The sequence below is a fragment of the Microbacterium sp. LMX7-1.2 genome (genome assembly GCF_040675935.1).
Classification (GTDB): Bacteria; Actinomycetota; Actinomycetes; order Actinomycetales; family Microbacteriaceae; genus Microbacterium.
The window spans coordinates 2,399,353-2,456,331 of sequence record NZ_JBEGIL010000001.1 but is presented as its reverse complement, the minus strand read 5'-3'; the positions used below and the strand labels follow the sequence as shown (position 1 = coordinate 2,456,331).

Sequence of the window (56,979 nt, the reverse complement as noted above, 5' to 3'; positions counted from 1 at the left end):
CAGGCGCACGTCGAGGTTCTCGGCCAGGGCGGCGGTGTCGCGCATGAGCCCCGTGGTGACGGAGAACGGCGAGCAGGGCGCGAGACCGATCTGCACCTGGGCGCCATCGCCGCGCTCGTGGTACGCGCCGATGAGCCGCTCGCTGTCGGCGAGGATCGCCTCGGCGTCCTGCACCGTGCTCTGCGGGGGCAGGCCGCCGTCGTCCTCGCCGAGCGACATCGACCCCCGGGTGAGCGTCGCCCTCATGCCGAGCCGGCGCACGACGTCGACCTGCACGTCGATCGCGTCGTCGAGCCCCTGGGGGAAGAGGTAGTGGTGGTCGGCGGCCGTGGTGCAGCCCGAGAGCAGCAGCTCGGCGAGCGCCACGGTCGTCGCGAGCTCGAGATCGCGCGGGGTGAGACCTGCCCAGACGCCGTACAGGCCCTTCAGCCAGGGGAAGAGCTCCGCGCTCACGACGGGCGTCCACGCTCGGGTGAGGGTCTGGTAGAAGTGGTGATGCGTGTTGATCAGGCCGGGGATGACGACGTGCCGCGACGCGTCGACGGTCTCGTCGACGGGCTGCGCGGGGGTCGCTCCGCGGGGCACGATCTCTGCGATGCGGCCGTCGGCGATCACCAGGCCGCCGGCGGCATCGACGTCGGTCCCGGTATGGATGCCGAGGGGGTTCTTGACCCAGAGGCGGGCGGTCGTCGGTGACATGGCGTGGCTCCATCGGTACGAACGGAGCCGCGGGCCGGCCCCGTAGGAGGCCAGCTCAGTGTTGTCCTGTCTGCTGATCCAGGATCCCCGTCGCCGGGGTGCCATCAGGTTTACCAGCATCCCGGTCAGATCGTCAAGGTAAGATTCCGAATACCGGGTGATTCTTTCCGTATCTCAGAATGCGTCGGGCACGCTGCCATCCGTCGTGAGCGTCGACGCCCCTCCTGAGCGTCGACGCCCCTCCTGATTCACGCGTATCAGGAGGGGCGTCGGCAGCCAGCAGGGGCGTCGGCGTCAGTCGTCGAGGAGCTCGGCCTCGACCACGTCGTCACCCTCGTCGTCAAGGCGCCCGGGCTCGGGACTCGTCGCGGTCAGCACGAGCGCCGTGCCGTCGGCCGCGACGTCGACGCGCACCGTGTCACCGTCGTGCACGCCGCCCGAGAGCAGCGCGGTCGCGAGCTTGTTCTGCACCTCGGTCTGGATGAGACGCCGCAGCGGGCGGGCGCCGAACACCGGGTCGTACCCGCGCTCGGCGAGCCACGATCGCGCATCCGGGGTGACCGCGAGCGAGAGCCGACGGTCGCGCAGCCGCTCGTGCAGCTGGTCGACGGACAGCTCGACGATCTGCGCGAGGTCGTCCTCGCTGAGCGCCTGGAACATCACGATGTCGTCGAGCCTGTTGAGGAACTCCGGGCGGAACGCCTGCCGCACGAGCGCCATGACCTGCTCGCGCTTCTCGTCGGGAGCCAGCGTCGGATCGATCAGGATCGGCGACCCGAGGTTGGAGGTGAGGATGAGGATGACGTTCGAGAAGTCGACCGTCCGCCCCTGCCCGTCCGTGAGCCGCCCGTCGTCGAGCACCTGCAGCAGCACGTCGAAGACCTCGGGATGCGCCTTCTCGACCTCGTCGAGCAGCACGACGCTGTACGGACGGCGCCGCACGGCCTCGGTCAGCTGGCCGCCCTGCTCGTAGCCGACGTACCCGGGAGGGGCGCCGACGAGCCGGGAGACCGAGTGCTTCTCGCCGTACTCCGACATGTCGATGCGCACCATGGCGCGCTCGTCGTCGAACAGGAAGTCGGCGAGCGCTTTCGCGAGCTCGGTCTTGCCGACACCGGTCGGGCCGAGGAACAGGAACGATCCGGTCGGGCGGCCGGGGTCGCTGATGCCCGCGCGGGAGCGGCGCACCGCGTCGGACACGGCCTTCACGGCATCCTTCTGCCCGATCAGACGTCGCCCGAGCTCGGACTCGAGGTGCAGCAGGCGCTCGCTCTCACCCTGCAGCAGACGTCCGACGGGGATGCCGGTCCACGCCGCGATCACCGCGGCGATGTCCTCGTCGGTCACCTGCTCGTTGACCATGCGCGGCTCGTCGGATGCTGCGGCCTCGGCCCGCTCGGCCTCGGCGATGTCGCGCTCAAGTCGCTTGATGGTCTCGTACTCGAGCTTCGAGGCGCGCGTGTAGTCGGCCTCGCGCATCGCGAGGTCGCGCTGCGTGACGGCGTCGTCGAGCTGCTTCTTGAGCTCGCCCACGCGGTTGAGGCCCTGCCGCTCGCGCGCCCACCGCGCTTCGAGCTCGGCGAGCTGCGCCTCGAGGCCGACGAGCTGCTCGCGCAGCGCGCCGAGACGCTCCTTCGAGGCGGCGTCCTTCTCACGCTTGAGCGCGAGCTCCTCGAGCTTCATGCGGTCGACCTGGCGCTTGAGCTGGTCGATCTCGACGGGCGAGGAGTCGATCTCCATCTTGAGACGCGACATCGACTCGTCGATCAGGTCGATCGCCTTGTCGGGCAGCTGCCGCGCCGGCAGGTAGCGGTTGGAGAGCGCGGCCGCGGCGACGAGCGCACTGTCGGAGATCGTGACCCCGTGGTGCGCCTCGTAGCGGCCCTTGAGCCCGCGGAGGATCGCGATCGTGTCCTCGACGGTCGGCTCGCCCACGGACACCTGCTGGAAGCGACGCTCGAGCGCGGCATCCTTCTCGATGAACTCGCGGTACTCGTTGAGCGTGGTGGCGCCGATCAGACGCAGCTCCCCGCGGGCGAGCATCGGCTTGAGCATGTTCGACGCCGCGACGGACCCTTCGCCGCCACCCGCGCCCATGAGCACGTGCAGCTCGTCGATGAAGGTGATGATGCGACCGTCGGACTCGGTGATCTCCTTGAGCACGCTCTTCAGGCGCTCCTCGAACTGCCCGCGGTACATGGCACCGGCGACGAGGGCGGAGATGTCGAGCGACACGAGCTCCTTATCCTTGAGGGACTCGGCGACGTCGCCCGCGACGATGCGCTGTGCGAGGCCTTCGACGACGGCGGTCTTGCCGACGCCGGGCTCGCCGATCAGCACGGGGTTGTTCTTGGTGCGTCGGGTGAGCACCTGGCTCACGCGACGGATTTCGCTGTCGCGGCCGATCACGGGGTCGAGCTTGCCCTGGCGGGCGCGGTCGGTGAGGTTGATCCCGAACTGCTCGAGGGCGGACTGCTGGTCGTCGTTCTGCGCGGTGCTCTGTGGGCCTGGCATCTGTTCCTCCTGAGGAGACTCCTTGTCGTCGATGGCCACTCGCCATAAAGTTGAGTGGAGATGACTCAAGTTTAGCGCACGGTGACGACGGCGTCCAGGATCGCCTGCGCGACCTCGCGCTTGCTGCCCGCGGCGGAGGCCACGACCGCGCCGCCCTCCCCCACGACCTCGACCGCGTTGTCCGCGGCCTCGAATCCCCGCTCGGCATCCACGAGGTTCACGGCGAGCAGGTCGACGCCCTTGCGCTCGCGTTTGCGACGCGCGCGCTCCAGGCGCTCGGCGGGGTCAGGCAGGGTCTCGGCGGCGAAGGCGACGATGATCTGCCCCGCCGGAGCCGACCCGGCACTCCGGGCGGCGGCGAGCGCGGCGACCACGTCCTCGTTCTCGACGAGGTCGATGCGCGTGAGCGGGCCGGCTTCCTTCGTGAGCTTCTGCGCGGCGACCTCGGCCGGTCGGTAGTCGGCCACGGCCGCCGCCATGACGATCACGTCGGCCTCGACGGCGAGGCGCTTCATGACGTCGGCGAGCTCCGCCGCCGTCCCGACCCGTTCCACCGCGAGGGACGGATGCCGCGCCTCGGCGAGAACGTCGGCCGAGACGTGCGCGGCGACGAGCGTCACGGCGGCACCGCGGGCGGCGGCCTCCACGGCGAGCGCGGCCCCCTGCCGACCGCTCGACCGGTTGCCGAGGAAGCGCACGGGGTCGATCGGCTCGCGCGTGCCGCCCGCCGACACCACGACCCGGAGTCCCGCGAGGTCCTGAGGGGCGAGCAGGGCGTGCGCGGCCTCGGCGATCTGCTCGGGTTCGACCATGCGCCCGGGACCGCTGTCGCCGCCGGCGAGCTCGCCGTCGGCGGGGCCCACGAGATGCACGCCCCGGGCGGTCAGCGTGGCGATGTTCGCCTGGGTCGCGGCGTTGCGCCACATCTCGGCGTGCATGGCCGGTGCGAGCAGCACGGGCGCCTCGGTCGCGAGCAGTGTCGTGCCGAGCAGGTCGTCGGCGATGCCGGCCGTGATCTTCGCGATCGTGTTCGCGGTCGCCGGGGCCACGATCACGAGGTCGGCGTTCTGCCCGAGGGCGACGTGGCGCACGCGCGCGACGTCGTCGTGCACGCTGGTCGTCACCGGGTGCCGGCTCAGCGCCTCCCACGTGGGCGAGCCGACGAAGCGCAGCGCGTCCTCGGTCGGCACGACGGTCACCTCGTGTCCGCTCTTCGTGAGCAGCCGCACCAGGTGCACTGTCTTGTATGCGGCGATTCCACCCGTGACTCCGACGACGATGTTCACGGTTCGATTCTGCCCCAGCATCCGATCGCGCGGGTCGCGGGCCTCGCACGGATCGCGTCCGGATATTCGCATCGCGGAATCCCATCTCCGCGCTATGGACATGATGGGAGGGTTGTCCTACACTCGTCCCAGGCCTAGGCGGGTTACCACTGTGAACCATCTACCGGGCATCCCGCGGCGAAGACGCCGCGGTTGCGACCCGGGAGGTTCCCCACATGCTCGACCGCATCCACGACTACGCCGAGTGCCTGGCCGATCCCGACCGCTGGGCGATCGCCACGATCGTCGAGGTCTCCGGCTCCGTGCCGCGGCCGCCCGGCACCTCCATGGCGGTGCGCGACGACGGGCGGACCATCGGCTCGATCTCGGGGGGATGCGTGGAGGGCGCGGTCGTCGACGCCGCCCTCGGCTGCCTGGAGTCCGGCTCGGTCGAGCTGCACTCCTTCGGATACGCCGATGACGACGGCGTCTCGATCGGACTCCTGTGCGGCGGCGATGTGCGCGTGCTCGTGCAACCGTTGCGCACGCTGCCCTCCGAGCTGCTCTTCGCACTCGCCGCTCCGGAGCCGGGACTGCGCCTGGTGCGCGACCTCCCCCTCGACGACAGCGCCCGCAACGGCGGAGCCCTCCGCCTCGGGAGGATCTCGCCCGGCGACGTCTCCTCCCGAGCGCGAGTCCTCTTCCCGAACGCGTCGGACGCCGCGGACGCCCCGGACGCCTCGAACGCGTCGGACGCCGCCGAGGATCCGCTCATCCGAGCCGCGCTCGAGATCGGCGGCACCCACGTCGTGGACCTCGCCGACCGCAGCCGGCCGGACTGCCCCGTCGCCCGTCGGGTGCTCGTGGAGTCGACCGCCGCGCCCGCGCGACTCCTCATCTACGGGGCCAACGACTTCGCCGTGGCGCTCGCCCAGGCCGCTGCTCTCCTCGGACGCCGGGTGACCGTGTGCGACGCACGCCCCGTGTTCGCGACGTCCGCGCGCCACCCCGGCGCGCACGAGGTGGTGCTCATGCCCCCGGCCGTGCACTTCGCGCGGGAGGCGGAGGCCGGACGCCTCGACGCTCGCACGGCCGTGGTCGTGCTCACGCACGACCCGCGGGTCGACCTCCCCGTGCTGGAGCAGGCGCTGCGCTCCGGGGTCGCATACGTCGGCGCGATGGGCTCACGCGTCACGCACGAGAAGCGGATGCAGGAGCTGCGATCGAGCGGCATCCCCGAGGCCCTGCTCGCGCGCCTGCACTCCCCCATCGGACTCGACCTCGGCGCACGCACCCCCGCCGAGGTCGCGGTGTCGATCCTCGCCGAACTCGTCCTCGTCACGAGCGGCGGCGGCGCACACGGGGCGACGGCTGCGGCACCACGGAGGCTGCGCGACACCGACGGCGCCGTGCACGACATCGGCCGCACCTGCGCCTCCGCGCCGACGATCGGGCGGGTCCCCACGACGCACCCGACCGGGACGATGCACCAGACCACGACGAACCCGACCACGACGAACCCGACCGCGACGAACCCGACCGCGACGGAGGTGCCGGCATGGATGTGACCAGTGTCGACGAGGTGTTGATGTGCGCCGACCCGCGGGAGTGGCGCTCCGGCGACTCGTGGCTCGCCGGAGGCACGGTCCTCTACTCCTACGGCACCGACGTCACCCGTGGGGCCCCGCGACGCCTGCTCGACATCACGGGCGCGAGCTGGCAGCCGCTCACCTGGCACGGGGATGCCGCAGGCGAGCCCTCTCTGGAGATCGCGGCGACCTGCCGCGTCGCCGACCTGCGCGCCCTCGCCGACGAGCCCCGACCCGGCGGCGTCGACCGGGCGACCCTTCCCGGCCTCGACCTGATCCCGCCGGTGTGCGACTCCTTCGTCGCCTCGTGGAAGATCTGGCACATGTCCACGGTCGGCGGCAACGTCGCGACCGCTCTGCCCGCAGGACCCCTGATCTCCCTGCTCACCGCGTGGGACGCGACCGCGCTGATCCTGCGCCCCGACGGTCGGCGGCGTCGCGTCGCCGTCGCCGACCTCGTCGTCGGCGCCACGAAGACACGCCTCGGCTACGGGGAGCTGATCCGCAGCTTCCTCGTGCCCGGCGCCTCCCTGCGCCAGCGGCCCGCGTTCCGGCGCATCTCGCTCACCGAGCGCGGACGGTCCGCCGCTCTGCTGATCGGGCGGCGCACCTCCGAGCGGTCGCTGCGGCTGTCGGTCACGGCATCGGTCGCCCGCCCCGTCATGCTCGACCTCACCGCCGACACCGACCTCGACCGACGCCCCGGTGCCGTGCGCGCGGATGCCGGGGCGTGGCGCACCGCCGTCGATCGGGCCGCGGGACGGTGGTACGACGATGTCCATGGCGACCCCGCCTGGCGCCGCCTGATGACCCACCGCCTCGGCGACGAGATCCTCGCCGAGCTGCTGCCGGGGATCGCCACCGGGGTGGATCGGGCAGCGGGTCGCGTCACGGGCGATCTGCGCATCGAGAGGAGAGCCGCATGAGCACGGACGAGATCGGCATCGCCGCGGATGCCACAGGCGCGGCAGCGCCCGCAGGCGCGGCAGGCCCCACAGACGCGGCGGGCCCCACCGCCACCCTCGACGGCCGCACGGTCGCAGTGTCCCCCGAGCCGGGGCAGTGCCTGCGCACCTGGCTGCGCGACCAGGGGTCGTACGGCGTGAAGAAGGGGTGCGACGGCGGCGACTGCGGCGCCTGCACCGTGATCGTCGACGGCGAGGCCGTGCACAGCTGCGTCTACCCCGCGCACCGCGCCTCGGGTCGCGACATCGTCACGGTGCAGGGGCTGGGAACGCCAGAGCATCCTCATCCGGTGCAGGAGAGCTTCCGTCGGGCTGCCGGCTTCCAGTGCGGCTTCTGCACCGCGGGGATGGTGTGCACGGTCGCGTCGATGCCGGAGGGAGCCGACCAGGATCTCGGCCGCACGCTCAAGGGCAACGTCTGCCGGTGCACGGGCTACCGCAGCATCGAGGACGCCGTGCACGGACGCGTCAACATCGACGACCGCGCCGGGGGCGTCGGTCATGCGACGGGGACGCCCGCAGCGATGGGCGTCGTGACGGGCACGGTCCGGTACACCATGGACGTCGACGAGACCGAGCTGCCCGGGACGCCGCTGTACGCGGCCGTCGTGCGCAGCCCGCACGCGCACGCACGCGTCGTGCACGTCGATGCGACGCGGGCGCTCGGGGCTCCCGGCGTCGTGACGGTGCTGACGCGCGACGACGCCCCGCGCACGCTCTTCTCGTCGGCGCAGCACGAGCTCGTCGAGGACGACCCCGATGACACCCGCGTGTTCGACGACGTCGTGCGCTTCGTCGGGCAGCGCGTCGCCCTGGTCGTCGCCGAGTCCCCGCGTCTGGCCGAACGCGCGGCGCGCCTCGTCGACGTCGAGTACGAGGTGCTGCCGGCCAACGTCGACCCCGAGCTGGCCGACCATCCGGACACGCCGATCCTGCACGGCGACAGCAACGTCCTCGTGGAGCTGCACTCCGAGGTCGGCGACCTCGCCGCCGCCCTCGCAGCATCCGACGTCGTCGAGGAACGCACCTTCCACACCCATCGCGTCTCGCACACCGCGCTCGAGACCCACGGCTCGATCGCCTGGCGCGACGAGGACGGCGGGTACGTCGTGCGCAGCAGCACGCAAGTGCCGTTCCTCGTGCGTCGGACGCTGGCCCGCGTGTTCGGCCTCGACAAGGAGGCGGTGCGCGTGTACGCCGCGCGGGTCGGCGGCGGTTTCGGCGGCAAGCAGGAGATGCTCACCGAGGACCTCGCGCTGCTGGCGACGCAGGCCACCGGTCGCCCGGTGCGCGTCGAGTTCTCGCGCAAAGAGGTGCTCACGGCCACGACGGTGCGGCATCCCTTCCGCGTCCGGGTGCGCATGGGCGCGACGGCGGACGGCACCATCACCGGCATCGGCGTCGACGTGCGGTCGAACACCGGCGCGTACGGCAACCACGGGCCCGGTGTGATGTTCCACGGCGTGGGCGAGTCGATCGCGGTGTACCGCGCGGCGGCGAAGAAGATCGACGCAGACGTCGTCTACACGAACACGATCCCCTCGGGCGCCTTCCGCGGCTACGGCCTCAGCCAGATGATCTTCGCGATCGAGTCGACCGTCGACGAGGTGGCGCGCCGTCTCGGCGTCGATCCGCTCGACCTGCGCCGGCAGAACCTCATCGGCGCCGAGGATCCGCTGATCGCGGCGCACGAGGAACCGGATCTGCTCATCGGCAGCTATGGTCTCGACGAGTGCGTGACGACGGTGCAGGAGACGCTGGCGAGGGACCGGGATGCCGATGCCGCCGCCGTCGGGCCCGGGTGGCGGATCGGCGAGGGTGCGGCCGTGGCCATGATCGCGACCGTCCCTCCCCGCGGCCACCACGCCCACGCCGCGATCCGACTCGACGAGGACGGCGACTTCACCCTCGACGTGGGCACGGCGGAGTTCGGCAACGGCACCTCCACCGTGCATCAGCAGATCGCGGCGACCGTGCTGCAGACGCATACGCGTCGCGTGCGGCTGCGCCAGGCCGATTCCGCTCTCGTGCCCCATGACACCGGAGCCTTCGGCTCCACGGGCACGGTCGTCGCGGGGCGCGCGACGCACGCCGCGGCGACCGCCCTCGCCGAGCGACTGCGCGCCAGAGCCGCGGAGCTGCTCGGGGCTCCGGTGGACGAGTGCCTTCTCGTGGGCGACCGCGTGGTGCACGGTGGGGCATCCGTGTCACTGCGCGACCTCGCCGCCGACGCGATCCGCACGGCGACGCCCCTGGAGACCACCGGCTACTGGGGCGGCACGCCGCGCTCGGTGGCCTTCAACGTGCAGGGTTTCCGGGTGGCGATCGACGAGGGCACCGGCGAGCTGCGCATCCTCCGGTCGATCCACGCGGCCGATGCGGGCGTGGTGGTGAATCCGGAGCAGTGCCGGGGCCAGATCGAGGGCGGCATCGCGCAGGCGCTCGGGGCCGCGCTGCACGAGATCGTGCGCGTCGACGAGCGCGGCGTGGTCGTCACCGACATCCTCCGGCAGTACCACGTGCCGACCTTTGCCGATGTGCCGCGCTCGGAGATCTCCTTCGCCCGCACGAGCGACGTGCTCGGGCCGCTGGGGGCCAAATCGATGAGCGAGTCCCCTTTCAATCCGGTCGCGCCCGCGCTCGCGGCGGCGATCCGCGACGCCACCGGCATCCGGATGACGGCCACGCCGTTCACGCGCGACCGCATCCACGCCGCGATCCTCGCGCGCGACGCGACAGCGCCCCGGCCATGACCCTCCTCTACCGTCACGCGATCGTGCTCGCCGCGGGGAGCGGCTCCCGGCTCGGACGCGGCCCGAAGGCGCTGCTGCCCTGGAACGACGAGGTGCTCGTCACCCGTGCCGCCCGGGTCGCCGCGCACGCGGGATGCAGCGTCACGGTCGCGGTCGGGCCCGAGGCGCGCACGGCGAGGCGATGGCTGCGCGCCCGCTGCGCCTCCGCGAGCACCGTCTACGTGCGCGACGCCGCCTCCGGGATGTCGGCCTCCCTCCGCGCCGCGGTGCGTCATCTCGCCTCGGCGCCCGCCCGCCCGCACGTGGTGGTCGTGCTGCTGGTCGACCAGCCGGGAGTGGGAGAGCCGGTCGTGAGCCGGCTGCTCGCCGCACACCGGCCGGGCCGGGCGACCAGGGCCGCCTGGCACGGCGTCGCCGGCACCCCCGTCGTCTTCGACACCGCCGACCTCATCGCCGCCGCAGCCCTCGCGCAGGGCGACTCCGGCGCACGATCCTGGATGTCACGGCATCCGCACCTCGTCGATCGCGTCGAGTGCGCCGACATCGGCTCCGGCGCCGACATCGACACCGCCGACGACCTCGCCGCCTGGCCCGAGCTGGGCTGAACCCCACCGGTCGCCGCTCCCCTCGCACGACCACGCCCCCTCCGGCGGACCGGAGGGGGCGTGGTCGTGGGGACCGGGGTCAGCCGGCGAGCAGCATCTCGATGGGGCCGCGCACGAAGTAGAGAGCGAAACCCGCGGCCACGATCCACATCAACCAGTGCACCTTGCGCGCACGACCGGAGAGCGCGTTGACGAGCGCCCAGGTGATGAAGCCGACGCCGATGCCGTTGGCGATCGAGTAGGTCAGCGGCATCGTCACGATCGTGAGGAAGACGGGAAGGGCGACCGCGAAGTTCGTGAACTTGATCTCCTTGATCTGCCCCATCATCATCGCGCCCACGACGACCAGTGCCGCGGAGCCGACCTCAATCGGCACCACGAGGGTCAGCGGCGTGAAGAACATCGAGAGCAGGAAGAGCACGCCGACGACGACGGCCGCGAGTCCCGTGCGCGCACCCTCGGCGATGCCGGAGGCGCTGTCGACGTAGACGGTGTTCGACGAGGTCGAGGATGCTCCGCCCGCGACGGCCCCGAGACCCTCGACCACGAAGGCCGAGCGGAGACGCGGGAACGTGCCGTCCTTGTAGGCGAGGCCGGCGTTCTTCGCGAGACCGGTCATGGTGCCCATGGCGTCGAAGAAGTTCGAGAACACGAGGGTGAAGACGAGCATGGTCGCGGCGAGCGCGCCGATGCGGCCGAAGGAGCCGACGAGATCGAACTGGCCGATCAGGCCGAAGTCGGGGATCGTCACGAGCGCCGTCGGGATCTCCGGGATCGTCATGTGCCAGCCGCCGGGCCCCTCGGCGCTCGATGGGAGCTTGAAGATCGCCTGGGCGATGATCGCGAGGATCGTGGAGGCGACGATGCCGATCAGGATGCCGCCGGGCACGCGGCGCGCGACCAGCACGCCGATGAGCACGAGGCCGATGAGGAAGACGAGGGTCGGGATCGAGGTGATCGAGCCGCCGTCGCCGAGCTGCACGGGCGGGCCGCCCGCGGTGCGGGTGACGAAGCCGGAGTCCACGAAGCCGATGAAGGCGATGAAGAGACCGATGCCGACCGTGATCGCCGCCTTCAGCTGAGCGGGCACGGCGTTGAAGATCGCGGTCCGGATGCCGGTGGCGCCGAACAGCACGATGAGGATGCCGTTGATGACGACGAGTCCCATCGCCTCGGGCCAGGTGACCTGACCGACGACCGAGACGGCGAGGAACGAGTTGATGCCCAGGCCCGCGGCGAGCGCGAACGGCAGCCGGGCGATGAGGCCGAAGAGGATCGTCATGACACCGGCGGTGAGGCCGGTGGCCGCGCCGATCTGCGCGCCGTCGAGGGCGGTGCCCGCGACATCCTCGACGCCGCCGAGGATGAGCGGGTTGAGGATCACGATGTACGCCATGGTCACGAACGTGACGATGCCGCCGCGGATCTCGCGGGCGAAGGTCGAGCCGCGACGCGTGATCTCGAAGAAGCGGTCGACGGCGTTCTTGGGCTCGGCGTCGACCGTGGTGGTCGCTCCGGTGGCCAGGGGCGGGAGTGCCGGCGTGGGGACCGCGCCGGTCTCGGGGTCGTTGAAGACATGTGAAGACATCATCGGCTCCAGTGTTCGTGGGGTGGAAGGAGTTCCCGGGTCGCCGAGGACCGGTTCGCCGGATCGGCTGGCGGCACGAGGCCGTCAGGGGTGGGTGCGCGTCGCGTCGGTGGTCGGTGCGCGTCGCGTCGGTGGTCGGTGCGCGTGGCCTCAGTACTCGGTGCGCTCGGCGGTGGCGTTCCACTCGGTGAACGGCGCGACGCGTTCGTCGGCGGAGAGGCTCGCCGAGCTGACGGGCATGATCGCCCTGTCGTCGGGGCCGCCCTCGAAGTAGCGGTAGAACACCGCGTCGTCGAATCCGGCGTCGGCCGCGTCGTGGCGGTCGGCGGCGAAGTAGACCCGGTCGATGCGGGCCCAGAGCGAGGTGGCGAGGCACATCGGGCAGGGCTCGCAGCTCGTGTAGAGCGTGGCGCCGGTGAGGTCGAAGGTGCCGAGCTCCCGGCAGGCGTTGCGGATCGCGGTCACCTCGGCGTGCGCGGACGGGTCGAGGTTGGCCGTCACCCGGTTGACGCCCTCGAAGACACGGCCGTCGGCGGAGACGACGATGGCCCCGAACGGGCCGCCCGCATTGCGGACGTTGTCGGTGGCGAGGGCGACGGCCTCGGAGAGGTACTCGGCCGGAGTGGGCTGCGAGTCGGTCGCGGGCATGCTGATGCTGGTCATGAAGGCTTCCTTGCTGTCGTCGCAGTGATACGGCTTCCGGTCGGCCCCGCCGGGGTCGGCCTCGAGATATACGTCGAACCGCTAGGTTGTGCTTTCGTGACTGCCGACCTCCATCGGTCGTCCAGCCACCACCGACTGTACCCCGGGCATGTCGGATCGTCCAGTGCATTCTGAAATTCATATTCCGACATGCGAGAATCTAGGTAAGTTGCGCCGACCTAGACTGGGACGGTGTGCACCGTGGTGATCGACGTCGAGGATGCCGGCAACGCGCGACTGCTCGCGGTGCGCGATGAGGATCCCCAGCGCGGATGGGATGCTCCCGGCGACTGGTGGCCGGATCGGTACCCCGGGATCTCCGGGATCCGCGACCGTCGGGCCGGCGGCGCGTGGCTGGCCGTGAACCCCTCCGAGCGACGGCTCGCCGTGCTGCTCAACCGCGCAGACGTGGCCGAGATCCCGGGCGGCACGCCGCAGACCCGCGGTTCACTCGTGCTCGAGTCCGTCTCGGGACGGTCCCCCGAGGGCGCTCTGCCCATGCACGGCTTCAACCTGCTCGAGGTCGGCCCCGCGGGAGCCCGCGTTCTCAGTTGGGACGGCGTCGACCTGCGCGAGACTCCCATCACACCCGGCATCCACATGATCGCGCACGACGATCTCGACGACGGCGCGACCCCGCGCATCGCCACATGGCTGCCCGAGTTCCGCACTCTCGGTCCCGCCGCAGACCTCGACGACTGGACCTCGGAGTGGACCGCGCTGCTCAGCGCGTCCGCGCGACTCGACCCGGAGGACGACCGGGCGATCATCCGCGACAACCGTCCGCACGGCTACCCGACCCAGTCGCTGCTGTACTGCACCGCGTCCGTGACGCCGAAGGGCATCGTGCTCGACTACCGGGCGCTCGCGCACGCGGGGCACTGGGACTGATCGCGGCCCCGCGAGCTCAGGCGGCGGTCGGCTCGGGCGCCGGCATCGCCTCGAGGTCGTCGGCGCATGAGAACCGGGCACGATAGGCGGTCGGCGTGGTGCCGAGCACCCGAGCGAAGTTCTGGCGCAGTACGGCCGCCGACCCGAAGCCGCACTCCTCGGCGATGCGATCGAGCGGGACGTCGCTGCGCTCCAGCATCCGCTGCGCGTGCAGCACCCGCTGGCGGGCGAGCCAGGCCGCCGGCGTCGCCCCGTACTCGGCCTTGAACCGCCGCGCGAAGGTGCGGGGCGACATCAGCGCGCGCGCTGCGAGCTGGTCGACGCCGAGGTCCTCGCGGAGGTGCGACACCGCCCAGTCCGCGACCGCGGCGAGCGAGTCGTTCGGGACCACGGGGATCGGCCGGTCGATGAACTGCGCCTGACCGCCGTCGCGCTGCGGGGGCACGACCATGCGCCGGGCGATGCGGTTGGTGAGCTCGGCGCCCAGCTCCTGACGGAGCAGGTGCAGGCACGCGTCGATGCCGGCCGCGGTGCCGGCACTCGTGATGATGCGGCCGTCCTGCACGAAAAGCACATCGGGGTCGATGTCGATCTGCGGGTACATGTCCGCCATGACGTCGGAGTACATCCAGTGCGTCGTGGCGCGGCGGCCGTCGAGCACCCCGGACGCACCGAGGATGAAGGACCCGCTGCAGATCGTCAGGACCCAGGCACCGCGCGCGACCGCGTCGCGGGCGACCTCGATCAGGAGCGGGTCGATCGCCGACCAGTACTCGCGCGGCACCGGGCAGAACACGACGAGGTCGGCCTCGTACGCGAAGGAGAGGTCGTTCTCGACGTTGAGCGAGAACCCCAGCTTGGACGGGATCGCCCCGGGATGCGGCGCGACGACGCGGAAGTCGAAGTTCGGCACGCCGTCGTTCGACCGGTCGAGACCGAAGGCCTCGCAGGCGAGCCCGAACTCGAAGGGCGCGAACCCCTCCTGGACGATGCAGGCGACGGTTTCCATGGCGGCTCTCCGGTTTGGCAGTTTTCCGATGGTCGGAGTCTAATCTGCCACTCGTGGCAGATCAAGGAGGAACGTAGCGTTTCTGCCATGATCCTTCTCTTCGCACTCCTCGCCCTCTCCGTCTGGGCGGTCGTCGCGACCGTCGTCGAACTCCGCCGGGACGGCTATCGCCGGCAGCCGACCGACTGGAGCCGCGTCGCCGACCGCGATCCGCTCACCGATGCGCAGTCCGGCCACGTCTATCGCTGACGCGCATCCTCGGCGCCTCGGCGCCTCACCGGATGTTCCCCTGCACACCGGAGTACGGGGCTACGCTCGACAGCATGAGCGAGCAGCAGCCCTCCGGCCAGCCCCAGGGAACACCTCCCGCGCCTCCGCAGCACCCCGGCCTGGGCAATCCGGCACCGCAGGCCCCGTCGTACCCGCAGCAGGGCCAGCCGCCGTACCCGCAGCAGAGCCAGCCGTACGCACAGGGCCAGCCGTACGCACAGGGCCAGCCGTCGTACCCGCAGCAGGGCCAGCCCTACCCGCAGGGCCAGCCCTACCCGCAGGCACAGCCCTACCCGCAGAATCCGTCATATCCGGGCGCCGCATCGGGTGCAGGCGGCCCGGGCAACGCCCTCGGCCGCACCGCTTTCGTGATCGCACTCATCACCCTCGGCATCGGCCTGATCGCCACGTTCTTCACCCCCCTGCTCTACTCGAGCGGAGGATACGCGGTCGCCGACGGGCTCAGCACGGTGATCGGGATCTTCGTGCTCCTCGGCAACGCGGCGGCGCTCGTGCTCGGCATCATCGCACTCCGCCGACCCGCACCGCACGTGCTGGCCGCCGTGGCGATCGGCATCGCCGGGGCGTCGATCGCGATGCGCCTGTTCGGCTGGGCGTCGACGCTGTTCTACTACATCGGGTTCTGATCCTCCATCGGGCTCTGATCCGCGACGTCGGATTGCGGCCCGGGCTCAGGTCGGTCGACCAGTGAGCACCCGCTCGTACACCTCGATCATCGCGGCGGTCCGCGACGACTGACGGAACGCCTCCGAGACCTCGCGCGACGGCACGGGAGCAATACCGGAGACGATGTCGGATGCTGCGCGCCGGAGCGTCTCGACGAGCCCCGCCTCACGCTGGGCCTCGGTACCGGCCGCACCCGGGACCGCCCACAGACCTCCGCCGAGCTCGGCCGCGATGTCGGGGTCGCTGATGATCGACGGCGTCCCGAGGGTCGCGGCCTCGAACGGGGTCATCCCCTGCGTCTCGAAGCCGATCGACGTCTGCACGAGAGCATCCGCCGCAGCGATCCGCGCGAGGGTCTGGGGGTAGCTGAGCTTGCCGACGAACCGCACGTGCGGGTGCCCCGCGACGATCCTCTCGGCGGCCGCGCGCTGCCCTCCCCCGCCGATGATCTCGAGGTCGGCATCGACGCCTGACTCGACGAACGCCCGCAGGAACGGCAGCAGTCTCTTCTCGGGGCTCATGCGCCCGAGCCACACGAACCGGGGACGCCCCGGTTCCCGCCCGGCGGACGCGGCGGCGAGCGTCTGCTCCCGGATGTCGTCGTCGATGCCGTTCCACACCACGTCGACGGGCGAGAACACGCCGTGCTCTTCGAGTCGGCGGGCGAAATGGGTCGACGGCGCGGTCACGGCATCCGCTCCCCGGGCGAGTCCGCGCAGGAACGCCCAGCCGTCCGCGCCGGGGATGCTCTCGACCGCCCCGCGCAGCGCCGCCCGCCGCCAGAGGTTGAGCACGGCGAGCACGGGTCGGTACAGCGGCGTGACCGCCGCGATCCCCACGTCGACGCGGTTGTGCATGGTGTGCACGACCGGGATGCCGTGGCGCGCCGCGTACCGGTGGCCGATGAACGCGCCCCAGAAGTCGGCCTGCACGTGCACGAGGTCCACCGGAGGCCGATGCGTCATGGCGCGGTCGAGGTGCCGGTCGGTGGCACGGCCGGGCCAGCTCATCGAGTACTCGTGGTCGAGCGTGATGGGCATCGACGGCAGGTCGACGTTCGCGGGATCGGGGACGCGCGCGGCGCGCGGCCCGTGCATCCGCGGAGCCACCACGGTGACGGTGTGGCCCGCCCGTTCGAGGAACTCCCGCTGCAGGCGCATCGAGACCTGGGCCCCGCCGAGCGAGTCCAGGTGCTGATCGCCGAAGAAGACGATGTGCATGGCGGCCCGCTACTGCGGGAGGGGCTCGTCGCGGTACAGCGCCTCGAACGTGTCGAGCGTGCGGTGGATGTCGTGGATCGCGACACCGTCGAGCGAGGCCTGCTGCATCCGCTCGTACTCCGCAGGCTCCGCCGTGAGCACGCGCGTCAGCCGGTCGGCGAGAGCATCCGCATCGCCCGGTTCGAACAGGTAGCCGTTCTCCCCGTCGTGCACGAGGTGCGGCAGGGCGACGGCGTCGGCCGCGACGATCGGCAGCGCCGACGCCATGGCCTCCATGGTCGCGATCGACTGCAGCTCGGCGATCGACGCGATCACGAACAGCGAGGCGCGCGACAGCAGCGCGCGCAGCTCCTCGTCCGTCGTGCGGCCGTGGAACGTCACACGGTCGGCGAGTCCGAGCTGTGCCGTGAGGTTCTCGAGCTGCTTGCGCTGGTCCCCGCCGCCGACGATGTCGAACGTGACGTCGAGCGCGGGGTCGAGCTTCGTCATGGCCTGCAGGATGACCTCCACCTGCTTCTCGGCCGTGAGGCGTCCGACGAACACGATGCGGTTCTTGTCGCGAGGTCCGATCACCGGCGTGTACTGGCTGCGGTCGATGCCGCAGCTCACCGGGATGACGCCCTGCAGCTCGATCGTCCGCTCCAGGAAGTCCGCGGCGCGACGCGTGGGGGTCGTGACGGCCCTGGTGAGGCCGAAGGTGCGCTTGGCGTCGGCCCACGCGAAGCGCAGGACCAGATCGTCGACCCACTTCGGCATGGTGGTGTGGTCGAGGATGTTCTCGGCCATCACGTGATTCGTCGCGATGACCGGGATGCCGCGCTGGTGGGCGATGCGCGCGAGTCCGCGTCCGATCACGATGTGCGACTGGATGTGCACGACGTCGGGCTGCACCGCGTCGAGGACCTTGCGTGCATAGTGCTTGGAGCGCCACGGCCACACGAAGCGCAGCCAGTCGTGCGGCGCCCAGCGCACGGACGGCAGCCGGTGCATCGTCATGGGCTCGCCCTCGATGACCTCGGTGCGCGCCGGGGTGCGGCGGTACGCGACGTTCGGGGCGACCACGTGCACGTCGTCGCCGCGCTGGACCAGGCCGGCCGCGAGGCGCTCGGCGAAGCGGGCGGCGCCGTTGATGTCGGGCGCGAACGTGTCGCAGCCGATCAGGATGCGCAGCGGACGCTCACCCGGGGTCGGGGCGGCGGACGCGGCGTCGGGAGCGCTCGTCGGATCGGAGGGAGAGGAAGACATTCTGCCTATCGGTCTGGCGGCCAGGATGCCCGATCTGGGCGCTGGCCACTCTACCCGAGGCCCCTGATCGCCCCGCCGAGGCGGGCCGTGGCCCGTGCAGACCCGATTCCTGCGCATCCCGCAGCTTTCCCCCGTAGCGTGGAGACATGCGACTGACTGCCGACGCCGACCCCCAGCAGTGGATCCCCGTGACGGACTCTCTCGGCTGGAAGGGCCGCCGCCACCGCAAAGCCGCGATCCGGATGCTGTTGGGCCAGGCGAACGCGGCACTCGGCGCGACCGAGCGTCCGGGGTCCCGATTCGGCGCGTGGGCGATGAGCCAGGCGGCACCGCTGCTCATGAAGCGCGCCGACGGGCGCGTGCTGGTGTGGACCTGGAAGGCCGATCCGGAGCTCGTCGTCGCGATGGCGACCGTAGAGACCCTCACCCCCGAGGTGCGCATCGCCCGAGCATCCATGCCCATGGACTACGACGACACCGAGTCGTTCCGCAGTCGCTGGCTCGGTGCGGGAGAGAAGCTCGTGGTGGCGATGCCGCCGTCGCCCGCCTCCCCGCCGTTCACGACGTACACGTGGGACACGGGCACCCATCTCATCACCCTCACCGCGGTGTGCAGCGACCGGGAGCGCTTCGGCACGCTCGCATCGGCCCTCGACGACCTCGCCCGCAGCATCCGCGTCGCCGACGAGCTGACCGGCGGCGAGTCGCCGGAGGTCCTGCGCCTCGACCCCGCATGAGCCGGATCACGCCAGGCCGCGCTCGTCCAGCCACTTCTTCGCGACGAGCACCGGAGCGCGCTCGAGCCACGCGTCCGCGATGATCTCGGCGAGCCGGTCGCGATCGATCACGTCGAGCTGCACGAGCAGACCCGGATACCCGTCGAAGTGCGGGATCGTGAACAGCGCACCGGGCTCGGCCGCGAGCAGCGCCTCCTTCTCCTCGAGGCTGCCAACCCGCACACCCAGCACCGGGCCCTCCGGCCAGGTCACACCGAGGGCCGTGAGCTGGCGCAGATCCGTCGCGCTCGGTCCGCGGATCCACGCGATCTGACCGTTCGGGAGCCGCCACCCGGGTTCGCCGGTGTGGCCGCCCGTGCGCTCGGTCACGCCGGGCAGGGCGAGCGCGATCGCCCGCACGTCCTCGATGGTCGCCATGCCGCTATCGTCCTCCTGCGCGCCGACTGCCACAATGGCCGCATGAGCACCGAGAGTGGTCCACCATGAGCGTCGCGTGGACCGCGCCGCGCAGCTCCGCGGAGCTGATCTCCGCCGGCGTCGAGGCCCGCGCGCGCACGCCGCGTCGCACGCTCGCCGAGCTCTCCACCGCAGTCCGCGACCCGCTCGGCATCCTCGAGGCGCAGAACCGCTCGCGCATCCCCGAGCTGATCCCGCTGCGCAGCGAGCGCATGTCCGCCAGTCCGTTCGCGTTCTACCGCGGAACCGCCGCCCTGATGGCCGCCGATCTCGCCGAGGCGCCGCACAGCGGCATCCTCGTCGCCTCCTGCGGCGACGCGCACGTGTCGAACTTCGGCTTCTACGCCTCGGCGCAGCGCAGCCTGATGTTCGATCTCAACGACTTCGACGAGGCCGCCTGGGCGCCCTGGGAATGGGACGTCAAGCGCCTCGTGGCCAGCATCGTGATCGGCGGCCAGGCGACCGGACGCCCCGACTCGGTGATCGACGCGGCGGCGCTGGCGGCGACCACCGCGTACGTGCGCGGCATCCGCCGGGCGAGCACGCTCAGCCCGACCGCGCGGTACTTCACGCACTTCGACGTGGACTCCACGAAGGGGATGCTCGACAAGGAGTCCCGGCGGGCGATCCGCAGCGCCGTCGCGCAGGCGCAGAAGCGCACGGGAGACCGCGCGGTGCGCCGACTCACGGAAGCGGATGCCGAGGGCCGGCGCCGCTTCCTCGTCGACGAGCCCACGACCACGCCGATCGACGAGCAGCAGCGCGCGCAGGTGCACGAGCTCGTCGGCCAGTACCGCCGCACCGTGAACGCCGACGTCGCCCTGCTGTTCGAGCACTACACCGTGAGCGACGTCGCCCGACGGGTGGTCGGCGTCGGCAGCGTCGGGACCCGGTGCTTCCTCGTGCTCTTCCAGGACGGCGACGGGAACACCCTGCTCATGCAGCCCAAGCAGGCCGCGCAGAGCGTGCTGGTCGAGTACGGCCGCGTCGAGCAGCCGCGGCAGCTGAGCGAGCTGATCCGCGCGCACGGCGAGGGCGCCAGGGTCGTCGCGATGCAGCGCATCCTGCAGGCGCTCTCCGATCCGTTCCTGGGGCACCTCCGCAGCCCCGTCGCCGACTTCTACGCCCGCCAGTTCCATGACATGAAGGGCAGCGTCGACGTCGAGGAGCTCGACGACGGCCCGTTCGTGACCTACGCGCAGGCGTGCGCGGCGACCGTCGCGCGAGCGCACAGCCAGTCGGTCACCGCCACGCGGGTCGCCGGGTACATCGGCGGAGGCCGGGCGGTCGCGACGGCGATCCTCGACTGGGCACGCGGCTACGCCGAGGTCTCGCTCGCCGACTACGCAGCGTTCCGCTCAGCGCGCTGAGCCCGCCGCCCCGCGCGCCGGGGCAGCGGGTGTCAGCGCACGATGCGGAGCGTGCGGACCTCGAACGGGCGGAGCGTCAGCTCGCCGCCGATGCGCGCGTCGTCGAGTGCGTCCTCGATGAGCGAGACCTCGCGGATCTCGCGGTGCTCGAAACCGGCGGTGAGCGTGCCCGTCGTCCGCCGACCCAGGGCCTCGTAGAGACGCACGATCACGTCGCCCGAGCCGTCGTCCGCGAGCTTCACGCCCGACACGACGATGCCGCGACCCTCGACCGCGACCAGCGGTTCGACCTCGCGCGCGCCGCGCACCAGGCTCGGGAGGGCGTTGAACGCGATCCCCTCGGCGGTCGCGATCTCGGCGTCCGCGCCGATCACGAAGCCGACCTCGATCGCGTGATGCCCGTGATCCGTCTCGGGATCGGGGAACCGCGGCGCACGCAGCAGCGACAGCCGCACGGTCGTCGTGACGGTGTCGCCGTCGACGTCGCGCGAGGTGTCGTAGCCGTAGATCGAGTCGTTCACGAGTGCGACGCCGAAGTCCGCCTCCCGCACCAGCACGAAGCGGTGCATCGAGGTCTCGAACTTCGCCGCCTCCCAGCTCGTGTTCGTGTGCGTGGGACGCGCCTGGTAGCCGAACTGCGTCTCGGCCTCGGTGTGCGCGGCCTGGACGTCGAGAGGGAAGGCGAGCTTGAGCAGCTTCTCGGTCTCATTCCAGTCGATGTCGTTGCGCAGCGTGACGGTGCGCGATCCCGGGGCCAGCGCGATCGCCTGGGTGATGGTCGACTCCGAGAACTCCCGCACGACCGTCACGGTCGCGACGCCGTCGACGAGGGATGCCGTGATCGACGCGACCCCGGTCAGGTCGGTGACGCTGTTCCGGTAGAAGCGGTCGATGTCCCACGCATCCCACATGTTCGGGAAGTCCTGGTGCAGCTGGAAGAGGTTGGCGGCGCGGCCTTCCGCGACGGCTTCGCGTCCGGTGCCCTTGTCGACCGCCGACACGATCAGGCCCTCGGCCGACACGATCACCGTGACGAGCTCGTTCTCGAGCCGCCACCCGCCGGACTCCTCGCTCAGCGAGACCGGTGGCTCCGACGACTCCTCGACCCAGGACGCCCCGAGTGCGCGTCCGGCGCCGACCGAGCTCGGCGTGAAGCGCAGGGCACGGTCGCCCTCGCCCGCGAGAGACCGCCGCGCGGCATCCGCGATGTCCCGGGCATCCGAGAGCACGCCGGTCAGCACCTCGACGGCCTCACGGTGCACCCACGCGATCGAGGTGCCGGGGAGGATGTCGTGGAACTCGTGCAGCAGCACGGACTCCCACAGCCGGTCGAGCTCGGCCTTCGGATAGGCGGCGCCCGTGCGCACGGAGTCCGTCGCCGCCCACAGCTCGGCCTCGACGAGCGCGTGCTCGGCCCAGCGGTGCAGCGCCTTCGTGGCGTGCTGGCTCGTGAGCGTCCCGCGGTGCAGTTCGAGGTAGAGCTCGCCGACCCACACCGCCGGGTGCGGGATCTCGGCCCGGGCCTTGTCGAAGAACGCGTCCGGATGCTCCCACTCGACGCGCGCGCTGCCCTCGAGGTCCTGCAGGCGCCGGGCCTTGCCGGTCATCTCGCGCGTGGTGCCACCGCCGCCGTCTCCCCAGCCGACCGGGGCGATCGACCGCGAGGACACGCGGTTCTCCTTGAACTGGCGGGCGGCCTTGGCGACCTCCATGCCGCTCAGCTGCGAGTTGTAGGTGTCCATCGAGGGGAAGTGCGTGAACACCTGCGACCCGTCGATCCCCTCCCAGAGGAACGAGTGGTGCGGGAAGACGTTCTGCTGGTTCCACGAGATCTTCTGCGTGAAGAACCACTCGAATCCGGCCCGACGCATGAGCTGCGGCAGAGCGGGCGAGTATCCGAAGCTGTCGGGCAGCCACACGCCCTTCGAGCGGATGCCGAACTCCCGCTCGAAGAAGCGCTGACCGTAGGAGAACTGCCGCACGAGCGATTCGCCCGTGGGCATGACGGTGTCGGACTCGACCCACATCCCGCCCAGGGGCAGGAAGCGCCCGTCGGCGACCGCGGCCTTGACCCGCTCCCACACCTCGGGGCGGTGCTCCTTGATCCACGCGTACTGCTGCGCGCTGGACATGCCGTAGAGGAAGTCCGGCTGCTCTTCGATGAGGCTGGTCATGGAGGAGGTCGTGCGCGCCACCTTGCGGATGGTCTCGCGCACCGGCCACAGCCACGCGGAGTCGATGTGCGCGTGCCCGACGGCCGAGATCCGGTGGGCGCTCGCTTCGGCGGGCGCCGCGAGGACGTCCGCGAGCTGCGCCCGGGCATCCGGTGCGGTCTCGACGATGCGCTGCAGGTCGAGGACGTCGAGGGCGTCGTCCAGCGCCTGGAGGATGCGCATGCGACGGGGCGAGGTCGCCGGCAGCTCGGCCTGCAGCTCGAACAGCACCTCGAGATCGAGCGAGAGTTCGAAGACCTGCTCCTCGAAGACCGCGAGGTCGATGCGCCGGGTGCGATACAGCGGATCGGGCGAGGATGTGCGGATGTCGCCCTGCTGCGTCGGGAGGAAGGGGTGGTAGTCGAGCAGCACGGGGTTCGCCGCGGCTTCGAGGTAGAGCTCGACCGGCTCCTCGCCCTGAGCCGTCTCGACGATCGGCACCCACTGGTTGCGCGGGTTGACGCTCTTCACGGGAGAGCCGTCGGGACGGTAGACGAGAGCCTCGCACTGGAAGCCCGGCATGTTGATGTCGAAGCCGAGGTCGACCACGGCCTCGACGCGACGGCCGGCCCAGTCGGCGGGCACGGCGCCGGTGAGGCGGAACCAGGTGGTCGACCAGGCGGGTCCCCACGGCGCGGGAACCGACGCGGGCGCGAACACGAGCGCGAGTCCGTCGCCGGGGGCGATGGGCTCGCCGGGGAGCTCGTGGACGGCGATCTCGAGCGGCACGGATGCCGAGTGGATGGCCGGGCGGATCCGCTCGTCCAGCACGCGCTTGACGCGTCCGACGGTGAGCGAGGTGTCGTCATGCATGGGGGTGGTCTCCGGGCTCGACGGTGAGGGGGCGGACATCCGCGATGCGGTGTCGTCCGACGATGCTATCCGATTTACTAAAACGATCTAGCATCTCGGTCGAAACGATACGGCTTTCTTGTCCTGGAGGCTAAACCGATCAAGTAGGGTGAGGGACTATGAGCCCGGCGAAACGCGTCACGATCGCCGACATCGCGCGCATGGCCGGTGTCTCGCCCGGCGCCGTCTCCTTCGCCCTCAACGGCCGCCCCGGCGTGAGCGAGGAGACCCGGCAGCGCATCCTGTCGATCGTCGAGGAGAACGGGTGGCAGCCCAGCTCCGCGGCGCGCGCACTCGTGGGCGCACGGGCGAACACGGTCGGCTTCGCCCTCGCCCGCCCCGCTCGCTCCCTCGGCTCCGAGGCCTTCTTCACCGACCTCATCGCCGGCATCGAATCGAGACTCTCCGAGAACAAGGTCAGCCTGCAGCTGCGACTCGTGAGCGGCATCGCCGAGGAGATGGAGGTGCACCGGCAGTGGCGCTCGTCCAATCAGGTCGACGGCATCATCCTCATCGACCCGCGCGACGACGATCCCCGCGGCGAGCGCATCCTGGCGCTCGACGCCCGCGCCGTGATGATCGGCTCCGAGCCGTCCCCCGACGGTGCCGTGCCGAGCGTCTGGATCGGCGACGACACCGTGGCCGAGGCTCTCTTCTCCTACCTCGCCGCACTGGGTCACGAGCGCATCGCCTACGTCGCCGGACCCGCCGAGCTCGAGCACACCCGACTGCGCGCCGAGGTGCTCGAGCGCATGGCGGCCGACGGCATCGAGGGCGAGGTCATCACCACCGACTTCTCGCCCCCGCGAGCATCTGCCGTGACGCGCACCCTTCTGTCGGGGCGCCGACGCCCGACCGCGATCGTCTACGACAACGACGTGATGGCCGTCGCGGGGCTGCGGGTCGCACAGGAGATGGGCCGCCACGTGCCGCGCGACGTGTCGCTCGCGTCGTTCGACGACTCCGTGATCGCCGGACTCATCAACCCCTCGATCACCGCGATGACCCGCGACACCTTCGAACTCGGCGAGCGCGCGGCGACACTTCTGCTGCAGCAGATCGAGGCGGGCGCGAATCTTCCCAGCGTCGAGGGGCCGACGCCGACGCTCACCGTGCGCGAGAGCACGGCCCCGCCGGCACCCGCGGGCTGACGGCACCTACGGGATGGCGGGCTCGGATGCCGCGTTTCAGGCCTGCACGACGGTGTTGACGGAGCCGTAGCGGCTGACCTCGCTCCCCGCCGTGTCGGGGTGGATGAGCCGACGAATGCCGCGCGCGTCGAGCGCCACGGGGTCGAGGGCGTCGCGCGAGGTGACGAGTGCGGGATCGAGACCGCTCGCGCAGGCATCCACCCACGCCTGGAACACCGCTCCGCCGGGGCTGAGCGCCGCCCGGCTCACCGGCACCTCGCGCTCGTCGACCTCGACGACGATCGCGGTGTCGCGCACCGGGGCAGGCGTGCGTCGACGCAGGTCGGGGATGAGCTCGGCGAGGCGACGACCGAGCGGCTTCGCCGCGCCGGACTGATCGATCAGACCGAGCGAGTACTCCAGCTCGGGGAAGTCGCCGAGCTCGCGGCTCACGTCGTGCGAGCACCACCAGGTGATGCCCCAGAGGTTCTCGGTGCGAGCGGCCGAGCGCACGGTGGCCTCGAGGAATCCGGGCATCTCGTCGTCGGTGAGGCAGTTCGACGGGGCGCCGACCTCCTGCAGCCACACGCTCCGCTCGGGGTCGGTCGCGAAGGCGCGGGAGAGCTCGATCAGGTACTCGGCGTGCCGGTCGGAGGCCACCGACCGCCCGCCGTACCGCTGCGCCGTGCCGTTGAAGATCCAGGAGTGGATCGTCGTCATCGCACCGAGGCGCGAGGCGTGCGCGGGGGTGAACCCGTGATCGTCCATGTACCAGACGGCGTCGTACTCGCTGTGCACGTGCGGCAGTCCGGGGGCGGCCTGCTCGGCGGCATCGAGCAGCGCCGAGATCCATCCGCCGGCCTCGTCCTGCGTGACGGGCCAGGGCGAGGGATGCGTGTGCGCGGAGAACTGGTTGACCTCGTTGCCGAGCGTCAGGCCGAGGAAGTTCGGCGCGTCGCCCAGCGCGCGACCGAGACGGTCGACCAGCGCGACCTGTCCGCTCAGGGCCTTCGGGTCCGTGAACATGTTCTTGTCGTGCCAGGTGCCGAGCCAGGCGGGCACGAAGTCGAAACTCGACAGGTGCCCCTGGATCACGTCGACGCTCGCATCCATCCCGAACTCCGCCGCGATGTCGACCACGGCACGGACGTCGGCGACGGCCCGGTCGCGGATGAAGGTGCGGTTCGGCTGCAGCACCGTCCACAGCGGGAAGACCCGGACGTGGTCGAGGCCGAGCTCGGCGAGCGCCGAGAAGTCGCGGCGCACGTCGTCGGGCTCGAAGTCGAGCCACGAGTGCATCCAGTCCTTGGACGGCGTGTAGTTCGCCCCGAATCTCAGGGGAGCATCGAGGGCGCCGCGCTGCGTCATGGTCCGGACCTTTCCGACGGGGTCCTCCGACGAGGACGAATCGGACCACTATAACGCTTGAGCAACAACCTGCATACCGTCGAGCGAACCACGACAGCTGTTCGTCCCGAACGGCCTTGACATGCGCCGAATCCGATGGTTTCATCTGCTAAAGCGTTGTAGTCCACGTTCGGACCGACGTCGAATCGACCGCCTCGAGGAAGAAGCACGATGAGAATCCCGACACGCATTGCCACGGTGGCAGCCTTCAGCATCGGCGTCCTGACGCTCACGAGTTGCACCGGAGGAGGCGGCGGTGCCGGCGGAGACAGCGGACCCATCGACACGTCCGGCGAGCTGAGTGGATCGATCCAGTTCCAGACGTGGTCGCTCAAGAACGAGAAGTTCACGCCCTACTTCGAGGACATCATCGACGCCTTCGAGGAGGAGCACCCCGACGTGTCGGTCGAGTGGCTCGACCAGCCCGGCGACGGCTACCAGGACAAGATCCTCAGCCAGGCCAACGCCGACACCCTTCCGGACGTCCTCAACCTGCCGCCCGACATCGCCTACCCGCTGGTCGCCGCCGGCAAGCTGCTCGACGTGAACGCGGCGGACGCCGACCTCAAGGACGTCTACAACACCGGTGCCTGGGACTCGTACAGCGAGTACCCCGGCGTCGACGGCACCTACGGACTCCCCTGGTACCTCTCGAGCGACGCCTCGTGGTGGAACCTGGCACAGCTCGCGCCCTACGGCGTCACCGAGCAGAACCTCCCCACCACGGTCGACGAGCTGCTGACGCTGGCGGAGAAGGTCGCCTCGGAATCGGGCGGCAAGGTGCAGCTGCTGTCGTCGATCCCGGGGCTCGACACCTTCACGTCCGCGGGCATCGAGGTCATCGACGACAAGGGCGAGTTCGTCTTCAACACCGACGAGGCCGCGGCGATCGTCCAGGCGTACGCCGACGCCTACGCCGCAGGCGCGATGCCCGCGGAGGCCCTCACGGGCGACTACGGCGGCAACGCCGAGGCGTACATCCAGGAGAAGGTCGCCTTCACGACCGGAGGCACGGGCTTCACGACCGACCTGCAGAAGGACGCTCCGGCTCTGCTCGCGACCACGGTCGCGACGCCGCGGCTCGGCATCCCTCCCCTGTACGTGCAGGGGCTGAACATCTCCGCCGACTCCGACAACAAGGCGGCCGCCCTGGCGTTCGCCGAGTTCGTGACGAACGAGGAGAACCAGATCGCCTTCTCGTCGCTGGCCGTCGGCACCGCCCCCGGCACCGTCTCGGGCGGCGACACCGTCGTCGACAACATCTCGGCCTCGGTCACCGACCCGACCCAGCTCGCCGCGATCGACACCGTGTTCACCGCGATGCAGGACGCCAAGGCGATCCCGTTCCAGTGGACCTCCGACATGGCGACCTACATGACCCAGCAGATCGCCCTCGCGATCAACGGCGAGGCCGACCCGAAGACGCAGCTCGACAAGATCGTCGAGTACGCCAACGCGAACCGGGTGGACCAGTAAGCATGGCCGCGGACACCGGCATCCGGAGGCGGATGAGCGGGATCACCTCGCACAGGTGGTTCACCCCCTGGCTCCTGCTCGCTCCCGCCGTGATCTGGGTGCTGGTGTTCGCGCTCTGGCCGTTCCTCAACACCGTCGTCCTCAGCTTCACGGACGCGAAGCCGCTGCGCACCCCCGAGTTCGTCGGCGCCGCGAACTACGAGCGGATGCTCGGCGACGAGATGTTCTGGAACGCCCTGACCACCTGCCTCATCTACGTGGTCGTGTGCGTGCCCCTGTTGACGATCCTGCCGCTGCTGCTCGCACTGCTCGTGCAGAAGAAGCTGCCGGGGATCTCGTTCTTCCGCACGACGTTCTACTTCCCGGTGATCGCCTCGGTCGTCGTGGTGGCCCTGATCTGGACCTGGCTGTTCGACAGTCGAGGCATCATCAACCAGACGCTCGAGTTCCTCGGCGTCGTCGACCGTCCCGTCGCGTTCCTCGTCGACCGGTGGCTGCTGCTCGGCTGCGCGATCCTCCTGACGGTGTGGAAGGGCCTCGGCTACTACATGGTCGTGTACCTCGCCGCCCTGGGGAACGTGGGCAAGGAGCTGCACGAGGCCGCGATGCTCGACGGCGCGGGGTCCTTCCGCCGCTTCCTCTCCGTCACGATCCCGTCCGTGCGCGGGGCCATGCTCCTCATCGCGGTGCTGATCGCGGTGTCGGCCATGCGCGTCTTCGCCGAGCTCGACGTCCTCTCCAAGAGCACGGGAGGTCCCGGCGGCTACGACATCTCGCTCGTGATGCTGATCCGGCAGGTCGGCTCCGGCCTCAACGGCAACATCGGCTACGCCTCCGCGATCAGCGTCGCACTCTTCCTGCTCACGCTCATCCCGCTCGCCGCGATCGCCTTCATGAACCGCGAGAAGAAGGCGAAGGCTCCCGCATGAGCATCCTGGACCGTCCCCGCACCGACGACACCCGATCGAACGAGGACGCCGAGGCACCGGCATCCCGCGAGCGGATCTTCCGTCGCCGCGGGTCCGGCGACTTCAGCAAGCCGACGCTCGGCGGGCTGATCGGCCGCTACGCGCTGCTCGTGTTCGTGCTGTTCCTCGTGATCGGCCCGTTCGTCTGGCAGCTCTCCACCTCGTTCAAGGGCCCGCAGGAGAACATCTACTCGTTCCCGCCGAACCTCATCCCCCGCGAGCCGACCGTGGGCAACTACGTCACGGTCGCCGACATCGTGCCGGTCTACCTGTACGCCTGGCACTCGCTGCTGGTGTCGGTCGGCACTGTGCTCAGCAACGTCGTGCTCGCGACCTTCGCCGGGTACGCGCTCGGGTGCATGCGGTTCCGCGGCAAGTGGATCGTCATGGCGATCCTGCTCTCGACCCTGCTCTTCCCGGGCGAGGTCACCGTCACGAGCAACTTCCTCACGATCCGCGCGCTCGGCCTCGCCGACACGCTCTGGGGCGTGTTCCTGCCCGGGGCGATCAGCGCCATGAACGTGCTGCTGGTCGCGACCGCGTGCCGCATGATCCCCAAGGACGTGCTGGATGCCGCGACGGTCGACGGCGCGACCACGTGGCAGCGGATCCGTCACATCGTGTGGCCGAACATCCGCGGCATGGTGTCGGTGGTCGCGATCTTCGCGTTCATCGGCGCCTGGGACGACTACCTGTGGCCGCTCATCGTGCTCTCCGATCCGTCGAAGTACACGTTGACCGTCGGCATGGCCTACCTGAACAGCAGCTTCTCGGTGGATCCGCGTCTGATCGCGGCGGGGACCATGATCGCGCTCGTGCCGATCGTCATCATGTTCTCGTTCACGCAGCGCTTCTTCTTCAAGGGCGTGCAGGAAGGCGCGGTCAAGGGGTGACGTACGCCCGCTTGACGGCGGCGGACGGGCCCGCGGACCCGCCGTCGTCGAAGCCGTTCACGGGTGTCCTTGCGGCGCCGGTGTTCGCGTTCTCGTTCGACCCGGCCGAGGGACCGCAGCGCCTCGAGGTGCCCGGTCTCGACGCCCTCGCGATCACAACCGACACGGTGCTGCACTGGGCGTTCTACGCCGACGGCGCGGAGGCTGCGCTCGCTCCGCACGCCGCGCTCGCTGTCACGGTCGACGTGCGCCTCGACGACCGCGCGCGTCTCACTGACGATCCACAGGTGCGCGACCGTTACGGCTTCCCGATCACCCCGGAGTCGCAGTTCGCGGCGCGCTGGAGCATGCCCGAGCAGTGGAACGCCGACACCGTGTCTCTCGCGCCGGTCGCCGGTCGATCCGGCACGGTCGAGGTCGTGTTCGGCGCGGAGTCACTCGTCGCCGTCACGGGCCTTCCTGCCCGGGTGACCGGATTCGTGCAGGTGCTGGTCGAGGAGCGCGTCGGCGCGGCATCCGACCTCCCTCCCGTCGAACGCGTCGACACACGCCGCGGGACCCACTCGGGTGCGCGGTTCTCGCGCGGCAACACGATCCCCGCCGTCGCGCGTCCGCACGGCTTCACGTTCGTGACCCCGGCGACCGACGCCGCCGACGCGCGCTGGCCGTACCGCCCTTTCGTGCACGACGATCCGCAGGGCCGCCGCTTGGAGGCGCTGCAGTTCTCGCACCAGCCGAGTCCGTGGATCGGCGACCGCTCGGTGCTGCAGCTCATGCCGTTCTCCGGCGCCCCGGCCTCGGATCACGCCGCGAGGCGGCGCTGGATCGTGCCGGGATCGGAGCGGGCGAGACCGCACGAGTACGCCGTCGAGCTCCACGACGGGCGCGGCTCCGGAATTCACGTCGAGATGACGGCGACCGTGCACGGAGCCGCGTTCCGCGTGACCGGCGCCGATGACGACGCCCGCGTCGGGTTCGTGCTCGATCAGCTCACGGACGAGGGGCGGCTCCGCTGGACGGAGGCCGACGGTTTCACGGGCTGGATCCCCGAAGGTGCAGAGGACTGGGGCAACGCACCTCGGTGCTACTTCGCGGGCCGGGTGCTCGAGGGCCCCGCCGAGAGCGGGCAACTCGACGACGCCGGTCGCGGACGAGTGGCCGGCTTCGTCGCCGGCCACGGATCGCTCGAGGTGCGTGTGGCCGTGTCGTTCCTGTCGATCGAGCAGGCCGAGCGCAGTCTCGCCCTGGAACTCCACGCCGCGACCGGGTTCGACGAGCTGCGCGCCGACGCCGCCGCATCCTGGAACCGGCTCCTCGGTCGTGTCACGATCCCGCCGCTACCCGAGGTCGACGCACCGTATCGCGGGCTCGCCGACGAGGAGAACCGGGCGCGGATCGCCGCCGCGTTGCACCGCATGCACCTCTATCCGAACACCGCGGCCGAGGAGACCGGGTCGCCCGACGTCCCGGCATCCGCCTTCGCCGACGTCTTCGCGGCACGCACGCCGTTCGGCCAGACGCGCACGAGCGCTCCGGTCGCGGCGGGCGAGTTGGTCGTGAACAACGGCTACTGGGACACGTATCGCACGGAGTGGCCGGGCCTCGCCCTGCTCGACCCGACGCTCGCGGGACGCCTGCTCGACGGACAGCTCGAGCAGTACCGCCGCGGCGGATGGATGGCGCGGTGGAGCGCCCCCGGCTACGTCGACAGCATGGTGGGCACATCGAGCGATCAGATCTTCGCGGATGCCGCGCGCTGGGGCGTGGGTTTCGACCACCGCACGGCGTTCGAGAGCGGCTGGCGCAACGCCTGCGAGCCGGGCCCGGACGCCCGTAGCGGGCGGAAGGGCATCGACCGGGGCCGGTTCGCGGGGTTCATCGCCTCCGCCATGCCCGAGGGCATGAGCTGGAGCATCGAGAACGCGATCAGCGACGCCGCTCTCGGCCGGTTCGCCGCACAGCTCGCCGACGCCCCGGAGACCTCGGAGACGGATGCCGCGCGCTACCTCGCCTTCGCGCGCTACTTCGCGAACCGCGCCCTGTCGTACCGCGCGCTGTTCGACGCCGAGACGCGGTTCTTCCGAGGCCGCGACGACCGCGGATCGTTCTCGTCCGAGCCCTTCGACCCGCGCACGTGGGGCGGTGACAACGTCGAGACGAACGCCTGGGGCATGTCGGTCGGCGCGGTGCACGACGGCGACGGGCTGGCTGACCTCTACGGCGGCCGCGCGGGCCTGCGCCGGCACCTCGACGCGCTGTTCGCCGAGCCCGAGACCGCCGAGGAGCGGTTCGGCGGCGCCTACGGCACGGTCATCCACGAGCAGCGCGAGGCCCGTGCTCTGCGCTCCGGAATGTGCGCGATCTCGAATCAGCCCGCGCACCACATCCCGTACATGTACGCGTTCACGGATCAGCCGTGGCGCGCGGGCGCGACCGTGCACGAGCTGGCCGCGCGCCTGTTCGCGGGCGCGCACATCGGCCAGGGCTTCCCCGGCGACGAGGACAACGGCGAGATGAGCGCCTGGTGGCTGTGGGCCGCGCTCGGGCTGTACCCGCTGGAGCTCGCCTCAGGCGCGCTATTGATCGGCTCACCCCTGTTCGACGACGTCCGCGTCGATCGAGGAGGAGGGCCGACGCTGCGCATCCGCTCGATCCGCGATTCGCCGACCGCGCACGTGCTGCGGGAGGCGCGACTGAACGGCGTCCCCCTCCCGACGGCGGAACTGCCTGTCGATGCTCTCGTCGACTCTGCCGCCGGCGAGGTCGTGCTCGACCTCGTGTTCGGCGACGATCCCGAGGGCTGGCTCGGAGAACCCAGGGAGACGGATGCTGCGCCCTGGCGCCCCGACCTGACCGCAGGCTCGGACGGCGGCGGCGCGCCGATCGCATCGGAGCGCGTCCGGCACGCGGAGCGCGCCTTCGACGACGGCGATCCGGAAGGCGCCGACGGGGTGGCGCTCGGTCGGGGCGAGTGGATCGGCTGGCGGTTCGCCGAGGCTCGAGCGGTCAGCGACGTCTCCGTGACGACCGTGGCCGCGGCATCCTCGACCACGCTCGCGTGGGAGGCCGAGACGGCCAACGGGTGGGAGCGGGTCGCCGTCACCGCCGACATCGACCTCCCCGCCGACCGCACCACGCCCTTCACGCTCGCCGCCCGCGTCGTGACCTCGGCGCTCCGCGTGCGGGCGGAGGCCGAGGTCACGATCCGTCAGCTCGAGCTGTTCGACCTGGATGGGCCCGGCGAGCCGGCCTGAGGTCGGCCCGGGCTCACTGCGGCGCGTACACCGTCGCCTCGCCCTTGATCGCCTCGGTGATGCCCGAGATCAGCGAGGCCTGATTCGTCGACGTGAGGTTGTACGCGACATAGACGCCGTACCCGTCGGCGGCCGTGCGCTGGGCGAAGTCCGCTGCGGTCGCCGCGCTCGTGTTCGACAGGTCGATCGCCGCGGCGCCGATACGGCTGCGGTCGTCGAGTCCCGGGACGGTCGGGGCGTCGTAGGTCGGGTAGTACGGGTTCCACGCGTAGTCGAGCGTGGCACTGACGTCGAAGGCCCCGAAGTCGGTGGTGGTGTACGACGGGCCGATCGCGTACAGCGTGATGAGCTTGTCGGGTCCCAGGCGGTCGCGCAGCGCCGAGGCCACCCATCCGAAGGACTGGGCGTTCGGCTGCGGCGTGCCGTTCGCACCGTATTGGCTCCACTCGTCGTCGAAGTCGATGCCGTCGAGTCCGTAAGTTGTGACGGCGTCAGCGAGCTCGGCCGCGAACGCGTCGGCCTCGGCGTAGCTCGAGAAGTTCGCGAATCCGGCGCCCTGGTGGTTGCCGAGCACCGAGAGCAGCACCTTGGTGCCCTGTGCCTGCAGCGGGCGGATCTGGTTCTCCGCGTCCTGCAGCGTCTCGGTGACGCGCTCGTTGAAGTGCAGGTAGGCCTTCTCGCCGTCGTAGTTGATGTTGGCGGCGAAGATCATCGCGAGGTCGACGGCCGGCTTCCCGGAGTCGGCGAGCCGATAGTCGGCGACGTTCGCTAAATCGTTAGAGTTCACTTCGACGTAGACCGCGAGCTTCGTGTCCTCGGCTGCCGTGTCGTCGGCGGCGGCGGATGAAGCGGCGAGTGCTCCGACGGCGGTGAGCGCTACCGCGGCGGTGGCCGCGAGGCATCGTCGGAAGAGGGATGTACGGGCGTTCGGCTGACTCATGGTGGAGCTTCTCCTTCGGCGTCGTTGTCGATCTCACGTCGCGTCGGTGCGACGTGCGAGCGACTATATCGCTTAAGTGAAGCGCTCGAAAGGGGCTGCCGCGGGACGGAAGAGGGGCGGATGCCGCAGCATCCGCCCCTCCGCCGTCCTCGAACTCAGATCTTCACGTCTCCCACGAGATTGACCTTGATACCCATGCCGTCGAGCATTGCCGCCTTCGCGATGAGCGCCTTGTCGGCCGTCTCGGCGTCGGGCGCGTAGACCGTCTGCGCGTGGTTGGCCTTGTGTCGGGCCATGAACTGGTCGCGTGAGACGCCGTGCAGCACGACGTGCGCGATCGGCCACTCGGGGTTCGTGGCGTCCTTGCGGCGCTGCGTCTCCTCGGCCGGCAGCTCGACGACCGAGGCGCGGAAGATGTCGGCCTGCAGGATGCCGTCGGCGATGAACACGCGCGAGAGCACGAGCTCGCCGGGCTTCGAGACGCCGTTGATCGTGGCCCCGCCCGCGGGGAAGAAGACGTGCCCCTGACGCCATCCCTCGGCGTTCTGCCATCCACCGAGGTGCGACGCCGGCACCGATCCGGAGATCTCGTAGACCCACACGAACTGCCCGTCGAAGTCCTCGCCCCAGCGCACGTCGTGCAGCGTGTTGTCGGGCACGAGGCCCATCGCACGCCACACCCGGTCGGTCACGAGCGCGTCGACCGCGACGCCCTCGTCGGCCTCGTTGAAGTGCGGGAACGCGCGGCCCTCGTGCAGCACCCGCGAGCCGTCGCGCGAGGTCACCGGCGGGCGCTCGGTCGAGTTCAGGATGCCCTCGGCGAGGTCGGATGCGGGCACGAGGTCCTTCAGGCCCTGCTGGTACTGGATGCCGACCGCGTCGAGCCCGAAGTCGTCGGCGATGCGGAGCGCGGCGATGTACATCTTCAGCTGCCACTGCACCTGCTCGCGGGTGAGGTCGGTCGCGGCGTCCTCCCCGTACACGAACGTCATCCCGGCGTCGATCAGCCAGTCGTACGCGGCATCCGCCTCGGCCTCGGTGACGTTCAGCATCTCGGCGTACAGCGCCGACTGCGACAGGCGCTCCTTGTAGATGCCCGTCTTGTTGAGCAGCTCATCGTCGAAGATCGCGTTGTACATGCCCATGCAGCCCTCGTCGAACACGCCGATGATGGCCTTCTCAGCGAGGAGCTCGGCGGCGAGCGCCTCCCCCAGCTGCTTCTCGGGGCTGTCGGGCAGCTCGGGCAGCGCGCGCACGTGTGAGGCGTCGTGCGTGATGGTGCCGGTCTCGGTCCATTCGCGGATGCCGTCGCGGAACCAGTCGTCGGTGAAGTCGACCGACCAGATCGTGGCGTAGGGCTTGTCCATCTTCGTGAGGCCGGCGTTCAGGCCGAGCAGCCCGACGAGGCCGGGCCAGTCGCCCGCGAAGTTCGCGACCGTGAGGATCGGACCCTCGTGCGTGCGGAGTCCGGCGAGCACGTGGTGCGAGTACTGCCACACGGCCTCGGCGACGATGAGCGGAGCATCCACGGGGATGTTCTTGAAGACCTCGAGGCCCATGCGCTGGCTGGAGATGAAGCCGTGTCCGGTCGCGGGGTCGACCTCGTTCGCGCGGATCACGGACCAGCCGAGATCGCGGAAGACGCCGGTGACCCCGGCTTCGAGCTCGACCTGCACGGGCCAGCCGCCGGTGTTGGCGGCCTCGCGCAGGTCGCCGGAGGCGATCAGGTAGGCGGTCTTCGGGGCGGACGCCGGACGGGATGCCGGGGCGGGGAGCGTGTAGGTGGTCATGATGCCTCTCCGGTGGTGCGGGTGGTGCTAGTGCTGGTGGTGGTGCTGGTCGAGTGGGGAGAATCAGCGGATGCGGTGTCCGCGGTTGTTCGGGCGAGTTCGACGCGGTGTGTCTCCCCCACGCCGAGCCGAACCCCTTCGGCGATGGAGCGGTCGCGGAGCACGAGTTCGGCGACGGTGAGTTCTCCGCCATCGATGTGCAGCACGAGAGCGTCGTCGTCGATCTCGACGCGCCCCCATCCCGTGCCTGTCGTGAAGAGGCCCGTGAAAGAGCCTCCGCCCGCAGGCGCGAACGAGAGCGTCTTCGTCGGGGCGTCCCATTGCGCCCCGCTCGCGCCGAGCAGCAGCGCCCACGACGCGAGCGACCGCGCGTAGTGGTTGCCGCATTCGATCTCGTTCCAAGGGTTGCGGTGTGCACCGTCGTAGCGGGAGCGCAGCCTTCGTTCGATCCGCAACGCCTCGCCGACGCGGCCGACGTAGAGCAGCGATGCCGCGACCTGATGCTCGATGCCGGTCCAGACCTCGTCGGAATAGACGAACGGGATCGTCGGCCGGCCGCCGCGCGGCCAGGAGGCGAGCAGCAGTCCGCCTTCCTCGTTCAGGGCGTACACGCGCTGCGTGCTCTCCTGAGCCGAGAGGTCGTCGCGGAGATTGTGGGCGACGATCGCGGCGAGCGCGGAGTCGATGTGCGCGGCGGGCAGGATGTGACCGAGGCCGTTGACGAACGCGTGGAACTGCCCGAGCAGCTGATCAGACAGCACGCCGTCGCCGTACTGGTAGCGGTGCGCATCGACGTCGTCGATCACCTGGCGGTAGTACTCGCCGTTCCAGAGGACGTCGTCCATCGCCGCCGCGACGTGGTCGGCGCGGCGCGTCCACGTCGCGGCGCGGTCGACCTCGCCGAGATGTTCGGCCATCCGCGCCCCCGCCCGCAGCGCGGCGAGATGGATGCCGTTGGCGAGCGGCTCCGCGCCGTGGAACTCGATGTCGTAGGTGTTGTGCATCTCACCGTCGAGCAGGCCGTCCCCGTCGCGATCCCACTCCGCCGCGGCGTAGTCGAGGGTTCGGACGGCAGCCGGCCACAGCTCGCGCAGGAAGTCGTCGTCACCGCTGAACCTCCACTCGCGGTGCAGGCGCAGCAGCGTGCCGAGCTGACCGTCGACCGCGGGGCTCATGAACCACGACGGTCCGCCCAGCAGCCGGTTCCCCCGGAACTTCTGCGCGCCGGCATCGTCGGTCTCGAGCAGGTACTCCGCGCGGCGCGCACTGCGTTCGAGCGACGGGAACAACCACGCCAGTGTCTGTGCGTACGACCACACATGTGTGCAGGTGCCCTCGCACGACCCGCTGTGGTCGAAGGATCCCTCCCACGCCGCGAACACCGGCCCGTCGCCGAGGTCGGGATGCGGGGATTCGACCACGAAGCACGTCGTCGACCGCGCGGCGGCGACATTCGCGCCGACGGCGTCAGCCAGCGCCGGGTCGAGGCTCCCGCCGTAGAGCGCCTCGACGAAGGCATCCGTCGATCGCTCCAGATTCGGGAGCTCGGCGTGCAGGTGCGCGGCCGCGCTCCACGCATCGGGCCAGAGCGTCGCGTAGTGGTTGCGGAGGATCCCCGCGGCCGGGTCGTCGAACACGATGTGCCCGTGCCAACCGCTGCGACGGTTGGGGAAGCTCCAGGCGAGCACGAACTCGAAGTCGCGACTCTCGCCCGCCTCGAGGGTGTGCACGATGCCGAGCGACCCGGTGCGCAGCCGGGGCAGCTTCGCGAGCATCTGCTCCTCGGTGAGCGGTGCGGCGTCGGGGTCGGCGTCCAGCTCGGCGAACAGGCCGCGCGGCCGGTCTTCGAGGGTCAGGCGCGGTTCGGGCTGCAGCAGGCCGTCGGCGGCGAGGTCGTCCCAGAAGAGCCGAGCACCATCGGGCCAGTAGCTCGTGACCCACTGCGGCTTGACCGTGGTCGACTCGTCTGCGGTGGTGAGGCTCAGCGTGCCGTACCCGGGGTCGTCCTCCGGCAGGTCGATGTCAAAGTCGAGGCCGCGCAGCCCCTCCTCCTCGCGCCAGCGCACCCGCTGCGTGCCGCGCATGCCCCAGGGCGCGTCGGGCCCCGGCGCGCCTCGTCCCGCCGTGTGCGAGACGCTGCCGACGACCGTCACGGCGACGGCGGCCCGTCCAGGGTTCGTCACACGGTAGCGGAGCACGGCGGCGGGGATGCCGGATGCGTCGGCGTCGAGCGGCACGAGCGGCGTGAAGGCATGCAGCGACACATCGACCGGCAGGGAGTGGTCGATGAAGTCGACATCGACGACCGGGTACTCTCCACGCAGGGTCGCGCCGTCGAGTCTGGGCAGGCCGGCGAGCTGGTCGAACGCGTACCCCGCGTCGGCGTCATGCCGACCGGTGAGGCGCGCTTCGAGCACGCGGGTGACGGCGTTGCCGCCCTCGGGCGCCGCATGGATCGAGAAGAACGAGTGCGGATTGCGGCGCCCCTTGTCGGGGAGGTTCTCGAACTCCCAGTCGCGCAACTCGCCGCGTGCGCCGATCGACACGTTCCCGGTGCCGATTCCGCCGAGCGGGAAGGCGGTCGCCTGCGAGGTATGCGGGATGCCGCGCGCGCGGCGGGTCATGCCGACGCGCCTCTCTGATCGGCGGCGAGCTCGTGCACGACGCCCGCCGTCTCGCGGTACAGGCGGGTGTAGCGGTCGAACAGCTCATCGTAGAGGTCACGGAGCGAGTCGTCGGGACGGATGGTCTCGGTCACGGGGTTCCACGCAGCGATCTTCGGCACTGCATCGACGGCGACAGCGACCGCGGCAAGGAAGGCAGCGCCGTAGCTCGCGCCGATCGTCGTCGCCGGTACGCCCTGCACGAGGCCGGTGACGTCGGAGACGATCTGCAGCCACAGCCGCCCCTGCGTACCGCCCCCGACGGCGACGATGCGCCGGATGTCGGCGCCGGCGGCGCGCATGGTCTCGACATTGTGACGGACTCCGAGGGCGGTCGCCTCAAGGGCGGCGCGGTAGAGGTCGCCCCGGGTGTGGGCGAGCGTGAGTCCGGCGATGACACCGCGGGCATCGGGATCCTGGATGGGGGTGCGCTCACCCGCGAAGTACGGGAGCATCAGCAGCCCACGCGCCCCGGGACCCGACGCGGTCGCCTCGGAGAGCAGCTGCGGGTAGTCGGCGCCCGTGAGTTCCTTCAGCCAGCCGGTGAGCGCTCCGGAGGTCGAGAGACCCCCGGCCAGGTTCCTCGTTCCGGCGAAGGCCCCGGCCGTAGTCCACATCGACGGCGTACGCAGCGTCTCCTCACCCGTCGCGACGAGGAACATGGTCGTGCCGTACATGAGCATGAGGTCGCCGACCTCGTGCGCTCCGACGCTCACGGCCTCGGTCCACGCGTCGATCGTCCCGGCGATCACGGGAATGCCCTCGGGGATGCCGGTGTCCCCCGCCGCGGCGGCGGTGACGGTGCCGGCGACATCTCCGGCCCAGAGCAGCGGCGGCTGCTCGATCGACGACGCGTACCGCTGCCACCACTCGTCGTGCCACGCTTCGCGCTCGATGTCGTAGAGCGGGGACACCTGGCTGGCCGACTGGTGGTCGAGCGCGTAGGCGCCGGTGAGGCGGCGGGCGAGCCAGGAAGCCGGCATGTACACGCGGCGCGCTCGCTGCCAGGCCCCGGGCTCCTCGTCGGCGACCCAGACGAGCTTGGGTCCTCCGGCCTGCGAGGTCAGAGTCGATCCGCCGACGCGCGTGATCTCGGACTCGCCGAGCTCGACAGTCATCCGCTCGATCTGCGCAGTGGAGCGGGTGTCGACGCCGTAGAGGATCGCCGGACGGACGGGACGATCGTGTTCGTCCGCCAGGAGGATGCACGGGCCCATGCCGCTCACGCCGACTCCGGCGACCTCGGCGTCCGGGGCCGCAGCGAGGAGCTCGCGGGCGATGGCGACGAACTCGTCCCACCACACATCGCCTTCCATCTCGACCCAACCCGTGCGGGGGCGGGAGACGTCATGCGACCGGGTCGCGGTGGCGACGATCGCGCCATCAGCATCCACCAGCACGCCCTTGCTGCTGGATGTGCCGATGTCCACCCCGAGGGTGCAGCGCATGGTGTCCTCCTTGAAACCTGAGCCGGTGATTCTGAAATCTCTCGCAACTGTACGCGAAATCGATTTCAACGCGCAAGAAGGTGATCGGATGTCTACCGGAATATCGGCTGACTCGGTGCGCGGGGTCGGGCGGGGCCCCAGCGTCTCAGGGCCGAGAGGCGCTGGCCGGTTGGATCTCGTTGCGCAGCACCACGGTGCGGGACGGCTGCGTATCGCCGCCGATGCGCTCCAGCAGCATCCGCGCTGCCGTCACGCCCATGTGCCGAGCGGGCAGCCGGACGACTGTCACCGCGCTCGGCGAGAGCGTCGTGAACGGCAGCGAGCCGATCACCGCGACGCCTACACGCGGCGGCGTGAGGCCACGCTCCGTCAGCACCTGGATCGCGCCGACGCCGATGAGGTTGTTGCCGGCGACGACGGCGTCCGGCGGTTCGGGCAGAGCCAGCAACTCCTCCATCGCCGCGCGTCCGCCCTCGACGCGGAAGGACGCGAAGCGGGCGAGCTCGTCGACGTCGAGCTCGGGCTCGGCGCGGGTGAGCGCCGCGCGCCACCCGGCCGCGCGCTCGGCGGCCGTGTCGATGTGCTCGGGACCGCCGATGTAGGCGATACGGCGGTATCCGGCATCCAGCAGGTCTCTCGCGGCGGATGTCCCCGCGGCCCTGTTGGCCATCACGACCCCGTCGATGTCGTAGGACGTACTGCGGTCGACAGCGACGACGGGACGGCCGGTCGCGAGGATCGTGTCGAGGTTCGTGGTCTCGTCGGCGGTCGCGATGATGACACCGGACATGTGCTCGGCGATCGCGATGCGCAGGTATGTCCCCTCCTTCTCGACCTGGGAGTCGGAGTTGCAGAGCACGACCGAGTAGCCCGCCTCCGAGGCGACGTCCTCGACGCCGCGCGCCATCTCGGTGAAGTACGGGTTCTCGATGTCGGGGATCACGAGGGCGATCACCTCGGAGCTCTGCCGGCGCAGCGACCGCGCCGTGCGGTTCGGCGTGAAACTGAGTTTCGCGGCGGCGTCGCGCACAGCCGCCACCTTGTCCTCCGACACGCTCGTGCCGTTGAAGACGCGAGAGACCGTGGCGGGAGACACTCCCGCCAGTTCCGCGACGTCGTAGATGGTGGCCATTCGAACCTCATTGCCGTGCCGGGCCGAGCCGGATCTGAAGCAACAGTAGCGCGCGAGCAGTCGATCTCTGGTGTTCCACCCTGAAATCGATTACATTGGCGGCCATGACTCACGCATCCTCCGACCTCTCGAGCATCGCAGCGCTGCGATCCGTGCAGACACGATCGATCTCCCCCGAGAACTTCGACGGATCCGCGGGAGGCGGAGGCCGGGCGACCGACGGCACGGGCGCCGAATGCGCCCGTGACCTCGGCCCCGGCTGGAAGATCTCGCCGAGCGTCGACGTCAAGCCCGGAGAGACGTTCGACCTCGCGAACATCGACGGCGCGGGCAAGATCACGCACATCTGGATCACGACCCACACCGACAACTGGCGCACCCTGCTCCTGCGCGCCTACTGGGATGGGTCGGAGGAGCCCGCCGTCGAGGTGCCCTACGGCGACTTCTTCTGCAACGGCTGGGGCGTCTTCGCGCAGGTCGACTCGCAGACCATCGCCGCCAACCCGCACGGCGGATTCAACTCGTACTGGCCCATGCCGTTCCGCGACGGCGCGCGTCTCACGATCGAGAACACCTCGGTCGTCGACGTGCGCATCTACTTCCAGATCACCTACGAGATCGGCGGCGACTACTCGAACGACGCCTACTTCCACGCGCAGTGGCGCCGGTCCAACCCGCTGGAGGAGCTCACCCCGCACGTGATCCTCGAGGGCATCGAGGGACAGGGCCAGTACGTCGGCACATACATCGCCTGGGGCGTGAACTCCAACGGCTGGTGGGGCGAGGGCGAGATCAAGTTCTACCTCGACGACGACACCGACTACCCGACCATCGCAGGCACGGGCACCGAGGACTATTTCGGCGGTGCCTGGAACTTCGATGTTCCCGGTCAGGGGTACACGGCGTTCTCGACTCCGTACCTCGGGATGCCGCAGATCATCCGACCCGACGGTCTCTACGTGAGCCAGCAGCGCTTCGGCATGTACCGGTGGCATCTGCTCGACCCGATCCACTTCGCCACCGGCATCCCAAAGGTCGACATCCAGGCGCTCGGCTGGCGCAGCGGATGGCGGTACCTCCCGCTGCGCGACGACATCGCCTCCACCGCGATGTTCTACCTCGATCGCCCCACTGCCCGCAGACCCCGGACGCCCTCCGCCGACGATCTGGAGGTGCACCTAGGAACGGCCCCGGTGCCGGACCTCGGAGCGACCCCGCCGCGATGATCGATGTCCTCGTCGTCGGCGCGGGGTTCGGCCGCGACTTCCTCCCGCTCTATGCGCTGCATCCCGCCGTGCGTCGGGTGGGGCTGGTCGAGCCGAACGCCTCCCGTCGTTCGGCTGTGGCGGCCGAGCTCGCGGTCGACGACGAGTTCGCCTCGCTCGACGACGCGCTCGCGGGCGGCGGATGGGATGCCGTGCACCTGCTGTCCCCCGTGCGGTTCCACGTCGAGCAGACGCTGCTGGTGCTCGCGAGCGGCCGCTCCTGCGCGAGCGCGGTTCCCATGGCGACCACGCTCGACGACGTGGAACGCGTGATCGACGCGGCGGACGCCGGTCCCGGCCGGTACATGATGATGGAGACGGCGCTCTACCAGCGCGAGTACCTCCATGCCCTGCATCTGCGCGACACCGGGACCCTCGGCCGCCTGACCTACCTCAGCGGGACGCACATACAGGATCTCGACGGGTTCCCGGCCTACTGGATGGGGTACGCGCCGATGGAGTACGCGACCCACATCGTCGCCCCGCTGCTCGGACTCGCGGAGGCGTCGGCGCAGTCGGTGCGCTGCCTCGGCTCCGGCACGCTGCGGGACGCCCACCGCGGGCCCGGCGACAACCCCTTCCCCCTCGAGGCCGCCCTGTTCGAGCTGTCGACGCCCGAGCCCCTGGTCGCGCAGGTCACGGTGTCGTTCTTCGAGAACGCACGGGCCTACACCGAGGGGTTCAACGTCTACGGCGAGCACGGCGCGATGGAGTGGCCGTCGGTCGAGGGAGAACCCGCCGTGACGTACACGGCCGGACCAGCCGACGGCGCGCACCGCGGACGCCCGATCACGCGCGAGGCCGCCGAGATCCCGGATCGGTTCGGCGACCTGCCCATGTCTCTGCGCCCGCACACGCGCAAGGGCACGTACTCACCTCCCGGCGGACGCCCACCGGTCGACCTGCACGCGTGGCACGGCGGATCGCACCCGCACCTCGTGCACGAGTTCGTCTCGGCGGTGGTCGAGCATCGCTCTCCCACGATCGACGCGCACCGCGCAGCGAGCATCACGGTGCCGGGGATCGTCGCGCACCGCTCCGCGCTCCGCGGCGGTGCCGACCTCCTGGTCCCGCGGTTCTGACGTCGGTGCGGCCCACGCCGGTCACCGATACCAGCAGCCTCCCGCTCCGCCTCAGACGAGCCCCTGCACGCGGAACTGCTCGGAGTGGTACACGCTGTTGTTCCCGGTGTTCCACTGGCTGACGCTGAGGTGCAGGTCCGAGAGCGTCGACCCGGGGATGATGTACCCGCCGTAGAGCTGGGCCACGTGCGACGCATCTTCCTGCCCCCACTCGGCGCCCGTGAGCAGGGTCGTCTTGGTGGCGGTGTAGAGGTTGTCGGTCGGGGTGTTCAGCACCATCGCGTCGATCCGGTACGCGGCCGCGTTGAACCAGGTGAGGATCCATTTGCCGCCGAGCGGTCGCAGGCACATCTCGCCGAACCCGCCGGGCAGGACTTCGGTCACCGGCTTGCCCCAGCCCCAGGAGCCGTTCGCGAACCCCCACGGCTGATACGCCGAGAGGGTGGTCATGTTGTTCGAGGGCACGCGGTAGAGCACGATGCCCTTGTCGCGCTGGAAGCCGGTGCCGTAGATGTACACGTATCCGTCGCTGCCGAGGCCCCACGTGATGCACTGGAACTTGCCGCCGGCCATGTCGGCGGGGAACTGCAGCCCGGTGTGCTGCCAGGTCGCGCCGTTGTCGTCGGACTTCCACAGCTCGGTCCAGCGCACCGCGCCGAACTGCGGGCCGTTCACGATCGCGTGCAGGTACATGCGCGAGCCGATCGTGATGACGTCCGAGGGGATGACGGTCGTGAAGTACGCGTCGTGCGGGTAGTACCAGAACTGGGGAGCCACACCCTGCGTGTTGGCGCCGGCGCCGGCTGAGCCGTTGAAGACGACGCCGGCGGTGAGGTTCGTGGTCGACGAGTAGAGGCCGACCGGGGAGCGCCAGTTCGCGCCGCCGACGTGATCGGCCCACGTGTCGCCGAACACGAACAGCAGCCGCCCGTCCGGCGTGCGGGCGGGGATGCCGAGGTCGGTCGCCCCGATCCCGTACTGCACGGGGCTCTGCGTCCCGGCGAGCACTTTCAACCTGGTGACGGTGAGCGGTCCGGCGGCGGATGCCGGAGCTGCGGCGCCGATCCCGACAACGGGAGCGGCCAGCATCCCTGCGCCGAGCGCGAGCGCGCCCTGCAGGACGCCGCGGCGGGAGATGAGCGGAGACGTACGGTGTTCGGTCATCGTCGACCTCTTTCCTGTGTCGGTGGTGCTCTCCGACGGCCGGTCTACTTGAGACCGGCCATCTTGATGTTGCCGATGATCTGGCGCTGGAAGATGAGGAACAGGATCATGACGGGCGCCGCAGCGAGCACCGAGCCGGCCATGAGGAGCCCGAGCTCGCTCGTGCGCTCGGAGCGGAAGGTCGCGAGGAACTGCTGGACGACGAAGCGCTCGGGGGTGGTGATCGTGAGGATCGGCCACACGTACGAGTTCCAGTACGCGAGGAACGAGGTGATGCCCATGACGACGAACGGCGGCTTCGACAGCGGGAGGAAGATGCGCACGAAGATCGCGAAGCGTCCGCAGCCGTCGAGCATCGCCGCCTCCTCGAGGCTCGCGGGAATGTTCAGGTAGAACTGCCGGATGAAGAACACCGTGCCGGCGCTCGCGGCCCCGGGCAGGACGAGCACCGCGAGGGTGTCGAGCATCGACAACCGGGTCACGACGATGAAGCTCGTGAGCAGGATCGTCATCCCGGGGATGAACATGGTCGTGATGACGATGACCCACAGGGTGCGCTGGAACCGGAAGTCCAGGCGCGCGAACGCGTAGGCGGCGAGCGAATTGACCGTGAGGCTCAGGGCCGTGAAGAGCACGGCGCCGCCGAAGGTCCACAGCATCGTGCGGGTGAAGGTGGGATCGGCGAGGATCTGCGCGTAGTTCTCCCAGCGCCACACCTCGGGGAAGAACTGGAAGGGGGTCTGGATGACCTCGGTCTTCGACTTGAAACCGGCGATGACCATCCAGGCCAGCGGAAACAGCGCCGCCACGAGGAACACCGCACCCGCGATGAGCTTGCCGATCACGATCACCCACGAGCCTGGGGTCTTCGGCAGGCGGGCCCGCCGCGACGGCTCGGTGCCGGCGAGCACGATGGCGCGCGTAGTGTCCTGCGGCGCGATGGTGACCATCAGTCCACCAGCCTCTCGGAATTGACGAACTTGAACACGATCGCCGACACCGTGCCGAGCACGACGAACATGACGAGCGCGGCGGCGATCGAGTAGCCGACGTTGATGTCGTTGCGGAAGTGGTTGAAGATGAAGAGGTTCGGCAGGGTCGTGGAGTCCAGCGGTCCGCCGCCGGTCATGACGAGCGGAAGCTCGAACTGCTGGATGGCCGCGACGAACCCGGTGATCAGCAGATACAGGATGATGTTCTTCATCTGCGGCAGCGTGATGAACGCGGTCTTCTGCCACCAGTTGGCGCCCTCCATCGCCGCCGCCTCGTAGAACTCGGTGGGGATGTCGACCATCGCAGCGACCATGATGAGCGAGGTCAGACCCATGCCCAGCCAGATGGCGGGGATGGCGATCGCGAGCAGCGCCCAGGCCGGATCGCCGATCCACGCGATCGGGTCGACGCCGAAGATCCCGAGGAACCAGTTGAGCAGACCGCCCGAGTAGTCGTACATCAGCACGAAGATGATCGATGTGATGACCGAGGAGATGATCGTCGGGATGTAGATGCTGACCTTGAGGACGCTGGCGAAACGGCGAGACACGCTCACGACCAGGCTCGCGAAGAAGAACGCGAGCACGAGCATGGGCGGCACCGTCATCGCGACGAAGGCGAAGCCCCTGCCCACCGACGCCCAGAACAGCGGATCGCTGAGGACGGCGGTGAAGTTGCGAAGGCCGACGAACTCGGGCTCCTTATAGAAGCTCCAGTTCTGGAACGACAGGAATCCGGCATAGACCGCCGGCCAGATCACGAAGATCGCGAGGAGGCCGACCACCGGCAGCAGGAACAGGTACGCGACTTTCGTGTCGCGATACCGTCTGGCATCCGTTCGGCGTCTCACCGCCCGTCGTTCCGTCGAGACTGCACTGACCATCGTTCGCTCCACCCGTTCCCTCGTGCTGTCGTGATCCCGCAGGCGGGGGTCGGCGCGTAACTCCGACCCCCGCCGCGGAGTCCTACTGGCTCGGCGCCTTGTCCGCGAGGCCCTCGCGGTCGATGACCGTCTGGATCGCCTTGTTCGCGGTGTCGATCGCGGCATCCGGCGACGCGGACCCCTTCATGACCGACTCGAAGGCGGTGCCGACCGCGAGCGAGACGTCCCACGGGTAGGTCGGCTCGGGGATCGCGTTTGGAGCGATCTCCTCGGTGATGATCGACGACCAGGGCGCATCAGTCGCCTTGGGGTCGGCGGCGACAGCATCCTGCACCGACTGGCGCACCGGGGCCTTCGTGAACTGCGTGTCGACGAAGAAGGGCACGAGGTTCTCGGGGTCGCCGGCGATCGCCCAGGAGAGGAACTTCCCCGCCGCTTCCGCGTTCTTGGTCTTCGCGTCGACGACCCACTTGAAGTTGCCGAGGGTCGTGGCCGTGCGACCGTCGGCCTCCGCCGAGTTCACCATCGGCCCGATGCCGGTCTTGCCGAGGACCTCGGCGTAGTCCGAGCCGATCTCCGACAGCATCCACGAACCGGACACCTTGAAGGCGACCTTCTGCTCACCGAAGTCCTTGCCTCCGCCGTAGTCGGCGAGGGGCTGCTTGGGCATGTACCCCTCATCCCACAGTGTCTTGTACTGCGTCATCATGTCGCGGTATCCGGCGTCGTCGATGTCGGCGGCGGTCCAGTCGGAGTTCAGCGCGGTGTGACCGGCGAAGTTGTACTGCTGGCCGACGGTCGACCAGGCGAACGTCGCGGCGTCCTGCGCTGGCGAGATGCAATACTGCCCGTCGGCGAGCGTGGGCTGGATCTTGGCGCACGCGTCCATCAGTTCGTCCCACGTCGTCGGTCCCTGCTCGGAGTCGACGCCCGCCGCGTCGAGGATGTCCTTGTTCCAGAACAGCACGGCCTGCGGCTCGAGCAGCAGCGGGTAGGCGTAGTAGGTGCCGTCGATCTCGGAGACCGGCTTCGCGGCGTCCGAGATCTCGGCGAGGGCGTCGTCGGGCACGATCCCGTCGAGCTCGTGCAGCTGACCCGCGTTCACAGCATCCTGGATGCTGCCGGGGTGCGTGTAGATGTCGGGGGCCTTGCCCGCCGCCTGCGCGGCCTTCATCTTCTGATCCCAGGCGTCGCCGGGCACCTGCGTGCCGACGACCTTGATCTCGTCCTGCGAGTCATTGAACTTCCTGATGATGTTCTCGTACCACTCGTTCTCGACCGGCGTGAAGTTGCGGTGCCAGAACTGGATCGTGGTGACGCCGTCCTCGCCGCCGGAGTCGGCGGATTCTCCTGGCGTTCCGGATCCGCAGCCGGCGATCATCGCGCCGATGGTGAGTGCCCCGAGAGCGGCGAACGTCGCCCTGCGGGTGCGTGGGGTGATTCTCATGGGTTCCTCCTCAGGAACGGACTCCTCGTCGAGTCGCTGCTGTGTGCTCGGCTGTCGCCGAAACCCACCGGCCCAGCCGACGGTCCTCGGCGACCGGGTATGCGCCAGAGTAAGCGAAATCGATTTCATAAGCAAGGGATCCAATATCTCAGTTCGACCGCTCAAGATCGGCCGAGAACCAGAACACGTTGTACGGCCCCCACAGCGACAGCGTGAAGTGGATGCGCCTGCCGTCCTCCGTCACGTACCGCGGATTCAGGTACGGCGAGTAGAGGCCCTCGTACTCGCTGCCCGGCACGAGCTCGAGCGGATCGCCCCACGGCCCCCACGGCGTGATGCCCTCTCGGATGTACGCGTTCCCCGCGTCGGAGTACGTCATGATCCAGCGCTCGAGGTACGTCGACCACATCACCGAGAGTTCGCCGATCGTGCCGTCGACCACGGTATCGGCGTCGGCCATGTCGTCGCTCCAGGTCGGCGCACCGCCGTCGAGCCCGGCGAAGTACGAGTACGCCGACTGGTCCTCGACGGCCTCCTCGGTCGCCCGGACCCGCATGAGCTGGACGCTTCCGAAACGTCCGGACGGGATCGACCAGAGGTAGATCCAGTCCTCACCGCCTTCGTTGACCTCGGCTGTCGCGAGCTGGACGAAGTTGGAGTCCCCCGGCCACTCCACGCCCTCGACGGGATCCCACGACGTGCCGCCGTCGCGCGAGACGATGAGCGCGGATCGGTTGGCATCCCAGGCGCCGGGCTCCCCCCAGAACCGCACGGACATGTACGAGACGTAGATCGTGTCGCCGATCGAGAAGCCGTACGTCGGGATTTTGGTGACCTCGCCTCCGGCCCCGTTCGCGTCGTGATCACCTTCGATCAGCGCCTCCGCCAAGCCGATGTCGTCGGCGACCCAACCGTCGAAGTCGATGCCGTCGGTCGGGTCGTCGTCCTCCGTCCACGCCGCCACGTTCGACCGCCAGAACCCGCCCTGGCCGCCGATCGACTCCGGGTCGCGTTCGCCGAACGTGTCGCCGAAGAAGAAGAAGGTGCGGTCGCCGACGTTCGTCATCGACCCGAGATCCGTGCCGGCCACCGAGACGGACGCCGTGTCGTTCATGGCGCCGGGACCGGTCAGCTGGGCGATCTCCGTGAGATTCGAGACGCCCTCGAGCACGAACGGCTTGTCGGGGTCCGGATCCACGGTCACGCCGGTTCCTCCCGCGCAGCCGGAGAGCCCCAGGGCGAGGACGACGAATGCCGCGGCGAGACGGCGATGGGATGCGGGTGCACGGCGCATGATCCTCCTCGATCGGCGGTGCGGACGCACCGCGCCTGGCATCGAACCTAGCGAAATCGATTTCATCGCACTAGGGTCTCAGGCGTGCCCTCATCGACCGAAGGAACCTGGCTACGTGCCGACGGCGTGCCGCGATGGGGCCACCGCGACGGCATCCAGATTGGCATCGCTCCCCTCCCCGGCCCGCGGGGACTCCTGCGCGTCTACACGCCGTACCTCGACCACCCGCCGGAACGACTCGTGAACTTCATCGCCGTCGAACCGATACCTGAGGGGCAGACGGGGCGAGGGTTCTCAGAACTGGAGCCGAGCATGCTCGACCCCGGGGAGCCGGGCAAGCGGTTCTGGTCGGCCGACGACCCACTCGCCGCTGGAGAGCCCGCGGCGACGGATCACCCCGCGCGCGGCGTCGTCGCGGAGATCGACGGCATCGAGACGCTCACCGTGTGGATCGGCGTGGAGCGCTTCGACAACGGGGCGGATGTCCACGTTCGGATTCGCTTCTTCGCCGACCGCCCGCACGAAGTCGAGGTCGCCGGGTTCGTGAATGCGTCATCGACGCCGCTGGAGCATCTCGTCCTCACCGCCACCATGGGCAATTGGGCACGGCTGCGAGTGCTGCGACTCGCGGACCGCACCGTCACCCCCGCCGACCTGTGGCCAGGGTTCTGCGGCACCGGTTTCACCGAGCACGGCCGCTTCGGCCTCGCAGAGCTGCGTCGAGACGGACAGGCCGCGATCGTAGAAGCCGTCGGGGACGAGATGGATCCGTGGTCGGTCGAATACTCTCACGACACCGCCGACCACTGGCGATTCCTCGGACGACGGTCGTTGCAGCGGTGGCGGGTCGACGACCCCCACCCCGCGCTCGAGTGCCGGGTCAACGCGCGGTGGTCCTACTGGGCGAGCGCGTCGCCGATCCCCGGCGGACCGGCGTTCGAGAACTTCGAGATCGTCGAACCGTTCCGCCAGGGCGCGGCATTCCGCTTCCTGGTCGAGCCGCTGACCGTACCGGCCCGACCGGCTTGAGTCAGGCGAGCCAGACCGGTGCCCGACCGCGCAGCACGCCCCGGTCGACCGAGAAGCGCCCCGCCCCCGTGAACGCGAGGGCGAGGGCGACCGCACCGAGCACGGCGACGAACTCGTAGCCGCCGTCGCCGACCCAGAGCCCCGCGGGCAGGTGCACGAGCACGAGTGCGACGAGCATGTCGACCGCGAGGAGCACGCCGGCGAGGCGCGTGAACAGGCCGAGCACGAGCATCCCTCCGCCGATCAGCTCGACGAAGGCGACGACGGGAGCGGCGATCTCGGGCAGAGGGACACCCATGCCGGCGAAGCTGCCGATCGTGCCGGCGAGCGTGAACTCGAAGATCTTCTGCGCCCCGTGGGCGAGGAAGACGGCGCCGACGACGATGCGGAGGACGAGGAGTCCCCAGGAGGTCGTGGCTGCGGGGGCGGTGGTGTTCGTCATGAGGAGGCCTTCCTTCGTGGCAGGACACCGCGCCAGGCGCGGAGCGGGCTGATGCCCACCCTCGACGCTAGGAAAGCCACCTTTCGATCCCCTGTGCCGAGCGCCCGGACCGCTACGCTGAGGCCATGCCAGAGTGGTCCCAAGCTGTGCCGGCGGCGGTGCGGCGAGAGCAGATCGTCTCGATCATCGAGCGTCAGGGATTCGCCCGCGTGCAGGAGCTCAGCCGGGCGCTCAGCGTCTCCGAGGTCACGGTCCGCACCGACCTCGACCTGCTCGCCGAGGAGAACGTGATCCAGCGCGTGCACGGCGGCGCGATCTCGGGTATCAAGTCCACGGCGCACTCCCCCGACTACGAGCGCGCGCTCACCCGGGCGGTCACCGAGAAGCGGCGGATCGGGCACGCGGCAGCCGGACTCGTCGAGAGCGAGATGGCGATCATGCTCGACGCGGGGACGACGACCCTCGCGGTGGCGCGAGCGCTGCGCACGCGCGAGGAGCTGCGCGGCGTGGTCGTGTTCACGAACTCCCTCACGATCGCGCTGGAGCTCGGCGTCGCCGAGCCGCACCAGATCACCGTGGTCGTCACCGGCGGCACCGTGAGCTACAAGCAGCGCTCCCTCATCGATCCGCTCGGAGACATGTTCCTCGGCTCCGTGCACAGCGACCTCGGCATCATCGGCTGCAACGGGGTGTCCCCGACGGGCTTCACCAACTCGAGCCTGCCCGAGGTCACCATGAAGCGCCGGTATCTGGAGACCGCGGCCCGCCGCATCGTGGTGGCCGACAGCTCGAAGATCGGCAAGAGCCAGATGATCCAGGTCGCGCCGCTGTCGCAGGTCGATCTGCTCGTCACGGGCTCGGAGGCCCCGGGCGACGAACTGGAGGCGCTCCGCGAGGCGGGCCTCACGATCGACATCGCCTGAGTCGCCAGGTACAGACGACGACCCCGCTCCCCAGGGAGCAGGGCCGTCGGAGGGTCAGGCGCGACCGGCCGAGCCGAACTCGCGCATCCGGCGCGCGACCATGCCGCGGAATCCGTCGATCCCGGCGCGCAACTGCTCGCTCGGCTCCACGACCGCGGGACGCTCGCTCAGGAACTCCCGCAGTGCCGCGGTCCACGCGAGGTGCGAGTCGGTGCCCTGGTTGATCTTTCGGATGCCGGCGGCGACGCCCTCGCTCTTCTGCTCCGGCGAGATGCCGTATGAGGGGCGCACCGCCCCGCCGTGCGTGTTGATCGTCGTGACCGCCTCCGCCGGCACCGAAGAGGAGCCGTGCAGCACGAGGAAGGTGTCGGGCAGTCGTCGTTTGATCTCCGCGATGAGCTCGAGCCGGAGCCGCTGCCCGCCCTCGGCATCCGTGAACTTCACCGAGCCATGGCTCGTGCCCACCGCGACCGCGAGTGCGTCGACGTCGGTCGCCGCGACGAACGAGGCCGCCTGATCGGGGTCGGCGAACACGATCTCCTCGACCGTGCCGGTGATCCCCGCCTCCGCGCCGCCGATCGTGCCGAGCTCCCCCTCGACGCTCACGCCCGCGGGATGCGCGAGCTCGACGACTCGCCGGGTGAGCGCGACGTTCTCGTCGAAGGAGGACGGCTCGTCGTCGTCGATGTCGCGGCTCGCATCGATCATGACGCTAGTGAATCCATGGTCGATCGCGCGCGCGCAGTCGTCGTACGTGCGGCCATGGTCGAGGTGCAGCACCACCGGGATGCGGTCGGCGTGCTCGTCGACCAGTCGACGCAGCCGGTGCCACCACGCGGACTCGTCGTCGTAGGCCGACATGCCGGCGATCGCCTGCACGATCACGGGCGAGCGCTCGGCCTCGGCCGCCGCGAGCACCGCGAGGACCTGATCGAGGCTGGACACGTTGAACGCGCCCACCGCGTACTCCCCCGCCTCTGCCAGGGCGAGCGCTTCTCGGAGTGTCTGCAGCGCCATGAGGTCAGAGCGCTTCGGTGATGCCGAGCTTGTCGTACTCGAGCACGATCGGCGTGTCCGTCAGCGCGCGGGCGTAGGCCTGCACCTTGGCCGCAGACTCGACCGCCACGCTGGTCTTGAACGCGTCGCGCAGGTTCGGGCCGACCGTGAGCAGTCCGTGGTTCGCCCACACGACAGCGTTGAGGTCGCCCATCGCGTCGCACATGTGCTCCCCGAACTCGGTGTTGTTGCTGAGCTCGAACGGCATGATGGGCACGTCGCCCTTGGTGTAGATCACCATGTTCACGAGCGTGCCGAGGATCGGCGATCCCACGACGCCCCACACGTTCGAGAACACGGGCTCGGAGTGCACGATCGCGTTCACATCGGGACGGCGCTTGTACACCGCCATGTGCACGGTGACCTCGCTGGACGGACCGAGCCGGCCGTCGATCACCTCGCTGGCGCCGTTCACGAGCACGATGTCCTCCGGCGTCATCCGGTCGTACTCGAGGTCGGTGGGGGTGATGAGGAAACGGTCGTCGACTCCGGGAACGCGGATGCTGATGTTGCCCTGGGTGTTGAAGTTCAGGCCGTACTCCATCGACCGCAGGCAGTAGTCGAGGATCTCCTTCCGGGCGGCGTCGATGTCGAATCCCGTGCGGGACAGCGTGTCGGTCATGGCGTGTTCTCCTTCTGATGGGCAGGTGCGTTCTGATGTTCTGAGGCGGTCTGAGGGGCAGGCGTTGCGAGATGAGCGGCGATGTCGCGGGTCGCGCGATAGAGGTCGCGGTAGGCGCTGCGCTGCCGCGCGTACCACTCGGAGTGCTCGGCGGCCGGCTCGGCGACGGCCGCCGTGGTCGGCGCGAGGAGCGGGGCGGAATCGGCGCCGAGGGCGGATGCCGCGAACATCGCCGCTCCCCGCGCCGAGGCGTCGGCGGTCACGGGTGTGAGCGACCGCCCTGCGGCATCCGCTCTGGCCTGGAGAGCCGCGGCGTTCTCCGAGCCCGAACCGGTCACGATCAGATCGCCCGTGGCGACCCCGTGGGCGGAGAAGGCGTCGAGGATGGTGCGGAACTCGAACCCCGCGGACTCGGCGACCGCTCGCGCGATCTCGGGCACCGACGTCTCGAGCGTGAGGCCGTGCAGCACCCCTCGCGCCTGCGGGTCGTTGTCGAGCGTGCCGCTTCCCGCGAGGTACGGCAGCAGGAGCAGGGCCGGCGGACACGGGCTGAGAGTGCCGAACACCTCGCCGACCGTCGATCCGACGATGCCCGCGAACCACTGCAGCGCCCACCCGCCTGCGGCGGTGCCCGCCAGGGTGATCCATCGTTCCTCGTCGATCCGGTACGAGGCGAACCCGGTCGCCTCGAGGCCCGCCGGCCGCGAGGCCGAGCCGACCGTGAGGCAGTCGCTCGATCCGAATGCGACGACCGAGCGGATGCCGGCAGCGCCGCCGGCACCGAGGAACGCCGCGGCCTGGTCGTGCGCGCCGGCGACCACGAGCACGTCGCCCGAGAGCCCCAGCCGCTCCGCCGTCGACCCCGTGACCGTGCCGATCGCCTGGCCCCCGGCGACGGGTGTCGGCAGCCGATCCTCGGTGATCCACGGCGCCGTGTCGGCGAAGGCGTCGAGCAGCTCCGAGCTCCACCGTCCCGTGGCGACGTCGAGCAGACCCGTGCGCGCCGCCTGCGAGAGGTCGATGCCGGCGACCCCGGTCCACCGCTCGGCGAGCAGGTCTCCCATGCAGCGGTAGCCCGCGGCATCCCGCCATGGCTCATCGCCCGCGGCGATCTTGAACACCGAGAACATGCCGTGCAGCGGCTGCCCGGTGATCCCCGCGAAGCGTTCGGCACCGATGCCCCTGCCGAGAGCGGCCGCCGCGTCGTGCCCGCGGGCGTCCATGCTCACCGCGACGGGGGCGAGCGGCTCCCCCGCGGCGCCGATCGGCACGACGGCCTCGCCCAGCACGCTGAACGCGAGCGCCGCGACGGGGTCGCCATGCGCCCGCGCAGCGGCAGCCGCGGACCGGACGACCGACTCGGCCGCGGCGATGAGCTCCCCCGCATCCAGCTCGACGCGATCCCGCCCCGGCCGCTGGAGCTCGAGAGTCGCTGAGGCGCTGCCGATCTCGCGACCGTCGAGAGAGAACGCCGCGGCACGCACCCCGCTGGTGCCGAGGTCGAGTCCCAGGACGCTCACTTGATCGCCCCCGAGAGCCCGTTCACCAGGTACTTCTGGATGAAGACGAACAGCAGCACGACCGGCACCGAGATGAGCACGAGGATCGCGAACAGGGCACCCGGCTGCGACAGGTACATGCCCCGGTACGTGAGCGGCACGAGCGTGAGCGGCTTGAGCTCGTTGTCGCCAAGCGTGACGAGCGGGAGCAGGAAGTCGTTCCAGCTCATCATGGTCTGCCACACCGCGACCACCGCGAGCGCGGGCTTGCCGAGCGGAAGATAGATGCGCCAGAAGATCTGCCACGCGCTGGCGCCGTCGAGTCGCGCGGCCTCGTAGGTCTCCAGCGGGATCGCGAGGTAGGAGGTGCGGATGATGATGACCGCGAACGGCAGACCCAGGGCGGTGTACACGAGCACGAGACCCGCGATGTTGTTGTACAGCTGCATGGACTGCAGGATGCGGAAGGTCGCGACGACGATGCTCGACATCGGCAGGATCAGCGCGAGGATGAGGACCCCGAAGATCAGCGCCTTGAGGGGCACACGGAGCCGAGCGAGGGCGAACGCCGCCATCGAGCCGAGCAGGCACACCAGCACGACCGAGGGGACAGTGATCAGCAGGCTGTTGAGCAGATGCAGCAGGATCGGGTTCTGCTCCCAGATGGTCAGGTAGTTCCGGATGCTGAACTCCTGCGGGAACATCCCGAAGAACTGCGTCGTCGGATTGTTCGGCGGCATGAGCGAGAGCCCGACGACCATGATGATCGGGATCAGCCACAGCACGGCGAGCGGCACGAGCACGACGTGCAGCCAGCCCACACGGCGACCGGGGGCTCCGTGGCTGCGGGCCGCCCGACGACGGGTCTCGGGGACGATCAGCGTCCTGGTCTCGCTCATTTCTCGTCTCCCGTGATGAATCCGGCTCCGAAGACGCGCACCATCGACAGCGAGCTGACGACCGCGATCACGAGGAGCACGACGCTGATGGTCGAGGCGTAGCCGACGTTCTGCAACTGGAAGGCCTCGAGGAACGCGAAGGTCGGCAGCATCTCCGAGGCGTGGTTCGGGCCGCCCTGAGTCAGCACGTACACGAGCTCGAAGGTCTTGAGCGACCCGATGATCCCGAGCAGCACGAGCGACAGCGTCGTCGTCTTCAGCAGCGGGAAGGTGATGCGGACCATGGTCTGGAATCCGTTCGCGCCGTCGATGCGGGCGGCCTCCACGAGGCTCGGATCGATCAGCTGGAGACCGGCGAGGTAGAACAGCATTGAGAAGCCGGTCCACATCCAGACGTTCACGAAGATGACCGCGAAGATCGCCGTCTGCGGATCGCTGAGGTAGTTCCCACCGAGGAACTCGAGGCCCGTGGCCTTGCCGAGACTGGTGAGGACGCCGTTGAACGGGTCGAGGATGCGCTGCCAGACGATACCGACCACGACCGGCGACAGGATCGCCGGGATGAAGAAGATCGCGCGGTACAGGGTGCTGCTGCGCAGACCCTGGTTGAGGGCGACGGCCAGCAGGAAGCCGATGAGAGCCTGCGGGATGATGGTCAGCACGATCCAGAACGCCGAGTTGCGCAGCGTGATGAGGAACGTCGGGTCCTGGAACAGCTCGCCGTAGTTGCCGGCTCCGACGAAGGTCCCGGCGTTGACGCCGTCCCAGTCCAGCGTGCTGGCCTGGACGTTGTAGACGATCGGATAGACGACGAAGACGGCGAACAGGATCAGCGTCGGCGCCAGGAAGGCCAGGCCGACCAGACGCTCGCGGGTCAGTGTCTTCACGCGCGCTCCCCTCGAGGCGGGTGGGCGCCGTCACGGATCCGGGGCGAGGGGCGCTCCGGATCCGTGACGGCGGGGTCGGTCAGTTCAGCGTGTCCTGCACGGCCTGCACGGAGGCGGCCGCCTCTTCGGGCGTGGAGTCACCCGTGGCGATCGCCGCGAGGGCGTCGGCCACGGCCTGGTCGAGCTTGGGCGACTCGAAGTAGCGCGAGTACTGGACCTTCGGGAGCCACTCGTCCACGAAGAGGTTCCAGATGTCCTCCTGCTTCTGGCTCGTGAACTCCTCGGGCGACAGACCGGTCACGGCGGGCACGTCGTTCATGGTGTTGACGAGCTTCTGCGCGCCGGAGCCGGCGATGAAGTCGGTGAGCACCTTGCAGGCGAGCTCCGGGTTCGCGGTGTCCTTCGAGATGCCGAGGCTCACGTCGATGCCGCCGACGAACTGCGACTCCGCAGCTCCGCCCGGGATCGTCGGGAACAGGAACGGCTCGTAACCGGACATGCCCTCGGAGAGCGGCGGGATGTCGGACTTGGTCGGGTCGGACTGCTGGATCCACCAGGCGCCGAGCGGGATCATCGCGGCGTTGCCCGCCTCGAACTGGTTGACGGCCGAGGGGTAGGCGTCGAGGCCGATCGCGCCGTCCTGGGCGATGCCGTCGGTGAAGAGCTTGCCCCAGTACGAGAAGGCTTCGACGATCGCAGGGTCGGTCCACGGGATCGTCCCGTCTTCGGCCTCGTAGACGGTGCCGGGCGAGACGTTGTTGGC

General features: G+C 70.0%; 46 protein-coding genes (2 of these 46 cut by a window edge). 18 read left to right on the top strand and 28 right to left on the bottom strand.

Annotation, left to right across the window (positions count from 1 at the left end):
* The 3 genes from MRBLMX7_RS12005 to coaBC form a co-directional block, all read right to left on the bottom strand.
* A protein-coding gene (locus MRBLMX7_RS12005) for an 8-oxoguanine deaminase (protein ID WP_363368799.1) crosses the window boundary here: on the bottom strand, positions 1-699 show its 5' portion. The gene continues 669 nt to the left of window position 1, outside the view; the window shows 699 of its 1,368 coding nt (coding positions 1-699); its start codon is at positions 697-699; its stop codon lies off the left edge, out of view.
* 294 nt (positions 700-993) lie between these two features.
* A complete protein-coding gene (locus MRBLMX7_RS12000; protein WP_363368797.1) occupies positions 994-3,213 on the bottom strand; it encodes an ATP-dependent Clp protease ATP-binding subunit in 2,220 nt (739 codons plus the stop codon).
* A gap of 71 nt (positions 3,214-3,284) precedes the next feature.
* Positions 3,285-4,499 (bottom strand): bifunctional phosphopantothenoylcysteine decarboxylase/phosphopantothenate--cysteine ligase CoaBC, encoded by a 1,215-nt coding sequence (coaBC, locus tag MRBLMX7_RS11995; protein ID WP_363368795.1) that lies wholly within the window; start codon positions 4,497-4,499, stop codon positions 3,285-3,287.
* 215 nt (positions 4,500-4,714) lie between these two features.
* Here coaBC and MRBLMX7_RS11990 point away from each other — a divergent pair, with 215 nt between their 5' ends.
* Genes MRBLMX7_RS11990 through MRBLMX7_RS11975 form a run of 4 tightly spaced genes read left to right on the top strand, consistent with a single transcriptional unit; the run spans position 4,715 to position 10,390 of the window.
* Positions 4,715-6,046 carry an XdhC family protein gene (locus tag MRBLMX7_RS11990; RefSeq protein WP_363368793.1) on the top strand — a complete coding sequence of 444 codons (1,332 nt, stop codon included), beginning with the start codon at positions 4,715-4,717 and terminating at the stop codon, positions 6,044-6,046.
* Positions 6,037-6,993: an FAD binding domain-containing protein gene (locus tag MRBLMX7_RS11985; protein ID WP_363368791.1), complete on the top strand. Its 957-nt coding sequence runs from the start codon at positions 6,037-6,039 to the stop codon at positions 6,991-6,993. The genes MRBLMX7_RS11990 and MRBLMX7_RS11985 overlap by 10 nt, the downstream gene beginning before the upstream one ends.
* Positions 6,990-9,785: a molybdopterin-dependent oxidoreductase gene (locus tag MRBLMX7_RS11980; RefSeq protein WP_363368789.1), complete on the top strand. Its 2,796-nt coding sequence runs from the start codon at positions 6,990-6,992 to the stop codon at positions 9,783-9,785. The genes MRBLMX7_RS11985 and MRBLMX7_RS11980 overlap by 4 nt, the downstream gene beginning before the upstream one ends.
* Positions 9,782-10,390 (top strand): nucleotidyltransferase family protein, encoded by a 609-nt coding sequence (locus MRBLMX7_RS11975; protein ID WP_363368788.1) that lies wholly within the window; start codon positions 9,782-9,784, stop codon positions 10,388-10,390. Before MRBLMX7_RS11980 ends, MRBLMX7_RS11975 begins: the two co-directional genes overlap by 4 nt.
* Positions 10,391-10,469: 79 nt before the next feature.
* Here MRBLMX7_RS11975 and MRBLMX7_RS11970 read toward each other — a convergent pair whose 3' ends face one another.
* A complete protein-coding gene (locus tag MRBLMX7_RS11970; protein ID WP_363368786.1) occupies positions 10,470-11,981 on the bottom strand; it encodes an NCS2 family permease in 1,512 nt (503 codons plus the stop codon).
* Positions 11,982-12,128: 147 nt separating this feature from the next.
* Positions 12,129-12,641 carry a nucleoside deaminase gene (locus MRBLMX7_RS11965; protein ID WP_235556721.1) on the bottom strand — a complete coding sequence of 171 codons (513 nt, stop codon included), beginning with the start codon at positions 12,639-12,641 and terminating at the stop codon, positions 12,129-12,131.
* A 231-nt stretch (positions 12,642-12,872) separates the two neighbouring features.
* Between MRBLMX7_RS11965 and MRBLMX7_RS11960 the strand changes: the two genes are divergently transcribed.
* A complete protein-coding gene (locus MRBLMX7_RS11960) occupies positions 12,873-13,571 on the top strand; it encodes an NRDE family protein (protein WP_363368784.1) in 699 nt (232 codons plus the stop codon).
* A gap of 16 nt (positions 13,572-13,587) precedes the next feature.
* Here MRBLMX7_RS11960 and MRBLMX7_RS11955 read toward each other — a convergent pair whose 3' ends face one another.
* Positions 13,588-14,580 carry a GlxA family transcriptional regulator gene (locus tag MRBLMX7_RS11955; RefSeq protein ID WP_363368782.1) on the bottom strand — a complete coding sequence of 331 codons (993 nt, stop codon included), beginning with the start codon at positions 14,578-14,580 and terminating at the stop codon, positions 13,588-13,590.
* 87 nt (positions 14,581-14,667) lie between these two features.
* Here MRBLMX7_RS11955 and MRBLMX7_RS11950 point away from each other — a divergent pair, with 87 nt between their 5' ends.
* Positions 14,668-14,829, top strand: a complete 162-nt coding sequence (locus MRBLMX7_RS11950; RefSeq protein WP_363368780.1) for a hypothetical protein — start codon at positions 14,668-14,670, stop codon at positions 14,827-14,829.
* 74 nt (positions 14,830-14,903) lie between these two features.
* Positions 14,904-15,497 carry a hypothetical protein gene (locus MRBLMX7_RS11945; RefSeq protein ID WP_363368778.1) on the top strand — a complete coding sequence of 198 codons (594 nt, stop codon included), beginning with the start codon at positions 14,904-14,906 and terminating at the stop codon, positions 15,495-15,497.
* Between the two features lie 45 nt (positions 15,498-15,542).
* Here MRBLMX7_RS11945 and MRBLMX7_RS11940 read toward each other — a convergent pair whose 3' ends face one another.
* Together MRBLMX7_RS11940 and MRBLMX7_RS11935 are read right to left on the bottom strand one after the other, a co-directional pair.
* Entirely contained in the window at positions 15,543-16,757 is a 1,215-nt protein-coding gene (locus tag MRBLMX7_RS11940; protein ID WP_363368776.1) for a glycosyltransferase, read from the bottom strand.
* A 9-nt stretch (positions 16,758-16,766) separates the two neighbouring features.
* Complete coding sequence (locus MRBLMX7_RS11935; RefSeq protein ID WP_363368774.1) at positions 16,767-18,002, bottom strand: glycosyltransferase; 1,236 nt, start codon at positions 18,000-18,002, stop codon at positions 16,767-16,769.
* Positions 18,003-18,148: 146 nt separating this feature from the next.
* Here MRBLMX7_RS11935 and MRBLMX7_RS11930 point away from each other — a divergent pair, with 146 nt between their 5' ends.
* Entirely contained in the window at positions 18,149-18,739 is a 591-nt protein-coding gene (locus tag MRBLMX7_RS11930) for a hypothetical protein (protein WP_363368772.1), read from the top strand.
* A 6-nt stretch (positions 18,740-18,745) separates the two neighbouring features.
* On the opposite strand, the gene MRBLMX7_RS11925 is transcribed toward MRBLMX7_RS11930, so the two are convergent.
* Positions 18,746-19,156 (bottom strand): MmcQ/YjbR family DNA-binding protein, encoded by a 411-nt coding sequence (locus tag MRBLMX7_RS11925; RefSeq protein ID WP_363368770.1) that lies wholly within the window; start codon positions 19,154-19,156, stop codon positions 18,746-18,748.
* Between the two features lie 65 nt (positions 19,157-19,221).
* On the opposite strand from MRBLMX7_RS11925, the gene MRBLMX7_RS11920 reads away from it, so the two are divergent.
* On the top strand, positions 19,222-20,565 hold the full coding sequence (locus tag MRBLMX7_RS11920) for a DUF2252 domain-containing protein (RefSeq protein WP_363368768.1): 1,344 nt from the start codon (positions 19,222-19,224) through the stop codon (positions 20,563-20,565).
* A 32-nt stretch (positions 20,566-20,597) separates the two neighbouring features.
* Here MRBLMX7_RS11920 and MRBLMX7_RS11915 read toward each other — a convergent pair whose 3' ends face one another.
* On the bottom strand, positions 20,598-23,591 hold the full coding sequence (locus tag MRBLMX7_RS11915) for an alpha-mannosidase (protein ID WP_363368766.1): 2,994 nt from the start codon (positions 23,589-23,591) through the stop codon (positions 20,598-20,600).
* Positions 23,592-23,749: 158 nt separating this feature from the next.
* Here MRBLMX7_RS11915 and MRBLMX7_RS11910 point away from each other — a divergent pair, with 158 nt between their 5' ends.
* Positions 23,750-24,781: a LacI family DNA-binding transcriptional regulator gene (locus tag MRBLMX7_RS11910; protein WP_363368764.1), complete on the top strand. Its 1,032-nt coding sequence runs from the start codon at positions 23,750-23,752 to the stop codon at positions 24,779-24,781.
* A gap of 36 nt (positions 24,782-24,817) precedes the next feature.
* On the opposite strand, the gene MRBLMX7_RS11905 is transcribed toward MRBLMX7_RS11910, so the two are convergent.
* Entirely contained in the window at positions 24,818-26,128 is a 1,311-nt protein-coding gene (locus MRBLMX7_RS11905) for a glycoside hydrolase 5 family protein (protein WP_363368762.1), read from the bottom strand.
* 210 nt (positions 26,129-26,338) lie between these two features.
* On the opposite strand from MRBLMX7_RS11905, the gene MRBLMX7_RS11900 reads away from it, so the two are divergent.
* From MRBLMX7_RS11900 to MRBLMX7_RS11885, 4 genes are read left to right on the top strand one after another with little or no spacing between them, the layout of a single operon-like run.
* Positions 26,339-27,643, top strand: a complete 1,305-nt coding sequence (locus tag MRBLMX7_RS11900) for an ABC transporter substrate-binding protein (protein WP_363368760.1) — start codon at positions 26,339-26,341, stop codon at positions 27,641-27,643.
* Positions 27,644-27,645: 2 nt separating this feature from the next.
* Positions 27,646-28,572 (top strand): carbohydrate ABC transporter permease, encoded by a 927-nt coding sequence (locus tag MRBLMX7_RS11895; protein WP_363368759.1) that lies wholly within the window; start codon positions 27,646-27,648, stop codon positions 28,570-28,572.
* A complete protein-coding gene (locus MRBLMX7_RS11890) occupies positions 28,569-29,504 on the top strand; it encodes a carbohydrate ABC transporter permease (protein WP_363368757.1) in 936 nt (311 codons plus the stop codon). The genes MRBLMX7_RS11895 and MRBLMX7_RS11890 overlap by 4 nt, the downstream gene beginning before the upstream one ends.
* Positions 29,501-32,758 carry a GH92 family glycosyl hydrolase gene (locus MRBLMX7_RS11885; RefSeq protein ID WP_363368755.1) on the top strand — a complete coding sequence of 1,086 codons (3,258 nt, stop codon included), beginning with the start codon at positions 29,501-29,503 and terminating at the stop codon, positions 32,756-32,758. The genes MRBLMX7_RS11890 and MRBLMX7_RS11885 overlap by 4 nt, the downstream gene beginning before the upstream one ends.
* A 13-nt stretch (positions 32,759-32,771) precedes the next feature.
* Here the strand turns inward: MRBLMX7_RS11885 and MRBLMX7_RS11880 are convergent, their stop codons facing one another.
* The 5 genes from MRBLMX7_RS11880 to MRBLMX7_RS11860 all read right to left on the bottom strand — a co-directional run bounded on the left by MRBLMX7_RS11880 (position 32,772) and on the right by MRBLMX7_RS11860 (position 40,731).
* The gene (locus MRBLMX7_RS11880; RefSeq protein WP_363368753.1) at positions 32,772-33,698 is read right to left on the bottom strand and encodes an endo-beta-N-acetylglucosaminidase H; all 927 of its coding nucleotides are present in this window, start codon (positions 33,696-33,698) and stop codon (positions 32,772-32,774) included.
* 155 nt (positions 33,699-33,853) lie between these two features.
* Positions 33,854-35,488 (bottom strand): fucose isomerase, encoded by a 1,635-nt coding sequence (locus MRBLMX7_RS11875; RefSeq protein WP_363368751.1) that lies wholly within the window; start codon positions 35,486-35,488, stop codon positions 33,854-33,856.
* Positions 35,485-38,112: a GH116 family glycosyl-hydrolase gene (locus MRBLMX7_RS11870; protein WP_363368749.1), complete on the bottom strand. Its 2,628-nt coding sequence runs from the start codon at positions 38,110-38,112 to the stop codon at positions 35,485-35,487. Before MRBLMX7_RS11870 ends, MRBLMX7_RS11875 begins: the two co-directional genes overlap by 4 nt.
* On the bottom strand, positions 38,109-39,599 hold the full coding sequence (locus MRBLMX7_RS11865; protein WP_363368747.1) for an FGGY-family carbohydrate kinase: 1,491 nt from the start codon (positions 39,597-39,599) through the stop codon (positions 38,109-38,111). Before MRBLMX7_RS11865 ends, MRBLMX7_RS11870 begins: the two co-directional genes overlap by 4 nt.
* 145 nt (positions 39,600-39,744) lie before the next feature.
* Entirely contained in the window at positions 39,745-40,731 is a 987-nt protein-coding gene (locus MRBLMX7_RS11860; RefSeq protein WP_363368745.1) for a LacI family DNA-binding transcriptional regulator, read from the bottom strand.
* Between the two features lie 104 nt (positions 40,732-40,835).
* Between MRBLMX7_RS11860 and MRBLMX7_RS11855 the strand changes: the two genes are divergently transcribed.
* Entirely contained in the window at positions 40,836-41,957 is a 1,122-nt protein-coding gene (locus MRBLMX7_RS11855) for a glycoside hydrolase family 172 protein (protein WP_363368743.1), read from the top strand.
* Positions 41,954-43,078, top strand: a complete 1,125-nt coding sequence (locus MRBLMX7_RS11850) for a Gfo/Idh/MocA family protein (protein ID WP_363368741.1) — start codon at positions 41,954-41,956, stop codon at positions 43,076-43,078. The genes MRBLMX7_RS11855 and MRBLMX7_RS11850 overlap by 4 nt, the downstream gene beginning before the upstream one ends.
* Positions 43,079-43,129: 51 nt before the next feature.
* Here MRBLMX7_RS11850 and MRBLMX7_RS11845 read toward each other — a convergent pair whose 3' ends face one another.
* The 5 genes from MRBLMX7_RS11845 to MRBLMX7_RS11825 form a co-directional block, all read right to left on the bottom strand.
* The gene (locus tag MRBLMX7_RS11845; RefSeq protein WP_363368739.1) at positions 43,130-44,242 is read right to left on the bottom strand and encodes a DUF4185 domain-containing protein; all 1,113 of its coding nucleotides are present in this window, start codon (positions 44,240-44,242) and stop codon (positions 43,130-43,132) included.
* A 44-nt stretch (positions 44,243-44,286) separates the two neighbouring features.
* Positions 44,287-45,192, bottom strand: coding sequence for a carbohydrate ABC transporter permease (locus tag MRBLMX7_RS11840; protein WP_082297490.1), 906 nt, complete (start codon positions 45,190-45,192; stop codon positions 44,287-44,289).
* The gene (locus MRBLMX7_RS11835; RefSeq protein ID WP_363368737.1) at positions 45,192-46,085 is read right to left on the bottom strand and encodes a carbohydrate ABC transporter permease; all 894 of its coding nucleotides are present in this window, start codon (positions 46,083-46,085) and stop codon (positions 45,192-45,194) included. The genes MRBLMX7_RS11840 and MRBLMX7_RS11835 overlap by 1 nt, the downstream gene beginning before the upstream one ends.
* Positions 46,086-46,200: 115 nt before the next feature.
* Entirely contained in the window at positions 46,201-47,565 is a 1,365-nt protein-coding gene (locus MRBLMX7_RS11830; protein ID WP_363368735.1) for an ABC transporter substrate-binding protein, read from the bottom strand.
* Positions 47,566-47,713: 148 nt separating this feature from the next.
* Positions 47,714-48,859: a DUF4185 domain-containing protein gene (locus MRBLMX7_RS11825; RefSeq protein WP_363368734.1), complete on the bottom strand. Its 1,146-nt coding sequence runs from the start codon at positions 48,857-48,859 to the stop codon at positions 47,714-47,716.
* An 84-nt stretch (positions 48,860-48,943) separates the two neighbouring features.
* On the opposite strand from MRBLMX7_RS11825, the gene MRBLMX7_RS11820 reads away from it, so the two are divergent.
* Positions 48,944-49,888: a hypothetical protein gene (locus MRBLMX7_RS11820; RefSeq protein WP_363368732.1), complete on the top strand. Its 945-nt coding sequence runs from the start codon at positions 48,944-48,946 to the stop codon at positions 49,886-49,888.
* Position 49,889: 1 nt separating this feature from the next.
* Here MRBLMX7_RS11820 and MRBLMX7_RS11815 read toward each other — a convergent pair whose 3' ends face one another.
* Positions 49,890-50,330 (bottom strand): DoxX family protein, encoded by a 441-nt coding sequence (locus MRBLMX7_RS11815; protein WP_363368730.1) that lies wholly within the window; start codon positions 50,328-50,330, stop codon positions 49,890-49,892.
* A 125-nt stretch (positions 50,331-50,455) separates the two neighbouring features.
* Between MRBLMX7_RS11815 and MRBLMX7_RS11810 the strand changes: the two genes are divergently transcribed.
* Positions 50,456-51,253 carry a DeoR/GlpR family DNA-binding transcription regulator gene (locus MRBLMX7_RS11810; RefSeq protein ID WP_363368728.1) on the top strand — a complete coding sequence of 266 codons (798 nt, stop codon included), beginning with the start codon at positions 50,456-50,458 and terminating at the stop codon, positions 51,251-51,253.
* 54 nt (positions 51,254-51,307) lie between these two features.
* Here the strand turns inward: MRBLMX7_RS11810 and MRBLMX7_RS11805 are convergent, their stop codons facing one another.
* The 6 genes from MRBLMX7_RS11805 to MRBLMX7_RS11780 form a co-directional block, all read right to left on the bottom strand.
* The gene (locus MRBLMX7_RS11805) at positions 51,308-52,270 is read right to left on the bottom strand and encodes a ketose-bisphosphate aldolase (RefSeq protein ID WP_363368726.1); all 963 of its coding nucleotides are present in this window, start codon (positions 52,268-52,270) and stop codon (positions 51,308-51,310) included.
* Between the two features lie 4 nt (positions 52,271-52,274).
* Positions 52,275-52,931 carry a class II aldolase/adducin family protein gene (locus MRBLMX7_RS11800; RefSeq protein ID WP_363368724.1) on the bottom strand — a complete coding sequence of 219 codons (657 nt, stop codon included), beginning with the start codon at positions 52,929-52,931 and terminating at the stop codon, positions 52,275-52,277.
* Entirely contained in the window at positions 52,928-54,451 is a 1,524-nt protein-coding gene (locus MRBLMX7_RS11795; protein WP_363368722.1) for an FGGY-family carbohydrate kinase, read from the bottom strand. The genes MRBLMX7_RS11800 and MRBLMX7_RS11795 overlap by 4 nt, the downstream gene beginning before the upstream one ends.
* Positions 54,448-55,329 carry a carbohydrate ABC transporter permease gene (locus MRBLMX7_RS11790; protein ID WP_363368720.1) on the bottom strand — a complete coding sequence of 294 codons (882 nt, stop codon included), beginning with the start codon at positions 55,327-55,329 and terminating at the stop codon, positions 54,448-54,450. The genes MRBLMX7_RS11795 and MRBLMX7_RS11790 overlap by 4 nt, the downstream gene beginning before the upstream one ends.
* Entirely contained in the window at positions 55,326-56,216 is an 891-nt protein-coding gene (locus tag MRBLMX7_RS11785; protein WP_363368718.1) for a carbohydrate ABC transporter permease, read from the bottom strand. Before MRBLMX7_RS11785 ends, MRBLMX7_RS11790 begins: the two co-directional genes overlap by 4 nt.
* Before the next feature lie 79 nt (positions 56,217-56,295).
* Positions 56,296-56,979 carry the 3' portion of an ABC transporter substrate-binding protein gene (locus MRBLMX7_RS11780; protein WP_363368715.1) on the bottom strand. Its footprint extends 639 nt past the window's final position, so only the last 684 of its 1,323 coding nucleotides appear in the window; its start codon lies beyond the right edge, outside the window — the gene reads right to left on this strand; it ends in the stop codon at positions 56,296-56,298.

What these genes read in the sequence shown, in the direction of transcription:
- MRBLMX7_RS11845 (WP_363368739.1), bottom strand. Translation starts at nt 44,242, where the DNA reads ATGACCGAACACCGTACGTCTCCGCTCATCTCCCGCCGCGGCGTCCTG.
- MRBLMX7_RS11805 (WP_363368726.1), bottom strand. Translation starts at nt 52,270, where the DNA reads ATGGCGCTGCAGACACTCCGAGAAGCGCTCGCCCTGGCAGAGGCGGGG.
- MRBLMX7_RS11850 (WP_363368741.1), top strand. Translation starts at nt 41,954, where the DNA reads ATGATCGATGTCCTCGTCGTCGGCGCGGGGTTCGGCCGCGACTTCCTC.
- MRBLMX7_RS11900 (WP_363368760.1), top strand. Translation starts at nt 26,339, where the DNA reads ATGAGAATCCCGACACGCATTGCCACGGTGGCAGCCTTCAGCATCGGC.
- MRBLMX7_RS11970 (WP_363368786.1), bottom strand. Translation starts at nt 11,981, where the DNA reads ATGATGTCTTCACATGTCTTCAACGACCCCGAGACCGGCGCGGTCCCC.
- MRBLMX7_RS11870 (WP_363368749.1), bottom strand. Translation starts at nt 38,112, where the DNA reads ATGACCCGCCGCGCGCGCGGCATCCCGCATACCTCGCAGGCGACCGCC.
- MRBLMX7_RS11930 (WP_363368772.1), top strand. Translation starts at nt 18,149, where the DNA reads ATGCGACTGACTGCCGACGCCGACCCCCAGCAGTGGATCCCCGTGACG.
- MRBLMX7_RS11790 (WP_363368720.1), bottom strand. Translation starts at nt 55,329, where the DNA reads ATGAGCGAGACCAGGACGCTGATCGTCCCCGAGACCCGTCGTCGGGCG.
- MRBLMX7_RS11890 (WP_363368757.1), top strand. Translation starts at nt 28,569, where the DNA reads ATGAGCATCCTGGACCGTCCCCGCACCGACGACACCCGATCGAACGAG.
- MRBLMX7_RS11980 (WP_363368789.1), top strand. Translation starts at nt 6,990, where the DNA reads ATGAGCACGGACGAGATCGGCATCGCCGCGGATGCCACAGGCGCGGCA.
- MRBLMX7_RS11920 (WP_363368768.1), top strand. Translation starts at nt 19,222, where the DNA reads ATGAGCGTCGCGTGGACCGCGCCGCGCAGCTCCGCGGAGCTGATCTCC.
- MRBLMX7_RS11935 (WP_363368774.1), bottom strand. Translation starts at nt 18,002, where the DNA reads ATGTCTTCCTCTCCCTCCGATCCGACGAGCGCTCCCGACGCCGCGTCC.
- MRBLMX7_RS11830 (WP_363368735.1), bottom strand. Translation starts at nt 47,565, where the DNA reads ATGAGAATCACCCCACGCACCCGCAGGGCGACGTTCGCCGCTCTCGGG.
- MRBLMX7_RS11945 (WP_363368778.1), top strand. Translation starts at nt 14,904, where the DNA reads ATGAGCGAGCAGCAGCCCTCCGGCCAGCCCCAGGGAACACCTCCCGCG.
- MRBLMX7_RS11825 (WP_363368734.1), bottom strand. Translation starts at nt 48,859, where the DNA reads ATGCGCCGTGCACCCGCATCCCATCGCCGTCTCGCCGCGGCATTCGTC.
- MRBLMX7_RS12000 (WP_363368797.1), bottom strand. Translation starts at nt 3,213, where the DNA reads ATGCCAGGCCCACAGAGCACCGCGCAGAACGACGACCAGCAGTCCGCC.
- MRBLMX7_RS11810 (WP_363368728.1), top strand. Translation starts at nt 50,456, where the DNA reads ATGCCAGAGTGGTCCCAAGCTGTGCCGGCGGCGGTGCGGCGAGAGCAG.
- MRBLMX7_RS11910 (WP_363368764.1), top strand. Translation starts at nt 23,750, where the DNA reads ATGAGCCCGGCGAAACGCGTCACGATCGCCGACATCGCGCGCATGGCC.
- MRBLMX7_RS11965 (WP_235556721.1), bottom strand. Translation starts at nt 12,641, where the DNA reads ATGACCAGCATCAGCATGCCCGCGACCGACTCGCAGCCCACTCCGGCC.
- MRBLMX7_RS11990 (WP_363368793.1), top strand. Translation starts at nt 4,715, where the DNA reads ATGCTCGACCGCATCCACGACTACGCCGAGTGCCTGGCCGATCCCGAC.
- MRBLMX7_RS11985 (WP_363368791.1), top strand. Translation starts at nt 6,037, where the DNA reads ATGGATGTGACCAGTGTCGACGAGGTGTTGATGTGCGCCGACCCGCGG.
- MRBLMX7_RS11955 (WP_363368782.1), bottom strand. Translation starts at nt 14,580, where the DNA reads ATGGAAACCGTCGCCTGCATCGTCCAGGAGGGGTTCGCGCCCTTCGAG.
- MRBLMX7_RS11815 (WP_363368730.1), bottom strand. Translation starts at nt 50,330, where the DNA reads ATGACGAACACCACCGCCCCCGCAGCCACGACCTCCTGGGGACTCCTC.
- MRBLMX7_RS11905 (WP_363368762.1), bottom strand. Translation starts at nt 26,128, where the DNA reads ATGACGCAGCGCGGCGCCCTCGATGCTCCCCTGAGATTCGGGGCGAAC.
- MRBLMX7_RS11940 (WP_363368776.1), bottom strand. Translation starts at nt 16,757, where the DNA reads ATGCACATCGTCTTCTTCGGCGATCAGCACCTGGACTCGCTCGGCGGG.
- MRBLMX7_RS11860 (WP_363368745.1), bottom strand. Translation starts at nt 40,731, where the DNA reads ATGGCCACCATCTACGACGTCGCGGAACTGGCGGGAGTGTCTCCCGCC.
- MRBLMX7_RS11880 (WP_363368753.1), bottom strand. Translation starts at nt 33,698, where the DNA reads ATGAGTCAGCCGAACGCCCGTACATCCCTCTTCCGACGATGCCTCGCG.
- MRBLMX7_RS11855 (WP_363368743.1), top strand. Translation starts at nt 40,836, where the DNA reads ATGACTCACGCATCCTCCGACCTCTCGAGCATCGCAGCGCTGCGATCC.
- MRBLMX7_RS11925 (WP_363368770.1), bottom strand. Translation starts at nt 19,156, where the DNA reads ATGGCGACCATCGAGGACGTGCGGGCGATCGCGCTCGCCCTGCCCGGC.
- MRBLMX7_RS11895 (WP_363368759.1), top strand. Translation starts at nt 27,646, where the DNA reads ATGGCCGCGGACACCGGCATCCGGAGGCGGATGAGCGGGATCACCTCG.
- MRBLMX7_RS11840 (WP_082297490.1), bottom strand. Translation starts at nt 45,192, where the DNA reads ATGGTCACCATCGCGCCGCAGGACACTACGCGCGCCATCGTGCTCGCC.
- MRBLMX7_RS11950 (WP_363368780.1), top strand. Translation starts at nt 14,668, where the DNA reads ATGATCCTTCTCTTCGCACTCCTCGCCCTCTCCGTCTGGGCGGTCGTC.
- MRBLMX7_RS11915 (WP_363368766.1), bottom strand. Translation starts at nt 23,591, where the DNA reads ATGCATGACGACACCTCGCTCACCGTCGGACGCGTCAAGCGCGTGCTG.
- MRBLMX7_RS11800 (WP_363368724.1), bottom strand. Translation starts at nt 52,931, where the DNA reads ATGACCGACACGCTGTCCCGCACGGGATTCGACATCGACGCCGCCCGG.
- MRBLMX7_RS11875 (WP_363368751.1), bottom strand. Translation starts at nt 35,488, where the DNA reads ATGACCACCTACACGCTCCCCGCCCCGGCATCCCGTCCGGCGTCCGCC.
- MRBLMX7_RS11865 (WP_363368747.1), bottom strand. Translation starts at nt 39,599, where the DNA reads ATGCGCTGCACCCTCGGGGTGGACATCGGCACATCCAGCAGCAAGGGC.
- MRBLMX7_RS11975 (WP_363368788.1), top strand. Translation starts at nt 9,782, where the DNA reads ATGACCCTCCTCTACCGTCACGCGATCGTGCTCGCCGCGGGGAGCGGC.